At 58.5% G+C, this 57,671-nt stretch carries 45 protein-coding genes, 1 other RNA gene and 3 pseudogenes (1 of these 49 running past the window's edge); 22 read left to right on the top strand and 27 right to left on the bottom strand.

Translation table 11 applies throughout. The annotated features are described in order from the left end of the window. Nucleotides 1-279 carry the 3' end of a sulfite exporter TauE/SafE family protein gene (locus AC1Q8Q_RS02930; protein ID WP_033045483.1) on the top strand. The gene continues 486 nt to the left of window position 1, outside the view, so only the last 279 of its 765 coding nucleotides appear in the window; its start codon lies off the left edge, out of view; its stop codon occupies nt 277-279. Here the strand turns inward: AC1Q8Q_RS02930 and AC1Q8Q_RS02925 are convergent. Next, complete coding sequence (locus AC1Q8Q_RS02925; RefSeq protein ID WP_083350105.1) at nt 269-583, bottom strand: putative quinol monooxygenase; 315 nt, start codon at nt 581-583, stop codon at nt 269-271. The genes AC1Q8Q_RS02930 and AC1Q8Q_RS02925 overlap by 11 nt on opposite strands. Before the next feature lie 163 nt (nt 584-746). Between AC1Q8Q_RS02925 and mdaB the strand changes: the two genes are divergently transcribed. The 7 genes and pseudogenes from mdaB to AC1Q8Q_RS02890 all read left to right on the top strand — a co-directional run bounded on the left by mdaB (nt 747) and on the right by AC1Q8Q_RS02890 (nt 8,935). Further along, on the top strand, nt 747-1,337 hold the full coding sequence (gene mdaB / locus AC1Q8Q_RS02920; RefSeq protein ID WP_083350106.1) for an NADPH:quinone oxidoreductase MdaB: 591 nt from the start codon (nt 747-749) through the stop codon (nt 1,335-1,337). 142 nt (nt 1,338-1,479) lie between these two features. Next, nucleotides 1,480-2,391, top strand: a complete 912-nt coding sequence (locus AC1Q8Q_RS02915; RefSeq protein WP_020796478.1) for a LysR family transcriptional regulator — start codon at nt 1,480-1,482, stop codon at nt 2,389-2,391. Between the two features lie 103 nt (nt 2,392-2,494). Next, entirely contained in the window at nt 2,495-3,388 is an 894-nt protein-coding gene (locus AC1Q8Q_RS02910) for an NAD-dependent epimerase/dehydratase family protein (protein ID WP_083350107.1), read from the top strand. Between the two features lie 198 nt (nt 3,389-3,586). Continuing rightward, nucleotides 3,587-5,032, top strand: coding sequence for a SulP family inorganic anion transporter (locus AC1Q8Q_RS02905; RefSeq protein ID WP_492614802.1), 1,446 nt, complete (start codon nt 3,587-3,589; stop codon nt 5,030-5,032). A gap of 219 nt (nt 5,033-5,251) precedes the next feature. Beyond that, nucleotides 5,252-6,600 (top strand): annotated as a pseudogene (locus tag AC1Q8Q_RS02900) (GntT/GntP/DsdX family permease). A gap of 15 nt (nt 6,601-6,615) precedes the next feature. Then, on the top strand, nt 6,616-7,476 hold the full coding sequence (locus AC1Q8Q_RS02895) for a MurR/RpiR family transcriptional regulator (RefSeq protein WP_020796482.1): 861 nt from the start codon (nt 6,616-6,618) through the stop codon (nt 7,474-7,476). Nucleotide 7,477: 1 nt separating this feature from the next. Further along, a complete protein-coding gene (locus AC1Q8Q_RS02890) occupies nt 7,478-8,935 on the top strand; it encodes an N-acyl-D-amino-acid deacylase family protein (RefSeq protein ID WP_492614801.1) in 1,458 nt (485 codons plus the stop codon). 190 nt (nt 8,936-9,125) lie between these two features. Here AC1Q8Q_RS02890 and AC1Q8Q_RS02885 read toward each other — a convergent pair whose 3' ends face one another. Together AC1Q8Q_RS02885 and AC1Q8Q_RS02880 are read right to left on the bottom strand one after the other, a co-directional pair. Continuing rightward, entirely contained in the window at nt 9,126-9,989 is an 864-nt protein-coding gene (locus AC1Q8Q_RS02885) for a methyl-accepting chemotaxis protein (RefSeq protein WP_411157092.1), read from the bottom strand. Then, nucleotides 9,984-10,910 (bottom strand): annotated as a pseudogene (locus tag AC1Q8Q_RS02880) (methyl-accepting chemotaxis protein); the annotation flags it as partial. The gene AC1Q8Q_RS02885 and the pseudogene AC1Q8Q_RS02880, both read right to left, overlap by 6 nt. Nucleotides 10,911-11,298: 388 nt before the next feature. Here AC1Q8Q_RS02880 and pmrG point away from each other — a divergent pair. Then, entirely contained in the window at nt 11,299-11,970 is a 672-nt protein-coding gene (gene pmrG, locus AC1Q8Q_RS02875) for a lipopolysaccharide core heptose(II)-phosphate phosphatase PmrG (RefSeq protein ID WP_020796485.1), read from the top strand. A gap of 26 nt (nt 11,971-11,996) precedes the next feature. Then, the gene (locus AC1Q8Q_RS02870; RefSeq protein WP_151140453.1) at nt 11,997-12,842 is read left to right on the top strand and encodes a phosphatase PAP2 family protein; all 846 of its coding nucleotides are present in this window, start codon (nt 11,997-11,999) and stop codon (nt 12,840-12,842) included. Here AC1Q8Q_RS02870 and AC1Q8Q_RS02865 read toward each other — a convergent pair. Both AC1Q8Q_RS02865 and AC1Q8Q_RS02860 read right to left on the bottom strand, forming a co-directional pair. Next, nucleotides 12,823-13,089, bottom strand: a complete 267-nt coding sequence (locus AC1Q8Q_RS02865; protein ID WP_083350110.1) for a DUF6124 family protein — start codon at nt 13,087-13,089, stop codon at nt 12,823-12,825. The genes AC1Q8Q_RS02870 and AC1Q8Q_RS02865 overlap by 20 nt on opposite strands. Nucleotides 13,090-13,554: 465 nt before the next feature. Next, on the bottom strand, nt 13,555-14,151 hold the full coding sequence (locus tag AC1Q8Q_RS02860) for a hypothetical protein (RefSeq protein ID WP_168757213.1): 597 nt from the start codon (nt 14,149-14,151) through the stop codon (nt 13,555-13,557). Between the two features lie 131 nt (nt 14,152-14,282). Between AC1Q8Q_RS02860 and AC1Q8Q_RS02855 the strand changes: the two genes are divergently transcribed. Next, nucleotides 14,283-15,002 carry a hypothetical protein gene (locus AC1Q8Q_RS02855; protein ID WP_020796489.1) on the top strand — a complete coding sequence of 240 codons (720 nt, stop codon included), beginning with the start codon at nt 14,283-14,285 and terminating at the stop codon, nt 15,000-15,002. 79 nt (nt 15,003-15,081) lie between these two features. Continuing rightward, nucleotides 15,082-15,612 (top strand): annotated as a pseudogene (locus AC1Q8Q_RS02850) (APH(3') family aminoglycoside O-phosphotransferase); the annotation flags it as partial. A gap of 369 nt (nt 15,613-15,981) precedes the next feature. Here the strand turns inward: AC1Q8Q_RS02850 and AC1Q8Q_RS02845 are convergent. The 11 genes from AC1Q8Q_RS02845 to AC1Q8Q_RS02795 all read right to left on the bottom strand — a co-directional run bounded on the left by AC1Q8Q_RS02845 (nt 15,982) and on the right by AC1Q8Q_RS02795 (nt 32,466). Further along, entirely contained in the window at nt 15,982-17,313 is a 1,332-nt protein-coding gene (locus AC1Q8Q_RS02845; protein WP_492614800.1) for an McrC family protein, read from the bottom strand. A gap of 13 nt (nt 17,314-17,326) precedes the next feature. Then, nucleotides 17,327-19,705, bottom strand: coding sequence for an McrB family protein (locus AC1Q8Q_RS02840; protein WP_492614799.1), 2,379 nt, complete (start codon nt 19,703-19,705; stop codon nt 17,327-17,329). Nucleotides 19,706-19,710: 5 nt separating this feature from the next. After that, complete coding sequence (locus AC1Q8Q_RS02835) at nt 19,711-20,412, bottom strand: M48 family metallopeptidase (RefSeq protein ID WP_492614798.1); 702 nt, start codon at nt 20,410-20,412, stop codon at nt 19,711-19,713. After that, nucleotides 20,409-23,735 (bottom strand): type I restriction endonuclease subunit R, encoded by a 3,327-nt coding sequence (locus tag AC1Q8Q_RS02830; protein WP_492614797.1) that lies wholly within the window; start codon nt 23,733-23,735, stop codon nt 20,409-20,411. The genes AC1Q8Q_RS02835 and AC1Q8Q_RS02830 overlap by 4 nt, the downstream gene beginning before the upstream one ends. Nucleotides 23,736-23,822: 87 nt before the next feature. Then, on the bottom strand, nt 23,823-25,484 hold the full coding sequence (locus AC1Q8Q_RS02825; RefSeq protein ID WP_492614796.1) for an ATP-binding protein: 1,662 nt from the start codon (nt 25,482-25,484) through the stop codon (nt 23,823-23,825). A gap of 1 nt (nt 25,485) precedes the next feature. Next, entirely contained in the window at nt 25,486-26,826 is a 1,341-nt protein-coding gene (locus AC1Q8Q_RS02820) for a restriction endonuclease subunit S (RefSeq protein WP_492614795.1), read from the bottom strand. Beyond that, nucleotides 26,819-29,314 (bottom strand): type I restriction-modification system subunit M, encoded by a 2,496-nt coding sequence (locus AC1Q8Q_RS02815; protein ID WP_492614794.1) that lies wholly within the window; start codon nt 29,312-29,314, stop codon nt 26,819-26,821. The genes AC1Q8Q_RS02820 and AC1Q8Q_RS02815 overlap by 8 nt, the downstream gene beginning before the upstream one ends. Nucleotides 29,315-29,462: 148 nt before the next feature. Beyond that, nucleotides 29,463-29,768 (bottom strand): hypothetical protein, encoded by a 306-nt coding sequence (locus tag AC1Q8Q_RS02810; RefSeq protein WP_492614793.1) that lies wholly within the window; start codon nt 29,766-29,768, stop codon nt 29,463-29,465. Beyond that, nucleotides 29,765-30,745: an integrase domain-containing protein gene (locus AC1Q8Q_RS02805; RefSeq protein ID WP_492614810.1), complete on the bottom strand. Its 981-nt coding sequence runs from the start codon at nt 30,743-30,745 to the stop codon at nt 29,765-29,767. Before AC1Q8Q_RS02805 ends, AC1Q8Q_RS02810 begins: the two co-directional genes overlap by 4 nt. Further along, nucleotides 30,723-31,082, bottom strand: coding sequence for a hypothetical protein (locus AC1Q8Q_RS02800; RefSeq protein WP_492614792.1), 360 nt, complete (start codon nt 31,080-31,082; stop codon nt 30,723-30,725). Before AC1Q8Q_RS02800 ends, AC1Q8Q_RS02805 begins: the two co-directional genes overlap by 23 nt. Continuing rightward, nucleotides 31,066-32,466: a YfjI family protein gene (locus AC1Q8Q_RS02795; RefSeq protein WP_492614791.1), complete on the bottom strand. Its 1,401-nt coding sequence runs from the start codon at nt 32,464-32,466 to the stop codon at nt 31,066-31,068. Before AC1Q8Q_RS02795 ends, AC1Q8Q_RS02800 begins: the two co-directional genes overlap by 17 nt. Before the next feature lie 1,268 nt (nt 32,467-33,734). On the opposite strand from AC1Q8Q_RS02795, the gene AC1Q8Q_RS02790 reads away from it, so the two are divergent. The 5 genes from AC1Q8Q_RS02790 (at nt 33,735) to AC1Q8Q_RS02770 (ending at nt 42,379) form a co-directional block, all read left to right on the top strand. Beyond that, complete coding sequence (locus AC1Q8Q_RS02790) at nt 33,735-33,968, top strand: hypothetical protein (protein ID WP_492614790.1); 234 nt, start codon at nt 33,735-33,737, stop codon at nt 33,966-33,968. A gap of 123 nt (nt 33,969-34,091) precedes the next feature. Next, nucleotides 34,092-36,440 (top strand): anti-phage ZorAB system protein ZorA, encoded by a 2,349-nt coding sequence (zorA, locus tag AC1Q8Q_RS02785; RefSeq protein WP_492614809.1) that lies wholly within the window; start codon nt 34,092-34,094, stop codon nt 36,438-36,440. Further along, complete coding sequence (locus tag AC1Q8Q_RS02780; RefSeq protein WP_120125144.1) at nt 36,440-37,183, top strand: OmpA/MotB family protein; 744 nt, start codon at nt 36,440-36,442, stop codon at nt 37,181-37,183. Before zorA ends, AC1Q8Q_RS02780 begins: the two co-directional genes overlap by 1 nt. Before the next feature lie 68 nt (nt 37,184-37,251). Beyond that, complete coding sequence (locus AC1Q8Q_RS02775; RefSeq protein WP_492614789.1) at nt 37,252-39,342, top strand: EH signature domain-containing protein; 2,091 nt, start codon at nt 37,252-37,254, stop codon at nt 39,340-39,342. Nucleotides 39,343-39,349: 7 nt separating this feature from the next. Further along, nucleotides 39,350-42,379 carry a DEAD/DEAH box helicase gene (locus AC1Q8Q_RS02770; protein ID WP_492614788.1) on the top strand — a complete coding sequence of 1,010 codons (3,030 nt, stop codon included), beginning with the start codon at nt 39,350-39,352 and terminating at the stop codon, nt 42,377-42,379. 101 nt (nt 42,380-42,480) lie between these two features. Here the strand turns inward: AC1Q8Q_RS02770 and AC1Q8Q_RS02765 are convergent, their stop codons facing one another. The 9 genes from AC1Q8Q_RS02765 to AC1Q8Q_RS02725 all read right to left on the bottom strand — a co-directional run bounded on the left by AC1Q8Q_RS02765 (nt 42,481) and on the right by AC1Q8Q_RS02725 (nt 52,536). After that, nucleotides 42,481-43,737, bottom strand: a complete 1,257-nt coding sequence (locus tag AC1Q8Q_RS02765; RefSeq protein WP_492614787.1) for an integrase domain-containing protein — start codon at nt 43,735-43,737, stop codon at nt 42,481-42,483. Between the two features lie 186 nt (nt 43,738-43,923). Further along, nucleotides 43,924-44,320: a transfer-messenger RNA gene (gene ssrA / locus AC1Q8Q_RS02760) on the bottom strand. Between the two features lie 96 nt (nt 44,321-44,416). Then, nucleotides 44,417-44,692, bottom strand: a complete 276-nt coding sequence (locus AC1Q8Q_RS02755) for a PA2433 domain-containing protein (protein ID WP_020796510.1) — start codon at nt 44,690-44,692, stop codon at nt 44,417-44,419. A gap of 87 nt (nt 44,693-44,779) precedes the next feature. Beyond that, complete coding sequence (locus AC1Q8Q_RS02750) at nt 44,780-44,932, bottom strand: hypothetical protein (RefSeq protein WP_177326135.1); 153 nt, start codon at nt 44,930-44,932, stop codon at nt 44,780-44,782. Between the two features lie 8 nt (nt 44,933-44,940). Beyond that, the gene (locus AC1Q8Q_RS02745; RefSeq protein WP_492614786.1) at nt 44,941-47,754 is read right to left on the bottom strand and encodes an FAD-binding and (Fe-S)-binding domain-containing protein; all 2,814 of its coding nucleotides are present in this window, start codon (nt 47,752-47,754) and stop codon (nt 44,941-44,943) included. Beyond that, complete coding sequence (locus AC1Q8Q_RS02740; RefSeq protein ID WP_033044655.1) at nt 47,751-48,422, bottom strand: LutC/YkgG family protein; 672 nt, start codon at nt 48,420-48,422, stop codon at nt 47,751-47,753. The genes AC1Q8Q_RS02745 and AC1Q8Q_RS02740 overlap by 4 nt, the downstream gene beginning before the upstream one ends. Then, the gene (locus AC1Q8Q_RS02735) at nt 48,422-49,876 is read right to left on the bottom strand and encodes a LutB/LldF family L-lactate oxidation iron-sulfur protein (protein WP_033044654.1); all 1,455 of its coding nucleotides are present in this window, start codon (nt 49,874-49,876) and stop codon (nt 48,422-48,424) included. The genes AC1Q8Q_RS02740 and AC1Q8Q_RS02735 overlap by 1 nt, the downstream gene beginning before the upstream one ends. Next, nucleotides 49,873-50,697 carry a (Fe-S)-binding protein gene (locus AC1Q8Q_RS02730; protein WP_020796514.1) on the bottom strand — a complete coding sequence of 275 codons (825 nt, stop codon included), beginning with the start codon at nt 50,695-50,697 and terminating at the stop codon, nt 49,873-49,875. Before AC1Q8Q_RS02730 ends, AC1Q8Q_RS02735 begins: the two co-directional genes overlap by 4 nt. A 144-nt stretch (nt 50,698-50,841) precedes the next feature. Further along, a complete protein-coding gene (locus AC1Q8Q_RS02725) occupies nt 50,842-52,536 on the bottom strand; it encodes a lactate permease LctP family transporter (RefSeq protein ID WP_020796515.1) in 1,695 nt (564 codons plus the stop codon). A 263-nt stretch (nt 52,537-52,799) separates the two neighbouring features. On the opposite strand from AC1Q8Q_RS02725, the gene AC1Q8Q_RS02720 reads away from it, so the two are divergent. Continuing rightward, the gene (locus AC1Q8Q_RS02720) at nt 52,800-53,567 is read left to right on the top strand and encodes a GntR family transcriptional regulator (protein ID WP_492614785.1); all 768 of its coding nucleotides are present in this window, start codon (nt 52,800-52,802) and stop codon (nt 53,565-53,567) included. A 126-nt stretch (nt 53,568-53,693) separates the two neighbouring features. Here the strand turns inward: AC1Q8Q_RS02720 and smpB are convergent, their stop codons facing one another. Continuing rightward, nucleotides 53,694-54,176: an SsrA-binding protein SmpB gene (gene smpB / locus AC1Q8Q_RS02715; protein ID WP_008057382.1), complete on the bottom strand. Its 483-nt coding sequence runs from the start codon at nt 54,174-54,176 to the stop codon at nt 53,694-53,696. Between the two features lie 118 nt (nt 54,177-54,294). Here smpB and AC1Q8Q_RS02710 point away from each other — a divergent pair, with 118 nt between their 5' ends. From AC1Q8Q_RS02710 to AC1Q8Q_RS02700, 3 genes are read left to right on the top strand one after another with little or no spacing between them, the layout of a single operon-like run. Then, nucleotides 54,295-55,698 (top strand): sodium-dependent transporter, encoded by a 1,404-nt coding sequence (locus tag AC1Q8Q_RS02710; RefSeq protein ID WP_492614784.1) that lies wholly within the window; start codon nt 54,295-54,297, stop codon nt 55,696-55,698. Nucleotides 55,699-55,705: 7 nt separating this feature from the next. Further along, the gene (locus tag AC1Q8Q_RS02705) at nt 55,706-56,140 is read left to right on the top strand and encodes a type II toxin-antitoxin system RatA family toxin (protein WP_020796518.1); all 435 of its coding nucleotides are present in this window, start codon (nt 55,706-55,708) and stop codon (nt 56,138-56,140) included. Continuing rightward, the gene (locus AC1Q8Q_RS02700) at nt 56,133-56,447 is read left to right on the top strand and encodes an RnfH family protein (RefSeq protein WP_042955274.1); all 315 of its coding nucleotides are present in this window, start codon (nt 56,133-56,135) and stop codon (nt 56,445-56,447) included. Before AC1Q8Q_RS02705 ends, AC1Q8Q_RS02700 begins: the two co-directional genes overlap by 8 nt. Before the next feature lie 59 nt (nt 56,448-56,506). Here AC1Q8Q_RS02700 and AC1Q8Q_RS02695 read toward each other — a convergent pair whose 3' ends face one another. After that, complete coding sequence (locus AC1Q8Q_RS02695; RefSeq protein WP_492614783.1) at nt 56,507-57,034, bottom strand: outer membrane protein assembly factor BamE; 528 nt, start codon at nt 57,032-57,034, stop codon at nt 56,507-56,509. Nucleotides 57,035-57,131: 97 nt separating this feature from the next. Between AC1Q8Q_RS02695 and fur the strand changes: the two genes are divergently transcribed. After that, a complete protein-coding gene (gene fur, locus AC1Q8Q_RS02690; protein ID WP_003197684.1) occupies nt 57,132-57,536 on the top strand; it encodes a ferric iron uptake transcriptional regulator in 405 nt (134 codons plus the stop codon). The last annotated feature ends 135 nt before the right edge of the window (nt 57,537-57,671 follow it).

The raw sequence follows: 57,671 nt of genomic DNA, 5'->3' as shown, positions 1-57,671 counted from the left end.
GTGCCTTACCTGCAGGCGCTGGGCTTGAGCAAGGACGAACTGGTGCAGGCGTTGGGCCTGTCATTCACCGTCTCGACCCTTGCCCTCGCGGGCGGCCTGCTATGGCTCGGTGCCCTGGGTGGTGGCGAGTTGAGTGCGTCGCTGTTGGCGCTGATCCCGGCGGTGCTCGGCATGTGGCTGGGGCAGTGGCTGCGCCAGCGGATCAGCGCCCTGTTGTTCAAGCGCGTATTCTTCATTGGCCTCGGGTTGCTCGGCGGCCATTTGTTGATCAGCGGCTAGCGGACGACGGGCTGAGCATCTCGATGGCGCGGATTACGAAATCCCGTTCCAGGTACTCATCGCGTTGATCGAGGAACTGCTTCATGTGCGGCAGGTTCGAGTGCACGTCGAGATGTGCCTGGGACTGCCAGATCTCGAAGAAGATAAACAGGGTAGGGTCCTGCTTGTCGCGCAGCATGTGGTACTCGATGCAGCCGGGTTCGGCGCGACTTGCTTCTACGTAGCCGCTGAAAAACGCTTCGAAGGCGTCGGATTTTTCCGGGCGGGTCTTGGCGTGCAGGATGAAACCTTGCATTTCACTCATTGGAAAACACTCCTCAAGTCAGAATTGGCGCCAGTCTAAGGCAACAATCTGCTGGTGATTCGTGCGTGTGGGTCAAATGTATTTTGCGACAGCGGCGCTTACTCCGCGCGAGGCGGATCGTTACGCTGCCGCCATCCAGTTTCTGACCCTTGCGAGACCTCTCATGAAAAAAGTCCTGTTACTCAATGGCGGCAAACAATTCGCCCACTCCGATGGCCGCTACAACACCACCTTGCATGAAGCCGCGCTGAGCGTGCTGGATCGCGGCGGTGTGGATGTCAAGGCCACCTTCATCGACGAGGGTTACGACGTCGCCGAAGAAGTCGCCAAATTCCTCTGGGCCGACGTGATCATCTATCAGATGCCGGGCTGGTGGATGGGCGCGCCATGGACCGTGAAGAAGTACATCGACGAGGTCTTCACCGAAGGTCACGGCAGCCTCTATGCCAGCGACGGCCGCACCCGTTCCGACGCCTCGCAGAAGTACGGCAGCGGCGGCCTGATCCAGGGCAAGCAATACATGCTGTCGCTGACCTGGAACGCGCCGCAGCAAGCCTTCGACGACCCGACCGACTTCTTCGAGGCCAAAGGCGTGGACGCGGTGTACTTCCCGTTCCACAAGGCCAACCAATTCCTCGGCATGACCGCTTTGCCGACCTTCCTCTGCGTGGACGTGATGAAACGCCCGAACATCGAGGCCGATGTGGCGCGTTATGAGCAGCACTTGGCCGAGGTGTTTGGCCTGAAGGTGTAACGCTCAGCTAATATCGGTCGCAATGGCTTAAAAGATCGCAGCCTTCGGCAGCTCCTACAGGTATACGCAATACCCTGTAGGAGCTGCCAAAGGCTGCGATCCTGGCGATTCATGCCATGCCGATTCGTGAAAGAGGACACACGTGAAAGCCAGATCCGATGAATTGCAGATCTTCGTCTGCGTGATCGAGTGCGGGTCGATTTCCGCGGCCGCCGAGCAGGTCGGGCAAACGCCGTCGGCGGTCAGTCGCACGCTGTCGCGGCTGGAGGCCAAGCTCGATACCACGTTGATCAACCGCACCACGAGGCGCATGGACCTGACCGAGGAGGGCAAATATTTCTTCGAGCACGCCAAGCTGATTCTCGATCAGATGGACCAACTCGAAGAACGCTTGTCTTCGCGCCAGCAAACGCCGTCCGGGCGTTTGCGCATCAACGCCGCGTCGCCGTTCATGCTGCATGCCATCGTGCCGTACATCGATGAGTTCCGCCGGCTCTATCCAGATATCCAGCTCGAACTAAACAGCAACGACCTGATCATCGACCTGCTAGAGCAAAGCACCGACATCGCCATCCGCATCGGTACACTGGCCGACTCGACCCTGCACGCCCGTTCCCTGGGATGCAGTCCGCTGCACATCGTCGCCAGCCCCGCCTACCTGGAAAAACATGGCACACCGACAGCCGTGGCGGACCTGGCCGAACACACCCTGCTGGGGTTCACCCAGAACGAAGGCCTCAACCAATGGCCGTTGCGCTACGTGCATGGCGATCGCTGGCCGATCCAGGCGTCACTCAGCGCATCCAGCGGTGAAACCATCCGCCATCTGGCGCTGGAAGGCCAAGGCATCGCCAGCCTGTCGCATTACATGACCATCGAGGACATTCGTGCCGGACGGTTGAAGGTCGTGCTGGCCGAGTTCAACAGCGGTTATCGCCAGCCGATCAACGCGGTGTACTACCGTAACTCGCAGCTGGCCTTGCGCATCCAGTGTTTCCTTGACTTCATCCAGGGCAAATTGGCGCTTTACGCTTCCACGGATTTCAGCGACTGATTCGTGATTCCTGCGCAAGAGTGAATTGGGTCAGCAGGGATTTTTCGTCTGGGATCACTGCTTGATACTCGTTGCATCACTTATCAACGCAGGGAGTTTCTCCATGAACGTATTCGTTACTGGTGCGGCCGGTTTCATCGGCGGCTCCATCGCCACCGGCCTGGTCAAGGCCGGCCACAAGGTTACCGGCCTGGTGCGCAACGCCGAGCAAGCGGACGAGCTCAAGGCACTGGGCATCACGCCCGTGACCGGCACGCTGGACGACAGCGCACTATTGGCCGAACAGGCCCGCGCAGCCGACGCCGTGATCAACGCCGCCAGCAGCGACCATCGCGGCGCTGTCGAAGCCTTGCTCGATGCCTTGCGCGGCTCCAACAAGGTATTGCTGCATACCAGCGGTTCGAGCATCGTGGGCGATGCCTCGGGCGGTCAGTCCAGCGACGTTATCTATTACGAAGACAACTTGCCGGAACCCACCGTGGACAAGGCTGCACGCGTGGCCATCGACAACCTGATCCTCGCCGCGGCCAAGGACGGCGTGAACTCGGCCGTCATCTGCAACACGCTGATCTACGGCCACAGCCTGGGCGTCAAGCGCGACAGCGTGCAGCTGCCGCGCTTGCTCAAGCAGGCGCGTAAAAGCGGCGTGGTCCGCCATGTCGGGACCGGGCAGAACATCTGGTCCAACGTGCACATCGAAGACGTGGTATCGCTGTACCTGCTGGCGCTGAACAAAAACGTCCCAGGCACGTTCTACTTCGTCGAAAGCGGTGAAGCGTCATTCATCGACATGACCACGGCGATCGCCGAGGCGCTGAACCTGGGCAAGCCGCAAGACTGGCCGTTGAAGGACGCCGAAGCCGAGTGGGGTTATGAAATGGCCAACTATGGCCTGGGCTCCAACAGCCGTGTTCGCGGCAAGCATGCGCGGGAATTGCTGGGCTGGGTGCCGAAGCGCACGTCGGTGCTGGAGTGGATTCGTCACGAGATGGTGTGAGTTCGCTTAACACCGCGTTGCTGCCTTCGCGAGCAAGCCCGCTCCCACATTCGACCGCATTGTCCAGATGGACGCGGTCAACTGTGGGAGCGAGCCTGCTCGCGAAGGCGTTTCTGAAGTTGCATAAACTGGCCGGGCCGCCCTTGATTCCGTAACATCCCCACACTCTTTCTTGCTTCTCCCTGCACGCGGTCCTCCATGAAACCAAAACATCTACGCGCCGATGCCCTAGCCGGCCTCACGACGTCTTTCGCCCTGTTACCCGAATGCATTGCCTTCGCGCTGGTGGCTCATCTCAATCCGCTGATGGGGCTGTATGGTGCGTTCATCATTTGCACCCTGACCGCGCTATTCGGTGGCCGGCCTGGCATGGTGTCCGGTGCTGCCGGGTCGATGGCGGTGGTGATCGTCGCGCTGGTGGTGCAGCACGGCGTGCAGTACTTGCTGGCGACGGTGCTGCTGGGCGGGTTGATCATGTCGACGTTCGGGCTGCTGCGACTGGGCAAGCTGGTGCGAATGGTGCCGCACCCGGTGATGCTGGGGTTCGTCAACGGCCTGGCAATCGTCATTGCCCTGGCGCAGCTTGAGCACTTCAAGAGTGGTGAGACCTGGCTGAGCGGCACGCCGTTGTACTACATGATCGGGTTGGTGGCGGTGACGATGGCGGTTGTCTATGTGCTGCCGCGTCTGACCCGCGCGATACCGCCGGCGTTGGTGGCGATCCTGGGAGTGGGGTTGGCTGTGCACTTCCTCGGCCTGCCAACCCGCACCCTGGGCGACATGGCGCATATCGCCGGCGGCTTGCCGACACTTGCCTTGCCGGACATTCCCTGGAACCTGGAAACCCTAAGCATCATTGCGCCCTACGCGTTCTTGATGGCGATGGTCGGCCTGCTGGAAACCCTGTTGACCCTCAACCTCACCGACGAATTCACCGAGAGCCGCGGTTACCCCGATCGCGAGTGCGTGGCGCTGGGCGCGGCCAATGTGGTGTCCGGTCTGTTTGGGGGAATGGGCGGTTGCGCGATGATCGGCCAGACCGTCATCAACTTGAGCTCCGGGGGGCGCGGGCGGCTGTCCGGTGTGGTGGCCGGGGTGTCGATCCTGCTGTTCATCCTGTTCCTGTCGCCGTTGATCGAACGTATTCCTCTGGCGGCGTTGGTGGGGGTGATGTTCGTGGTCTCGCAGCAGACCTTCGCCTGGGCTTCGCTGCGGGTGCTGAACAAGGTGCCATTGAACGATGTGCTGGTGATTATCGCGGTGACGGTGATCACGGTATTCACCGACCTGGCCATGGCGGTGTTGTGCGGGATCATCATTGCGGCGCTCAATTTCGCCTGGCAGCAAGCCCGGCAGCTGTACGCCGACAGTCACCTGGAAAGCGACGGCAGCAAGCTGTACCGCGTGCACGGCACCTTGTTTTTTGCCTCGACCACGCCGTTTCTCAACCAGTTCGACGCGGCCAACGACCCCGTGCAAGTGACCCTCGATTGTCGCCACCTGAGCTTCGTCGATTACTCCGCCATCGCTGCATTGGAGACCTTGCGCGAGCGCTACAGCAAGGCTGGCAAGCACCTACGGGTGCTGGGCCTGTCCGAGCGCTGCAAGAAACTGCTCAAGCGCGCCCGGGTACAACACGACTGAGATCCGCCTGCCTGATCGTTCCCACGCAGAGCATGGGAACGATCAGTGTCGTGATGAAAATCTACCTGCCTGATTTTCATTAATCGCGACACGACATATCTCTGAGCGACATCCCTTACCTCTAAACGAAAATTACTTTCACCTCGTTTGAAAATCGCGCCTCGAAATGTTTTAAGAGTTTCACAAAATTTTCGACGTGACCCTCTCGAGGAGTACCGCATGACCCCGTCCTTCGGCTATTGGCTGTTGGTGTATGCCGCTGTCGCCATCATCGCGCTGATCGTGCTGATCGCCCGTTACCGGCTTAATCCGTTCATTGTCATCACCCTGATCTCCATCGGCCTGGCGCTGGTGGCGGGCATGCCGCCGTCCGGCGTGGTCGGGGCGTATGAGGCGGGCGTCGGCAAGACCCTGGGACATATCGCCCTGGTGGTGGCGCTGGGTACCATGCTCGGCAAGATGATGGCCGAGTCCGGCGGCGCCGAGCAGGTGGCGCGCACCTTGATCGACCGTTTCGGCGAAAAAACGCGCATTGGGCGATGGTGTGTATCGCTTTCCTGGTCGGGCTGCCGTTGTTCTTCGAAGTCGGTTTCGTATTGCTGGTGCCAATCGCGTTCACCGTGGCGCGGCGGGTCGGCGTATCGATCCTGATGGTCGGCTTGCCGATGGTCGCCGGCCTGTCGGTGGTGCATGCGCTGGTACCACCGCACCCGGCGGCGATGCTGGCGGTGCAGGTGTACCAGGCGTCGGTGGGGCAGACCTTGCTCTATGCGATTGCGATCGGTATTCCCACGGCGATCATCGCCGGGCCCTTGTACGCCAAGTTCATCGTGCCGCGTATCCAGTTGCCGGCGGAAAACCCACTGGAGCGGCAGTTCCTCGAACGCGAACCGCGCGACAGCCTGCCAAGCTTCGGCCTCACCATGGCGACCATCCTGTTGCCGGTGGTGCTGATGTTGATCGGCGGCTGGGCCAACCTGATTTCCACCCCTGGCACGGGTTTTAACCAGTTCCTGTTGTTCATCGGCAACTCGGTCATCGCATTGCTGCTGGCGACTTTGCTGAGCTTCTGGACCCTTGGCCTGGCCCAGGGCTTCAATCGCGAGTCGATCCTCAAGTTCACCAACGAATGCCTGGCGCCGACCGCCAGCATCACCTTGCTGGTGGGCGCTGGCGGCGGCCTGAACCGGATCCTGGTGGACGCCGGTGTCACCGACCAGATCGTCGGCCTGGCCAACGAATTTCACTTGTCGCCGTTGCTGATGGGCTGGCTGTTCGCCGCGTTGATGCGCATCGCCACCGGCTCCGCTACCGTGGCCATGACCACCGCCTCGGGCGTGGTCGCGCCCGTGGCCATCGCGATGGGTTATCCACACCCGGAGCTGCTGGTGCTGGCAACAGGAGCGGGCTCGGTGATCTTTTCCCACGTCAACGACGGCGGCTTCTGGCTGATCAAGGAATACTTCAATATGACGGTGACCCAGACCTTCAAGACCTGGACGGTGCTGGAGACCCTGATCTCGCTCGTCGCCTTCGGCCTGACCGTGGGCCTTTCCTACCTGATTTAACCGGAGCCGCCCGCCATGGACATCCTCTACCAGATCCGCGCCCGCCAGGATTCCTTCAGCGCCGGGGAAGGACGCATCGCGCGCCTGATGCTCGACGATGTGGGGTTTGCCGCCTCCGCAAGCCTGGATGAGCTGGCGCTGCGCGCAGAGGTCAGCACTGCCACGCTGTCGCGCTTTGCCCGTACGGTCGGCTGCAAGGATCTGCGCGACCTGCGGTTGCAACTGGCCCAGGCCAGCGGCGTCGGCAGCCGTTTTCTCGATCCGGCGGGCACACCGGAGCAGTCAGCGTTTTATGGGCAAATAGTCGGCGACATCGAATCGACCCTGCGCCAGCACCTGTCGGCCTTCGACGAGTCGCGGTTCGCCGATGCCGTGAAACTGCTGGGCAAGGCGCGGATGATTCATGCCTTCGGAATGGGCGGCTGCTCGACCTTGTGCAGCGATGAGTTGCAGGTGCGCCTCGTGCGCCTTGGCTACCCGATCGCGGTCTGCCACGACGCGGTAATGATGCGGATCACGGCGGCCAGTCTCAGTGCCGATCAGGTAGTCATCGTCTGTTCACTGACCGGGATCACACCCGAACTGCTGGAAACTGTGGAGCTGGCCCGCAGCTATGGCGCGCCCATTCTGGCCATTACCCGAGGCGATTCGCCGCTGGCGCAACTGGCCGACATCGTATTGCCGCTGCAAAGCGCCGAGACCTCCTTCATCTATAAACCGACAGCAGCACGCTACGGCATGTTGCTCGCCATCGATGTGCTTGCCACCGAGCTGGCACTGGCCAATCCTCAAGACAATCAAGAGCGCCTGCGGCGGATCAAGCTCGCCCTGGACGATTACCGCGGCGGCGACGATCACTTGCCGCTGGGAGACTGACATGATGTACGACACGCTGATTCGCAATGCCCTGGTCATCGACGGTAGCAACAGCCCTGGCTACCCGGCCGACGTGGCGATCCGCAATGGCCGCATCGAGCGCATCGGTGACTTGCAGGATGCCCGTGCCACCGAAGAAATCGACGCTGCTGGCCGCGTGTTGGCGCCCGGCTTCATTGATGTGCACACCCACGACGACACGGTGGTGATCCGTCAGCCGCAGATGCTGCCCAAGCTCAGCCAGGGCGTGACCACGGTGATCGTCGGCAATTGCGGGATCAGCGCCTCGCCGGTGAGCCTGCGCGGCGATCCACCGGACCCGATGAACCTGCTCGGCAGCGCTGCGGCGTTCGTTTATCCAACATTCAGCGATTACCGTGCGGCGGTGGAGGCGGCAAACACCACGCTGAACGTCGCCGCGCTGGTGGGCCACACCGCGCTGCGCAGCAACCACCTCGACGACCTGTTTCGCACCGCTACGCCTGATGAAATTGCCGCCATGCGCGAGCAACTGCGCGAAAGTCTCGAGGCTGGTGCCCTGGGCTTGTCCACCGGTCTTGCCTACGCCAGTGCGTTCTCGGCATCGACCGATGAAGTGATGCAACTGACCGAAGAGCTGACAGCGTTTGGTGCGGTCTATACCACCCATTTGCGCAGCGAGTTCGAGCCGGTGCTGGACGCCATGGACGAGGCATTCCAGATCGGCCGGCATGCGCAATCCCCGGTGATCATTTCCCACCTCAAATGTGCCGGTGCCGGTAACTGGGGGCGCAGCCCGCAACTGTTGGCGTCCCTTGAGCAGGCGGCGAAAACCCACCCGGTGGGCTGCGATTGCTATCCGTACGCTGCCAGTTCCTCGACCCTGGACCTCAAGCAAGTCACCGATGCACATCGCATTACCATCACCTGGTCAACGCCGCACCCGCAGATGGGCGGGCGCGACCTGATGGATATCGCCGCCGAGTGGAACCTGTCCCTGCTCGATGCCGCCCGCCAGTTGCAACCGGCCGGCGCTGTGTACTACGGGATGGACGAAGCCGATGTGCGACGGATTCTGGCGCACCCTTTGTCGATGGTCGGCTCCGACGGCCTGCCGGAAGATCCGTTTCCTCATCCACGGTTGTGGGGCGCCTTCCCGCGGGTGCTCGGGCATTTCAGCCGTGACGTAGGACTGTTTCCCCTGCACACCGCCGTGCACAAGATGACCGGCTTGTCGGCGGCGCGATTTGGCCTCAAGCAAAGGGGCGAGATCCGCGAAGGCCATTGGGCCGACCTGGTGCTGTTCGACCCGGCGACCATTCGCGATGTCGCGGACTTCAACGATCCGCAACGGGCGGCCGAAGGCATCGATGGCGTGTGGGTCAACGGGGTATTGAGTTACCAGGACGGTCAGGCGAACGGGCGCAGGGAAGGGCGGTTCCTGGCGCGGGAAGGGGATTTGAGCGCAGGATTTGCGTGACGCTAAAAGATCGCAGCCTGCGGCAGCTCCAGAGCAAGCGTCAAATCCGTATGGCCTGCTCGCTAGTGCGGGCAGGCAGGTTGTTTGTCATATCGCCTTCGCGAGCAGGCTCGCTCCCACAGGATGCTCATTGAACCTGTGGGAGCGAGCCTGCTCGCGAATGGATCTTTCATTCACCGCGCAGTGAATCTCAGACGCGGAAGTGGCTGACCATCATCTGCAACTGATTCCCCAGTCGCGCCAGTTCCACGCTGGATTTGGCCGTCTCATCGCTGGCCGCAGCGGTCTGTTCCGACACGTCGCGCACGTTGATGATGCTGCGGCTGATCTCTTCGGCCACCGCGCTTTGCTGCTCGGCCGCGGCCGCGATCTGCTGGTTCATCGACTGGATGTTGGACACCGTGCGGGTGATGTTTTCCAGTGAGGTGCCGGCCTTGCGGGTCAGGGCCACGCTGCTGTCGGTCAGGGTGCGGCTGTTGTTCATCACGGTCGCCACTTGCTGGGTGCCGTTCTGCAGGGCCGCCACCAGGCCTTCGATTTCCTCGGTGGATTTCTGCGTGCGTTGGGCCAGGCCGCGCACTTCGTCGGCCACCACGGCAAAACCGCGTCCGGCTTCACCGGCGCGTGCCGCTTCAATGGCGGCGTTGAGGGCCAGCAGGTTGGTCTGTTCGGCCACGGCCTTGATCACATCCATGACGCTGCCGATCTTGTCGCTTTCCTGTTGCAGCAGGCCCATGGCCTCAGTGGAGCGCGCCACTTCACTGGCCAGGCGTTCGATCTGGGTGATCGCCTCGCCGACCACCTTGTCCCCTTCGCGGGCTTCGCCATCCGCCGCGGCGGCGGCCTGGGAGGCTTGTTCGGCATTGCGCGCGACTTCCTGCACAGTGGCGGTCATCTCGTGCATGGCGGTGGCGACCTGGTCGGTCTCGACTTTCTGGCTGTTGACCCCGGCGCTGGTCTGCTCGGTCACCGCCGACAGTTCTTCGGCCGCGCTGGCGATCTGGGTGACGCCGTCGCGGATACCGCTGATCAGGTCGCGCAGGGTCACGCCCATGCGCGCGATGCCTTGTTGCAAGACACCCAGCTCATCGCGGCGGGTCACCCTCACGTCCTGGGACAGGTCGCCGCTGGCGATGCGATCGACCACGGCCAGGGTTTCGCGCAGCGGGCGGGTGATCTGCCGGGTAATGAGAACGGCGGCAATAATGCCGACCAACAGAGCCAGCAGCGTGCTGATCAATTGCAGGGTACGCGCCTGGGCGCTTTCTGCATCGCGACGGTCGAGCTGGATCTGATACAGCTGTTCGCTCAGGCTCACGATGGCCGCGCCCTGGTCGGTCATTTCCTTGCGCGCCTGCACGGCATCGCTGTTCGCGGCTTTGTAAGCCTGCAAGGCGCTGCGGTAGTTGCCCAGTGCGGTCTCCAGTTGACGCAGGGTTTCGGGCTGGACGTCGGTGAAATGCACGTTGAGCTGTTTCAGGCTGGCAATGGCGACGTCCAGTTGAGCGACGGCTTTTTGCTCGGTTTCGGCATTGGTAGTCGCGGTGTAGCCACGCACTTCATAGCGGGCCAGCAAGAACGCTTGCCTGGCGGCGGTGATGGCCTGGAACTGCTCGAAGCGCTGATCACTCGGTGGCAGTTGTTGCACGCGACTGTTCAAATCGTCGATTAGCGTGCTGGCCGTTTCGGCGTTGGCGCCCATGACCTCGCGTGCGCTGTTGCCGGTGCGATAGGCGCCACGCATCTTGGCCAGGGACGTCTTGTAGGCGTCGATGACAGCGCCTTGCTCTTTGAGCAATTTGATGTTTTCCGGGCTCTTGAACTTCGCCAGCAAGGCTTGTTGCTGATCGGAAAAGTCTTGCAGCGTGGCCTGTACATTTTGCGCAGTGACTTCGTCGCCGTTGGTCAGCATGTACTGCAGGCGCACCACGCGCAGCTTGGTCAGGCCCGCGTTGAGCTGGGTGATGTCGCTCATCCAGTTGCTGCGGTCGATCAAACTGCCCAGGCTGGTCCAGCCGGTCAGGGCGAGGACGCAGGTCAGGGCCAGGACCAGGCCGAAGCCCAGGCCCAGTTTGAGGTTCACGCTGATGTTGCCGAACCAGCTATTCATCGAAATTCCTCCAGGAACGTGGTGTTTCTTGATCGTCGGTTGGCTGGAAGATTGTTGTTCTTAGGCGCCAGCAAGGTGGGTTGCAGGTCTGTATCGGCAGCAATCGTGAGAGCTGAAAGGATTTTGTCGGGCGGATTCTGTAACAAGCTTTTTGCCGCAGGCTTAAGCTTTTTTTCACATTGGTTTCACTGGTAGCCGACGCCCGCCTCCTTACCCTCACGGCACCTGATGAAGGGCTGCGAGGCGGCTTGATGTGGAACTGAGACTGAGTCTGTTCGGAATAACCCGCTCGATCGACCTGAGGCCTTTTGCCCGGTATCGCAATGCGCTTGTGGTGCTGGCCTCGGCGCTGCTGGCGATCATCTTGACAGTATTGCTGTTACGGCCCGCCGCCGTGCCGGACCTGGCCCATGGCAATGTGCAGGGCGCGCGGGCGCTGTTGGCGGGTTGGGCCAAGGGCGACATGATCGTGCTGGTTCGCCATGTCGAGCGTTGCGATCACTCCAGCGCCCCCTGCCTGAGTGGCGACGATGGCATCACCGATCGCTCGCGCAGCGTTGCGGTGGCCGTCGGTGCGCGATTCGAGCGACTGGGTCTGGCGCGGGCCGACATCTACAACAGCCCGATGGTGCGTACCGCGCAGACCAGCGGGTACATGTTCAACAAGGTCGACGCTGGCGACGACTGGTTGATCAACTGCAAAGGCACGATGTTGCGCGACGCCCTGGCGCACAAGGTCGCCGGGCGCAACCTTATCCTGGTGACCCACAGCGAATGCATGGCGCAACTGCAAAAGGATCTCGAGGTGCCCACCTCAACCTTCGGCTACGGCGCCGCGCTTTTCGTCACTGCCCAAGCGCTGCAAGCACCACACGTACTTGGATTCATCGAGGCCTCGGACTGGCACTCGGTGACCACCGAATGAATTCACACTCTGAACCAGGACACACGATGCAGACGGCTTCCCGCTCCCGTTTTTACTGGCTGAACTTTGGTATCCCACTGGCCTGCGCGGTGGTGGTGTTCCTGATGTTCGACCTGACCCGGATCGACATCGCCTTCAACAATCTTTTTTATGATCCGGTGACGCAGACGTTCCCGCTGGACCATGTGCACCTGTTCGAAAAAATCACCCATAAATGGGCGCGGATCATTCCGAACTGGACCGGCGAAATCGCCATCATCGGTGCCTTGCTGTCGTTTCTCTGGCCGCGTTTGAAGGCTGAAAAACACGCGAAAATCATCGCTTTTCTGGAAAAGATCAGAGTTGCGCCGGTACTGCGTTTCGCCACCCGGCATCGTCGGGATTTCCTCTACGTGGTGCTTGCGTTCTCCATCAGCACCGGTGTGATTCACTACCTCAAGGGCCACACCAGTGTGTATTGCCCGATCGAGACGACCCAGTACGGCGGGAAGATCGAGCATAAGGAGTGGTACGAGAATTTCGATCTACTCAAGGTCGCGGGTGACGGTCGTTGCTGGCCGGGCGGGCATGCCTCCGGTGGCTTCACCATGCTCGCCTTGTACTTTGTTGCACGCCGTTACCGCTGGCGCTATTCCAAGGCAATCATGTACGGCTCGTTGGCCCTCGGGTTCGTGTATGGCACGACGCGGGTGGTGCAGGGGTGGCACTACATGTCCCACACCTTCTGGGCCGGGATCTTCGTTTGGCTGGCATGTTTGCTGACGGCGCTGGCGTTTTATGGGCGGGCGCGGTTGGAGATGCCGGTTCTGGGCAAGGCTGAAGAACCGGCGTTGGTGGCTCAACCTGTCGGACTTATGCCTGCGGATCAATAGTATCCAGTGCCCGGTTCACTGCCAGCTCCGCCAGCATGACGATCTGCGCAATCCCCAGTGCGGTGTTGCGCTGGGGGCCGCTGAGGTAAGTGGCGAAATCATTGAGCATGACGCTGGCTGAAGCCAATGATTCGCACGCGTGGGCGAGCAGGCTTTCGGATTTTATGTCGGGGTGGAGCGTGAAGAAGGGGCTGGGGCGGTAGGGTTTTTCAGTTGTGAAAGGCGGATCCGGGATAAGTTTATCCATCTGAGTTCTCCACTCGATTTGAGAACCACCACAATCACCGATCTCACGCGGAGAAATGGGTGGCAGCTATGTGCGGAGTGAGATTACCGGGAGTAGGAAACCGGCCAGACCAAAGCCTGCCCGCACACAGCCGCCATAAAACATTGCTGACAGCGCATAGCTGGCGGCAATTATGGTGGTACTGGCACTGGATTCATACTCCCGGGATCTCACACCCGATCACTGAGTCGTCAGTGACCAACAAAGGCTAAACAGCCCCCTTCCGACCGACAACCTGAAAGACCTGTGGGATTTTTCCCCGCGATTTGCTCTGGGGTAGGACTTTTCGCAAGACAAAAAAAAGCCCGCGGGAGGGCGGGCAAACCGTAGTTTCTTGAATGAGCGAGGGCAAATTTACAGGGAGTTGCCTGAACGCGGGGTGAAGAAAAGTTCATGTGTTGCCCGGGGGCGAAAGCGGAAAGTGGCTCAATACTCCGTCACCTTCTGCCTGCGTAAAATCCACCCAGCTTCGCCCGGCATCAACCGGTACTGAATCTTGCGCATCTTCCCGGTTCTACCCGCCGAGGCGTCCGCACTGTCATACAGCGCAAATCGCTGCACCAATGTGTTTTCCACCACGGCAAACTCATCCTCGCCCCGATACCCCTTGGCAATCGTCGGGTCTTCGCTGACCGGTGGCAGATAGATCGCACTCAGCGACTTTTTACGGTTGGCGGCGTAGGCCACGAGTTCGCCGGGTAGTCCGCGCCCTGGTGACCTGACGAAGACGTAGATTTCCGGTGAGCCATCTCGATCAAGGTCCGCGACCTCCGCCCGGGCAATGTCGCCATTCAGGGGGTGAGTCATGACCGAATTATCGATTTCCAGCCCTTGGGGAGCGATGCGTACTGCACGGCTACCGTCGATCGACTCATCCGTCACATGAAAGACAATGCCCTGCAGTTCCAGCGTCTGGTCGAAAGGCCGGCCGCCATTGCCGGCATCGAAGGCACCGACTTTGCTGGCGGCATGTGCCGGCAGGCAAACCATCGCTGCCAGGAGGGCCAGAATCCGCTTATTCATGTTTTGCATGCCTCAATGCTTCTGTTCAGTGGAGGATCGAGTCTGTAGGGACGTCATCAGCATAGAGCCGCCCACGACCCGCCGGTGATCTATTCTTTTGATTCCGGCCAGCATCGAAAGGGGCAAGACCCATGAACGATTTGCTGAAAAAAGTACTCGACGCCCATGGCCAGCTGGAGCGCTGGAACACGTTCACCACGCTCAACGCCACCATCGTCACCGGCGGGGAATTATGGGCAATGAAAAGCGTGGTGCAAGACACCATGCCCCGCGAGATGACCGTCAGCCTGCACAAGCAAAACGCCAGCGTGACACCCTTCGGCAACCCGCACTGGCGCACGGCATTCCGGGCCGACTACATCGCCATCGAAACCACCGATGGCGAAATCGTGCGCGAGCGATCGAACCCGCGAGAATCATTCGCCGGCCACGCCATGGACACCCCCTGGGACCCGCTGCACCGCGCGTACTTCAGCGGCTACGCCATGTGGACCTACCTGACGACACCATTTTTCATGGCGATGCCGGGTTTCAACGTCACGCAAATCGCACCCTGGCAGGAAGGCCCCGAGACATGGCGCGGCCTGCGGGTCGAGTTTCCAGCACACATCGCCAGCCATAGCCGTTTCCAGGATTTTTACTTCGGGGACGATGGCCTGTTGCGTCGGCATGATTACCACGTCGATGTGGCGGGCGGGTTTGCAGCCGCCCAGTACGTGAGCGAGTACGTTGAGGCCCAAGGCTTTCGTTTTCCCACTCGGCGCAGAGCCTATTTGCGGGGTGAGGATCGGCAGCCATTGCGGGAGAGGGTGATGGTGTCGATTGACTTGAGCGATTTTCGATTGAGCTGAGTGGCAAGGTGGGTCTCTAATCCTGAAATAGATTTAAACCTGATTCACCCCGACGCATCTCGCGACGCCAGAGGACAATCGCCATTGGTTACTCATGAGTGCCGTCCCCGGACAAGATATGGCCAGTGCCAACGACTTGTCTGCGCCCCAAGTCATCAGCGCCCTGGCGATGGCGCTACGTAGACTGCACCAGGTGCCAATTGAGAAATGTCCCTTTGACCACCCGTTGCAGCAGCGCATGGCAGCCGCCAGGAGTCGAGTGAGTGCCGGGCTGGTCGACGAATCAGACTTTGACGATGAGCGGCTGGGTCGGACCGCTGAGGAAGTCTTCGCAGAGCTGCTGTCTACGCTTCCAGAAACCTATGATCTTGCCGTCACCCACGGCGATGCCTGCCTGCCGAATTTCATGGTCGAAGCGAGCCGTTTTACCGGCTACATCGACTGCGGCCGGCTAGGCATCAGTGACATCTATCAAGACCTTGCCCTGGCTGCCCGAAGCATTGAACGCAATTTGGGACCGGCATGGGTGGCCCCATTTTTTCGTGAGTACGGTGTGGAGCCAGATCAGCAACGTATAGCGTTTTACTGTTTGCTGGACGAGTTCTATTGAGTCTGGCTGGCCTCTTCGCAGGCAAGCCCGCTCCCACAGGGGCGTGTGTTGCAGGGATTACCGAACCCCAGATGCAACAAAACCCGCACTGGGCGGGTTTTGTCTTGCTTCGTATTTGGTGGGCCGGGGGAAGTTGCATTAGTTACTTAGGTATTTGATCTAACTGACTAATGTGATTCTGTAAAATTCTTTGGAATACCTGCTGGAATACCAAGAGAGCTGAATCGAGCGACATGACTCATTACCGGCCTGCAGGCATGGCCGAAAGAGAGTGTCAGATTTTCCGGCCGAAAAGATCATCTGTTTATCCGAAAGCGGCCAAGCTAACTAGGCCATCTGTCGCGGGTTTGCCAAACCCAGCTCAGCCCGCTACTCAAGTAGCCCGCCACACGAGTCTTTGAACACCGTTTTGAACGGCGCATCGCCAGGGACCATCAGCTGGCGTGACTTCAAGCAAAAAGGCAGTACCCATAGCCGCAGCCCGCCTGACTTGGGGAACTCGAATACTGGCAGCGGTCGATCAAATGCCCCTGTCCTGGGGTAAATCAGCACCACATCTCCCGACCCATTCAGATAGCTTTGCCCATAGGCCTGCAACTGATAGAAGTCACCTTGTGCGAGGCCGTATTTATTCGTCCCATTTGCCTTGAGACCATCCAGCAGTTTCCACTTTGTATCGAGAACCAGCAGATCTTTCTTGGCATCCTTGATCAACAGGTCTGGCTTTAGACAAAACCAATTCTGTTCTTGATGGCGAACCAAGTGATGGCTGCGTGCTTGGGTTTTCAGGTGAAGCGGCCTCGCCAGTTGCTTCGCGAGATGCTTGGAGACGAACGCTTCGAATACTGCCTCCATTGGGAACAGCAGCGACGGAGCATGATTGCCTCCGCGGCCTGTCATGGGTGATTGCTGTTCTAGAATCAACTTTGACCAAGCGAGTGCTTCTTCGTAGTAACCCATGCCCCGCTCAAGGCGTACCCGCTGGAAATCCATATGGGGTTGCGCTGAGATCGGGACCTCTGCGAAGACAAATTCAAGTTCTCGGGCCAGTTGCTGATGGGCCTGAGATGCCGTCAGTTGCAGGATTCGTTGCAATGCGGTGTGTAGTAAACGGTTTTCCGGACGATTAATCGAGAACTCGTCGTGCTCTGTAAAGAATCGGTCCGCCCTATAAAGGTTTTGCCGCAGATGGGATGCCATCATCAGTTTGCCGCGAAGGGCAAACAGGTTGCCTTGCTGAGTGGTATAGGTGCTGCGCAGTCCTTGTTTGATGATATGCCCGACGGTGCGTAGGAACTCGGCAATAAAAACTTCCAGCAAGGGCATTCGTGCCGCCGCGAGCTTGGCGGTGTCAGTTTGAAGGTGGCGGAACTCTTGAAGGCAGCAGAGCATTTCGATCAACAGCTGACGAGCCTTCAACGCGCCTGCACCTATTACTTTTCCGACTTTCGGCAGTACCTCGATTTGGTAACCGTCTGGTGCACGTATCACTCCAACAAAACTAGTGACCTGAACGGCGCGATGCCCGCGCCGTTGAATCAGGCGCAGCCACGCTGGCCTACTGTCGTTGGAGGCCCGCAGGCACTGGCGCTCAAGCCATTCGTAGACCGTGTCCGGGATAATGTGCAAACCCTCGGACAACGAGCCAGTCGAAGTCGCAGCCATCAACACGTCAAATTCGTAAATCGATATTCCGCTCACGTGCCTCCGCCTTTCAGGTCGACAGCGTCTTGTATATGCCAATGTAGGCATCCGGATTAGAGAGCGCAGCCTTCTGCAGAGCGTAGTGGCGCTTAGTGGAATAGCTGTCCATGCCATGATCGCTGCCGAACAGGCGAGCCAGATCGTCCTCTTGATCTTCACCCTCAACGATAAAGCGTGCGGCTTGGGATTTCTGATTGTCTGCTAAGACAAGGCGGATCTTTTGCCAGTCTTCGAAAAAGTACTCTTCGAGCAGGGGCAGAATACGTGTGCTGAACACCTGCTGCAGGGCCACAAATCGTTCGTCCCCATCAGGCACCTGCGCTAATGCTGTGAAGTACGCATGGCCGATGCAATGGTCGCGGTCGTAGAGCACCTCGATGCGCTGGTTTATTGCATCAAGCATACGTGGCACATCCACCACTTGCTCCCCCAGACTGACCCGAAGGTTTGCAAGCGGCGCGCCTGGCTCGTCGCGAGCGTCCGGCATTAGCGGCACAAACTCGAATCGGCGACGCAAGGCGGTGTCCAGCAACGCAAGGGATCGGTCTGCCGTGTTCATGGTGCCGACAATGTCGACATTGGCTGGTACCGAAAAACTCTCTCCGGAATATGGCAAAGTCACCGAGATGGCGTTTTTAGCGCCTTCGCGTTTATCAGGTTCGATCAAGGTGATCAGCTCGCCAAAGATCTTGCTGATGTTTCCCCGGTTGATCTCGTCAATCACCATCGCAAACTGCTGATCTGGCGCCATACGTGCTTTGCGGCACAAGTCCTTGAAGACACCTGCGCGGATCTCGTATTGGACTTCACCGGACTCCGCATCGCCTTCGAGAACCGGACGCAGACCCTCCACGAACTCCTCGTACCCGTACGATTGATGGAAGGTGACAAAACTGTAGCGTTTGATGTATTCGGCTGAGGGAGGGCCGGCATTGTACTCGTCTACCAGCCGCTTCAGATCGGCAGCTGCGTCCGCCCAGTCTCCAGTTAGTATCCATGATGAGTCCGATAGCTTGTCGAAGACAGCCGGTGCCATTCGCTTGCTCATCTTGATGGTTTCGGAGGACTCGATTGCATGGTACTGGAGAGCGCCCCAAACGGTGTTTCGCACACTCTTGTTCGCGCTTTTGGCGGCGGCAATCGATTTCATGAATGGGTGATCAAGTAATACATCGACACTTGCTTTCCCACCCAGGTGGTACAGAGTTGCTGCGGTCGCCTCCCACCAGGTAAGGCTCGCAATCCTTTCGCTCACAAACTGATTTTGCCATTCTTCCTTGGATACCGAGGTCGTGACTTGCTCATACTCTCGCTTCATTAGCTTCGACAATTCGTAGGTCTTGCCCGTGCCCGGTGGGCCGTAGTAGATACGATTGAGGGGAAGCCTCATTGCATCAGAATCAGCAGCGTCATCTTCGTCAGGCTCATCGCTGTCTTCCACTGGATCGTCCCGCAATTGATCTGGCCACAGTCCCGGTCGTTCGGCTTCAAGCAATATCCAGTCGTTCGGTAAATCATGCTTGTCAGAAAGGGACGCTTCAATCTTCGCGAGCAGTTCGTCAGTTAGCGGTTCACGGTGGAGTCTGGAGAGCGCGCCCACCTCACGTGTCCACGAGAGTTTCCGCACTCGCATTCCACGCACTATGCCAAGTACGCCGATCGCGCGCTCGCTTCCGGGATTCTTGCGGCCAAAGCGCACTTGGATACCTTTGCTCGTGTGCCACCAATCCAAGCCGGCCATATGAACAGCCCGTGCCAACCGACAGAACAGCGCTTTGTCCTCTTGCGACCATGAGGCGCGGAAAGTTTGGAATGCAGGCTTGCTGTCGAAGTGTTGGAGCAGGTCTTCGTCGCCCAGTGACTTACTCAGGTTCATTTTGGCTACTACCTCTTCGTAACGCAGCTCGAAGTTGCGGATGGCTTCAGCGCTCCATGCGGTGAGCTGGTCCAGCGACTTTTCCAAACCATCGCCTGTGGGCATTGTGGTTACAAAGGGGGCGTTGTAATAGTCGCCTCGCAGGGCCAAATAGGCTTTACGCGTTTTATTAGACTCACCCAGCCCAACGGTATCGATCTTGACCACAAAACCGTCGTCGGCATCGATACCTACGGTAAAGGCCAATTCTTTCGGCGCTTCTGGTGAGGGGTAGATTTTCGCCCAGTTGTAGCCAGAGAAGTGATTACCCTGGTTGGTGGGCCGTTTGCGAATTTCGACGCGCCCTACAGGAAACAGCTCAGCCTTGAGCTTGTTCGCCCATGCCTGTGTGACTGCATAGGCCTTTTTTAGATCATCGTAAGCTCGGTTTTGCTCGGGTTTGGACTCGTCACGCTTGTGTCCTGCCCACTTGCTCAATAGCTCGAAATGGTCACTGGTGAAATAGTCCGCCATGGTACTCAGATTCCTTCAACATCAATTCCGTGTTCTGCCAACCATGTCTTGCGCTGTGCATAGTCAGGCATGACGCGCTCCAGGCGGAGCCAAAATTCTGGGGTGTGATGTGGCTCTTGCAGGTGCACCATCTCATGCACCACCACATACTCCGCAATTGGCTTGGGCAGCAGGATTGTTTTCCAATGGAAATAGAGCTGAGCGCCCTTGCCACAGGAACCCCAGCGATAGCCCAAATCCTGCACACGCACACCGCTTGGGATAAGGTCCATGCGGGCTTGGTGGTTCTTAATGCGCAAGGCCAGCCAGCTGCGGGCATGTTCGCTGTACCAGCGGATAAAGTGTTCGCGGGCCCGTGGCAATTCGCTACGCAGCAGGCGGAAGCGACCGGCAGAGAGTTTAAGAGGCACATCCTGCTCATCAACCAGTTTGAGGCGATAACTTCGCCCCAAATACAGAAACCCCTCTCCGTCCACGTATTCCTTAGTTGGGATTGAGCGTTGCAGGCGTTCCTTTTCGGCAAGACGCGAGTAAATCCAGAAGCTTTTTTCCGCTACGAATTGCCGCAGCGCTTGCTCCTCAACCTCTGGCGGGGCAGACAGGATAAGTGCGCCGTCACGCTCGACAGTGATCTGTAGCGTCTTGCGCCGCGCGCTGCGGCGTAGCGTCAGTTGTAGGTCGTCTACAGTGAGGGTTTGATTGCTCACAACTGCATCAACCGTTCATGGCTGGCTCTGGCCTGATCCATCAAACGGTCAGACAGCACACCCGCCGTATCGCTATCCACCAAGGGCGGACGCAGTCTCATCAAGTGATCGAATAGCTGCCCGGCCAGCTCTTCCTGTGCCGCTCGCTTGCGCGGGCTCCAGATATCGCGGTGGCTTTGGAGTTCGCCCACCAACAGATCGACAAGTTCCACTGTCACATCCTTCAAACGCAGCAGCTCGGCGGGCTGCGTATTGGCGTCGGCACACACCACATCCAGCAGGGTGCGCAGGAAGGGTGCATAGTGCTCGGGCAAATCCAGGGGGCTGTAGTCATCGCTCATTTGACCGCTGCGCAGCTCGTTGATGATCTTCTGCATCTGTTCAACCAACTGATCCCACTGTTCGCCCAGCGACTTGAGCAGCTCATTCAGGCGTTCAGACAGCTTGCGATAAAGCACCGGATCTTCATCAGCATGCTTGCGCACATGCGAGCGAATGGCGTGCTCCATCTCTGAGGCCTTGGCGCGGTCGTTGACGCTACGCGACAACTGCTTCTCGAAGTCTGCATCGGTGAGCTGGATCGGCGGAATCTTCGGGTCGATGCCCAGCGAAATAACGTGATCGTCGATTAGCTTGCGTACTTTGGCGCCGACATCCTTGCCCAGTTGCGGCAGGTCCTTGTAACGCCCGCGTGCACGTGCATGGATATAGGCCAGGCGCTTGGCGTCCTTGACGAAGGGCAGGCCCTCAGGGCGTGGCAGTACGGTGTCCAAAGAGTCGAGGAACGCTTTGAGCTTTACCGCAAATTCGGCGCGCACCTTTTCCGACTCCAGTGCGGCAATGCAGGCTTCGGCATCTTCCAGCGACTCGATGCCCTGGCGACGCAGCACATCCACCACACGCAGATGACGATCTCGCAACACCGGCACCTCGTCCTTAATGCTACTCAGCGCACCCTCGATATCTTCGTCGGCATAGGCTGCCAGGGCTTCGCGCAGGTGGTTGGCGACCCCATAGTAGTCGACCACGATGCCGCAGCGTTTGCCGAAACCAGTACGGTTGACCCGCGCAATGGCTTGCAGCAGCTCGGCTTCCTTGATTGGCCGGTCAAGGTACATCACCCCTTCGATGGGGGCGTCAAAGCCGGTGAGCAACATAGACTTAACGATCAGGAAAGCCAACGGGTCGGTCTTGCCCGGCTGCTCATGATTCAGCGGCTTCTTGAAGCGCTGGATCAGCTGCTCGTGCTTGCTTCCATCCGTCCAGGTTTTCCACTCGGCCGGATCGTTATTTGAGCCGGAAATAATCGGTGCGAATTCCAGGCTGCGTAGCCTGTCGCGATAGCGCCACGCCTGCACGCGCGCCTTCAGCTTGGGTGGACGCTGGCACAGTGCTTCATCGTCAAGGTCCTTGTCGGCTGCTGGCAGCGCTTCAGCCTCGGCCAGCAACTCATCACGGGCGGCCTGCAGCGCATGGAAATAGCGGATTGCCGCAATCCGGCTATAGGCTACCACCTGCGCCTTGTAGCCATTTGGCAGGATGTTGGTGACGTAGTGTTTGAGGATATCGCGCGCCTTGTCGGCAATCAGCGCGGGGGCATCAAAGATATGGCCCTTGGTGGCGTACTTTTTCTTGATCAGCTCCAGCTCGTCCTGACTGTGCTCGCGGAACAAATCCTCAAACAGTTCATCCAGGCTCGCCCCGTCTTTCACTGCGCCCTGGGCAGTGCGTCCTTCGTAAAGCACCGGCACTGTTGCGCCATCTGCCTCAGCTTCTTTGATGGTGTATTTGTCGATGAACGCGCCGAAAATTTCGTGGGTGCGTTTCTTATCGCCCATGATGATCGGTGTACCAGTAAAGCCGATGCGCACGCAGTTGGGCAGGCCCGCCAGCAGGTTCGCGTGCAGATCGCCGGCCTGGGTGCGGTGCGCCTCATCGATCAATACTAGAATGCTCTCGTCGTGGTTGAGCACCTCGAATGGTTTACTTACCAGATAGGGCGCGCGCTTTTCTGCGGCTTTGAGGGATGCCGCAGCTTCCGCCGGGATCGGCGCCTCTCCATCGTTCTCCTGCTCAGGATTGCGATACTTCTGGATGGTGGCGAATATCAGGCCTGGGCCATGGCGGCGCGCCAAGGCTTTAACACCCTCGATATTGGAGGCCACCTCCGGCAGTTCACCGCTCAGAGTGGCGGTGGCGGCGAGCTGGTTTTGCAGGTCTTTACGGTCAGTGACCACGATGATCTTGAAGCGGCGCAGCTGTGTATCCGTGCGCATCTTGCGCACCAGAAATACCATGGTCAGGCTTTTGCCCGAGCCTTGAGTGTGCCAAACGATGCCGCCGCGTTGGTCACTCTCGCCATGCTCAAGACGTGTCTGCCCGCGTTTCATGCGGATCACTGTGCGGTTCACCGCGCGGTATTGCTGGTAGCGGCAGACCGTCTTGATGGTCTGCCCGCCAACCTGCATAAAGAGCATGAAATGTCGGATCAGATCGAGCAGGTGGGCAGGCGTGAGCATGCCTGCCACCAGGCGTTCCTGTTCGGACAGTTTGGCTTTGCCCAACTGCTCGGCTACTGACTGCTCGCTGCCGTTGCCATCCGGACCAACCACGGTCTTCCATTGGGAGAAATGCCCGAAGCCAGCACCAATGCAGCCCACCCGTGCTTCGTCGTAGCTACTGGCGACCAATAGCTGCACACTGGCGAACAGAGTCTCGTTGCCCTCGTTCTCCTCGACCTCGAAGGCCGCCTTGCGCTGGTTGCTGTAACGACGTAATTGATCGACAGCCTCGGCAAGCGGTTCTGGAATGGAGGGGCTCTTGCACTCCACCAGCACCAGCGGGATGCCGTTCACCAGCAACACCAGATCCGGGACAATAAATTTCTTGCCGCTGTTATACCCTGGCGGGCAATCCACTCGGAACTGGTTGATCACACTGAAGTGGTTATTGGCCGGGGTGGCCCAGTCGATGTACTGGATGGTCTGGCCACGCCCGCCTTCCCAGCCCGGGAGGCCGTCGACAGTGATGCCTTTGAGCAGCAGCTCAGTGACTGCTTGGTTGGCTTCCATCAACTTGCCGGCGCCTACGCGGGTAATGGCCGTCAGTGCTTCGGCAATGCGCTGCTCATCCAGCCAGGACTGACCGTCGCGCAGGTTGATGGCGCGCAAGCGCTCGGCCAGTGCAGCCCGCTGAATCACTTCACTGAAACTGCTGCGGCCAGTGATGGCCGGGTCGTCGAGGCTGCCCTCGATATGCTTCCAGTTCAGCCCCTGTAACTGAGCCACAAAGGGTTTTTCGACGTCTTCCAATTCCCAGCCCACGGGTTACTCCTTTAATCCAGTTCAGGCGTGTATGGACTCATACAGGCTCATTCCGGCTCATTCCGGCTCATTTCCGCACATTCCGGCTCACTCCAAGGTGCCAAGGGTGTAGGTTGCCCCACGATTCTTGCCGCTCTGCACAATGGCGCCTTTATCTTTCAGCTTTTTCAGCAGCTTGGCCGCTTGGTCAGTTGATATGCGACATAGCCCCATGACCTCGGCACGTTTGATTTGCCCATGTTGCTGTACATAGTTCAACACCATCTGCTCATGCTGAATCGGAGCGAAGCCTGCCTGGCGGGTATAGCCGGCCTTGTCGCCCACGGCCTGGTAAAGGCTGGCTGACAAGGTGTAGCTGCGCCCTCGGGTAGAACCGTGAGCCTCCACCAAGCCGGCTTCGGTCAGGGCTTCCAGGGTGCGTTTGGCACTGGCGGTGTCGCGCTGGATCTGTAAGGCCAGTTCGTCGGCCGTGACGCGCTTGGTCTCACGCAGGGCGGCCAGGGCGATCAAACTGTCGATGGGCAGCTCGGCGTTGGTGGCGCGCTCGTGCTCGACTACCAGGCGGCGGAAGTCAAGGTCGGCCTCTGCGGTGGGTAGGCGCAGCACCACGCTCTGGGCGGTTGTGTAACTGTAGTCCGGGGCCGGTCGGCCGAACTTGAGCATGCCGCGGAAAATCTTGTCCACACCTCGGCCGGATCGTTCGACCACGCCGACGCGCTTCATGGCGTCGGCCAGGGCTGGGTTGCGCGGGCGCGGTTCGGTCACCAGCAGGTTGGCCAGGGTCACGCCATCGACCAGGCCACCGGGGTTGCTGACCACCAGGGCATCGTCCTCCAGGCGCACATGCACCGCGCCTCTGCCGTGGTAATCGCGATGCACCAAGGCATTGGCTACGGCTTCACGGAAGGCACCGAGGTCGACCTTGGGCACTGGCACGCGGAACAGGCCGACCTGTAGTTCTTCCTCTGGGTTGTAGGGGCGGAAGTTGGTTTCCAGCCAGTCCAGTGCCTTGAGCAATGGGAAGCGGCGAAACTCGTTGAAGCGCACTGCCTGCTGGGCCAGCACCTGGAAAGCGAACTCATGGGTGGGCACCAGTTGGCGCAGGGAGGTTTCCCGGCCGATCAGTAGCAGGCCGGTAAGGGTCGGCACGCGCGTACCGTCCGGCTGGCGCGAAGTGAGCAGCAGTGCGCCGTCCAGGGCTTCGTCGTCCAATTCCAGCAGCACTCGGTCGCCGCCGTATTGCTGCACCGCCTGGCGCAGGCGTTCTCGCTCCAGCGGGTCGAGGTCCGCCAGGGTGGCGTCTGCCACCGGCTGGGCGGAGACATCGAGCAGGCCGAAGCTGCTTGCGCGGCTGCTGCGCTCATGGGGCAGCATGGCTACGCATTCGGGGGTGCCATCGTGCTTCAAGCGGCGACGCAGGTAGACGCCGCTGGTGGTGGCCACCTCGCCTTGGGCCTTGGGTACATGGATGCACGCCACAGTCAGGCCGTCCAGCTCGACCGCCTCGGCCCGTACGCTCAGTGGCGGTGAGGTGCGCGCCGCTACCATACCGGCCAGGCCTTCCAGCAGGCGATGCTCGGCGTGCAGGCCGGTGGGCGTGCCGTCGTCCTCGACGCCCAGCCATAGCTCGCCGCCTACTGCATTGGCTAGGCAAACCAGCGACTCGATCAGCTCGCGGTCGGGGAGCTTCTTCAGGTCGCTCTTGAACTCGACGGTGAGGGATTCGCGGGGTGGCAGGCGCTGTGGCATATCAGACTTCCGTATGTGCAGCAGCTTGTTGCATAGATTCCAGTAGCGGGGTGACGCGGACGCGGCCGGTAAGTAAGTCGCCCATCAGGCCGATCTTCTGCTGGCGCAACTTTTCCAGTGCCTCCTGCTCGACTGCTATTTTCTTATCGAATGTCGACAGGCGTTGGGTAATAAACAGCTGTTCAGCGACTGATGGGCAAGAAATCCCAAATGCTTTCAGCTGCGTCGAATTGATTGAGGCTAGATTTGTTGTCTGTTTCGATGCTTGGACAAAGTAAGTCTTTCCACGCACAGAGCTGGAGTAGGCTGCCAAGAATGCTGGCAACAGCTTTGAGTCATCACAGCGCACGCGGAAAACATGATTCTGGTGTAGGCAGGGGTCTATCTGACCCTCCCAGACGGCCCCACGACCAAGCTTGTCGAAGTCTCCACCCTCGTTCATCAGTACATCCCCTACTTTCAGTGCAAAGCGGTTCAGCTCTGAGGGCAGTATCGGAACAGTCTTGATTTCTCCCAGATCAAGGTAGCCATCTTGAACATTAGCCACTCGCAGGTACGGCAGCTCAATCGCGACAGGGTTGTTTAAAGTGCGACCAAGGGTTACACCGCTTGCGATATCTGCACAACGGCCCAGCGGGACCACCTCCCACTCCCGCGAAATCCAACCCAACGACGACTCCTTGTAGAGCTGGGGCGCTTCGCTCTGTGGTGGGCGCAGTTGGCCATTGGAGTCGATGCCTCGGGTCAGCAGGTCGTGCAGCAGGCCCTGCTTGACCGCCTTGAGCTTGTCGATCAACGCCTCGGTTTCGCGGATGGCAGTGTCGATAGTGTCGAGAACATCTGCAACCAGCACCTGCTCCTTAATTGTCGGCAGCGGAAATTGAAATTGCACAAACTTCGCTTCGCCTAGACCGGCTAAGGTGCTTCCGCTTTTCTGGTTTTCAATAAAATCGCGGAACGCTGCAGAGGTAAATATGTGGAATGCAAATCGCGCAGAGCAAATTTCAGGTTGAATTGGTCGCACAAGAAACAAATGCGAATTTAGTGACGTATCCCCTGGAAGCCAGTCGATTCGTGCAACCTTACCGATTGTCCCGTCCTTCGTGATAACCAAATCACCGACTTTGACCTGAATCTCCGGAGACTCATCGAACTTTCGTCTAGGGATGCGAAAGCAAGAGTTCCAGTCAACTCGTCCAGTGCCGTCAATATGCATCCCGGTAATGAGGTGGGGCCCATCCTCGCAGAAGTCCGAGCGCCGAAGATTTCGCCATCCGATACGGCCCTTCACGAAAAATACATCCCCCGTCCGACGTACGGGCCAATGGGGGAAGTTAGACATATCCCAACCCCTTTAAGAAGCCCTGCAACGCCACCGCTGCCGCATCGCGCCTCTGTTCGATCTCGTTTAGCGTTACCCGGTACTTGTCCCACCAGTTTTCGAAGGCGGTGACTATTTGTTTGCGCTGGGCGGCGATATAGCGCTCGACGATGGCCTGCATGTCGTTATGCAGAATTGTCAGCAGTAGCTCGGCGGCTTGTGACTCATCCAGCCCGTCGACGGCCTGATTCAGGTGGCTGGCGAAGTTTTCCTGCTGGGTTTTGAGCTGCTTCTTTACCTTGGTTAGCTCGGCCTTCCAGCTTTTGAGCTGTGCTTCATCGATGGGATTTTCCTCATCATCGGCATCAGCTGCATTGTCGGCCTCGTCAGCTTCGTCCCCCTTGGTTGGGATGGTAGCTTTGAGCTGGCTGTCCAGTTCGGTCTTTTTGGCTTCCAGCTCGGCCAGCCCGGCTACGAAATCGCCGAGTAGAAATTTCACCAGTTTGTGCTCCAACGGGCTTTGCTTGCTGGCCTTATCATCCAGGGCGGTGATGATGCTAGTGCGCCAGGCATCGATCACGCCTCGGTTACCGCGCGCCATCAAACCGAGAAAGTCATATTTGGTCTGGTACCAGAAGCCGGCGACGATGCCCCTTACCTGGAAGGGGTCGAGCAGTCCGATACGTTCCAGCGTCTGGCTAAAGCTGGCCAGCAGTTCTCCGCGCAGATGGACCAGCGCGAGGCTGTTATCGAGCTTCCCGGCCAGGGCGGTGATACGCGGGCTGTGTTCGTGCCACCAGCTCTCGAAAGCCTTACGCAGGGCGGCTTCCTTGGCTTGCAGGCCGGCATTGCCTTCGATGGCCGACTTGAGATCGGCACGGTGGGTTAGCTCGCCGCGAAAGTCGAAATATTGCGCATCGCGCGCCACGAACAGGTCGTGGGGGACGAGGCCGTGCGCGGCGAACATCGGCACTTTCGCCTCGATTTCGGCCTCGGGTACACCGCCAAACAGGTGCGCACGCACATCATGCGGCTCGGGAGGCGGCGCGTTATCCACGTAGCGGCGGATATTCAGGTTGTAACCGTTGTCGCGCAGGGTGGCGATATCCACTACATCGCTGAGGCGATCAATCCGGCGGAATTCGTCGAAGGCGGTGGTGATCTTCTCGATGTGCTCGGGCAGCAGGTAGTTCTGCGCACGGTCCTCGAAGTATTCGCGGTCGGCGTTAATGAACAGCACCTTGCCCTGGCGCTCGGCAGGCTTGGCACTGACACGGTTAGCGCCTTCCTGCTTTTGTTGGCGCAGGATGAGGATGCAGGCGGGAATGCCGGTGCCATAGAACAGGTTGGCCGGCAGGCCGATCACGGCTTCGAGTAGGTCGTTCTCGATAATGCCGGCGCGGATGCTGCGCTCCTCACCGCCCCGGAATAGCACGCCATGGGGGAGTACGGTAGCGATCATGCCCTCGTCGCGGGTCACCGCGAGCATGTGCTGGAGGAACATCAGGTCGGCCTTTTTCGAGCCCAGCGGCACCTCGCCGAAGCAGAAGCGCTGCTCGCGGAATGTTGGGTTCCAGGCCAGACTGCCATCCGGACTTTTCTCGGTGTGGCCCCAGTTGATGGAGAACGGCGGGTTGGTGAGGATACGGTCGAAGCGGCGCAGTTCGCCGCCCTCGATATGCCGGGGGTCGGCCAGGGTATCTTCGTTCTCCAGCCAGGCGCTGCTGATGCCGTGCAGCAGCATGTTCATCTGCGCGATGGACCAGACGGTACCGTTGAACTCCTGGCCGAACAGGTTGGCCTTGCGGCCATCCTCGCCGTGCTCGTCGATATATTCCTTGGCCGCAATCAACATGCCGCCCGAGCCGCAGCAGGGGTCGTAGACGTCGTGTGCAAGAGTCGGCTTGAGCAGGTGAACCATCAGCCGTACAACCGAGCGCGGCGTATAGAACTCGCCGCCTTTCTTGCCGGCGGAGTCAGCGAATTCGGCGATCAGGTACTCGTAGGCGGCACCCAGCAGGTCGGGGAATTCGAAATCGCTGTTACGCAGGCGCACTTCACCGAAGTGGGTGATGAGTTGGCGCAGCTTCTGATCGGGAATCTTGCTCTGGCCGACCTTGCGGGTGAAGTCGATGTGCTCCAGCACCCCTTCCAAGGAGACGTTATCTTCCTCGATGCCGCCTAGCGCCTTGTTAAGTAGATTGCCGACGTTGATGTGCGCTTCGTTGAGCAAATACCTGAAGCGCGAATGGCTGGGCACCCAGAAATTGCCATCGCGCTTGTACCAGCGCGGATTCTCCGCCGTGACAAAGGCCTCGGCTTTGCTCTTTCCGGCCTTTATTTCATTGGCAACGACCTGCTCATAGCGCTCTTCGAAAACGTCGGAGCAGCGCTTGAGGAACAGCATGCCAAAAATGTATTCCTTGAACTCCGAGGCATCCATCTTGCCGCGCAGAATATCGGCAGCCTTGAACAGATGGCGTTCCAGTTGTTGCAGCGTGAGGGGCATTGCGGAATCTCTTGTGGGCACTCAGGGAGCGGATGCCGATCCTGATTGTATTAAATGCCGGGGATTGTATCTCAATCCAAGCTCGGCACTGAGCAGTCTCGGTTGCATGGGGGCAGGGAAATACCAATCTCTCTCTAACGTCATCCCGCTAATGAGCGGTGTTGCGACACACGGCAGGGGCGATCACCAAGTCTCGGTCCTTCCCTAATCGCTTCCAGACCAATGAAGCCGTGAGTAGGTAGTAATACCGGGTGGCGTCGGAATGGTCTTTCAGATACTGGATGAGAAACCAGCGCACATGCTTGAGTTGCCAAGTCCAAGGATTATCACGTTGCCAGCGCTCTTGAATGGCCGCGTGCATGACTCGAGCTTGCCGTAGGTGACGAAGCTGCGTGACCTTCGAGCCAGTAAGTACGCCGCTCAGGAACAGCGCCATATCGAAGGGTTTGGTCACGCTCGACCTCCAATGTAGGTCGAAACGACATCGATCCGGTTATGCCCGAGCTCAAGGCTGATTTGTAGGCGCGCCTGTCGATCCAGGTCGGGGTGAATGCGATAGCAGTGGCCACCATGGACCGGTGCAGCGTGGCTGGTGAGTTGTTCGTAACGCTCGCAGGCGTAAGCTGCTCGCAGTTCATGAAAACCCTTCAGCTCCTGTTTATGCAGCGTTACGCGGGAGGGGAGTACGGTATGTTGCAGGAACACGGCGTAGCTTTCGTTTCGGGCCAGCAAGTTGCGGCTGCCGGTCGGTGCCGCATGACGAGCAAACTGCAGCGCCGCCTTCACCGCTTCATTGGCTATGACCCATCGCGGTGCTGATGCCCCCGAGCGGCCCCCTTTGGTACCGTCCTGGATGTTGATACGGCCCAAATGTTCGGCTTCGCGTTGCAGTCGCGGCAGGTTAGCCAGGATCGCTTCGCGCAGGCGCATACCGGTTGTTCGGGCCAACAGAACAATAGCGGCTACCCGCTCGTATTGCTGTTCGCCGAGCGCCTCGAGTACTCGCTGCACCTGTTGGTGGTCTTGGCCATCCGGCGCACGGGTGCGTACGTTCGAGCGCTGTTGTCCCAACGCCTGGCTCGGGCTGGCGATCCCTACGTCCAGATCACCGCGCAGCGCCGCGAGTGTACGGTTGACGCTGCTCAGACGGTTCTGTGCGGTGGCGATGCAGAGTTCACCTTGCTGGATCTGCTGGCGCAGGTAAGCGGCGTAGTCTTCCAGCGTCTGCCTATCAATCTGGCGCGCATCGTTGAAACCGGGGCCGTCCTCTGACCGACACCAACGCACAAACGCTTGCCAGCGATCGCTATGCGCTCTGACCGTGGCGAAGTGGCCACCGGCAAACAGATCCTTGAGCGCTTGTGGGCCGGCGTAGCTCAGCTGGCGGCCATAGCCAAAGTTGCGACCATCACGCCGACCGACCAGTGCCATCGTCATCACCGTTTTCGTATGTTTGCAGAAAGAGCAGCAGGGCTTTCCAGTGGGGGCTGAGCCTGTCCACCTGCTGCCAGTGTGTCGGGCGGATCAGGAGGGCGTTCTCCTGGTGTTGCAGCAGTGCCCCTTCCTCACGCAGTTGCTCGATCAGCAGTGCGATGTCGGCGGGGGCAAGAGCTGGTGTGGCGACTGTGGCGACGCCGGCGACAACCTGCGTCATTCCTGGGCTAGCGCGTGGCGACAAGCTGGTGACAGAAGCTGCGACACGCCGTGTTTCTGATTGCGATTGATTTTGCGCCTGGTAGCAGCGCACCGCGTCATTGAGGCGAAACATGGCGGACCTCGAAAGTTTTGGCATCGCGACTGTTCAGCCAGTTATGCGTGATCAGCTCGACGAGCAGTGTGGCGGTGTGATGGCTACTCTTGCGGGCAAAGCGAGGGCCATTGCGATTGAGATCGCGGATGGTGAATTGGGTCCAGCCTTTTTGCGTCAGCCAGCGCAGCAGTCGATCCGCTTCCTCACGTAAAGTGTTGATTGGCTCTTGTTCGGTCAGGCGTTGGATCTCCGCCAGGTAGTAATCCATCAGTGTTGAGGCGCGTTGAATATGAGCCTCACTCACTACATTCGCATCTTCAATTACCGCGAGCACACCGGCGATGCGCAGCACATTCGCCGCCGCTTTTCCTGCGACGGATTGGACGCCCGCCAGCTCACCGAACTCGCCAGACTGGCATTCGATGGTGTCATGAATATCAATCCAGGCAGTGCGAGCGCTGGGCGTCAGTTCCAGCCTGGCGGGGTTAAGTGAACCGTCTTTGTGCAGCGACAATGGCTTGTCCAGCAGGGCGATGATGCGCGTTTGGTAGCGCTGGACCTTGGTATCTCGCGTCAGGTCGACTGCCTTGTACAAGCGCCGGCCGACCAGACGTTCGGGCCAACTGATCAGGCAGCGGCCCAAGATGCCTTGACCATTGATCACCGGGTCTTTGAGTAGCTGGTTGGCCAAGTAAGGCTGTAGCATCAAATGCAGGCTGAGACGGCGATCATAGGCACGCAGGCTTTCTCCGGCCATGGAGCGCGCCCTGTCGATGGGGCTGCCATCCCACAGTGTCGACAAGGTGGTGATCGCCTTGAGCAAGTTCTCTTTGCTCATGGTGCTGCTGCCCAAGAATTGGCCACCTTCATCATTGAACAAGCCCATGCTGGGCAAGCCATGGCATAAGCTTTTGATCAGGGCCTCAATGGTGGGTTCGCCGATGATCAGCCTCGGCGGGACTGGCTCAGATAGTTCGCTGCCTTCCGCCTCCGCTTGTTTCTTTGAGGTTTTGGGTTTGGCCATGATGCTGGTAGCGGCGCGATAAGCTTTGAGCTTTTCCGCATACAGGGCCCACTGCTGTCGTTCCCAGTCGCGCGCCGTCTTTAGTGCCAGATGATCCACCGCGCTTTTGCGATCACCCGAGGACGCCACTGTCAGCAGGTAAAGGGACAGCGGATAGGTTCGGCCGTCGAGTTGGACATTGGCATGACCCTGGCTCACCAGAGCAGCGCTGGCCAGCACCGATTGTGCAGCCATGGCGCGGGGCACGCCGATCACCTCGGCCAGTCGTTCGACCGCAGGGGCCAACAGTTTCCCGAGTGCTTCAACCGGGTAGGGCAGTGGTGCCTGCTGGTATTCCAGCAAGGGTTGTGGCGGCTCGAACGCTTCGCGCAGTTGCATCGCTATTCTCCTGAGATGATCAACTTTGTCCTCACTCATCCCGCCACGGTTGTTGAGTGTTATCAGGGATCAAGGCCCCTGCGACCTGTGAGGTTTGTCCACTAGCGCGGGACTGACGGCTCCTTACGGCCGGGAGCTTGGGCATCTCATGATCTGGCCTCCTGAACACCGATACCGGTGGGCGGGTGGAGGCTGCACTGGCTGACGAGACCAGTGCCGCGAGATCCTGAGTCGGGTAAAAGCAGCGATGTGATGACCGGGGCATGCCTGACTGTCAGTCAGGTGCAGTCCATTCCTTGGTCTGCAGCACCATCATCTGCAGCGCTGTTGCTGGTGACAGCGGCGTTTGTCACGCCGATTGTCACGAGGGGGAGAGCTGCAAAGGCCCGTGCGAGCAGAGCTGCAGCAGTGTGAGATGCGCCCGTCTCTTTTCTGGAGAAAGAGACGGGCGAAGGGTTGGCGCAAAAAGTTGGCCGGGCAGGCTCGTTGCTGCGGGGCTTGAGGGTTAGCGGGTTGCCGCACTAGGCGGATCGTTAAGTAGGCGTCCATCACTCTGGCGAATGACTGTGCGAGCCTCCGGGCGCGAATCGCACTTAGGGATGAACCACCGTGATAGCGGCATGACCTTGAAGGTTCTGGCCATCTTAGGTGCTGCCGATGGCAGCGCTTTGAAGCTTTGTTTTATCGGTCGCAGGGGTATGGGTCAATCGGGGGAGAGCGTCTGGAAATTTGCCAGGCACATGGTCTGGCCTGCTTTGGAGATCGGTGGCAGTCATTAGCAAAGTGGCCGTTTGTCGCTTTTATAGTGTTAGCCCCTGAGCATGGGGATGCGAAGCCTCCCCATGCTCAGGGACTTAGCCGGAGAGGCTAAGAGCAGGGAGGCGTTGGCGACTGTCGCCATCTGCTCCGACGGCAATGATGTAGACGCCACGCGGTCTGTCGCCCGTGTCGCCGTTGTCGCCACCCTAACGGATCGGCATGCATTGGGTTGTGACGCTCGGGAGTCGTCATCAAGGGCGAGATGGCTGGGAAATGGCAATTCACGATTGGGTTCAATATTCGTCGGGACAGTCTTCTGCTCAAATAGTTCCATTTCAACGGTCGTCGACCTTTACGCACGAAAATCTGGTGGTTATTGTGATCGCAGTCACACACTAGCGGCCTGTATGAACTCGTGACCGAATGCGCGTTCCCAGCCGTTTTTCAGCTTCTCGCTGCCCCTGAACGCTCGTATGGGCTGGCTCGGCCGCGTCCCCTAGGAATTCAGCATGGACAAGAAGTCGCTCTCGGTACGAGACATCTTCAGCAAATTTACCTCACCGGCTATCGCCAATAGGAGATGGGGCCTGCGCAAGCCGGTGCGAGAGAAAAACGGCTTGATCAAGGGCGCTATCGTCGTGCGCGGTAAGTCGCATCTGAATTTTTTGTGGGAGGCGACGTTGAGCAATTCAACATCTCCCTTGCTAAATAACACCTTGTTGTCGCCAAGGTTGATCAACTAACGCCACTCTGCAACTAACCCTGCGCCCGCCTCAACCAAACATCGTCAGAAGTGTGAGCCTCTGACCAATGTGTTGGTGGAAAAGGCTGCTTACTTACTGCTTACGCTGATCCTCTGGACCGATATCATGGAATTCTTGAATCACCTGTTGCCCAACTTTTCCTTGCTGAAGAGCGGTAGTACCGAGGCCCTAGGTGTCGTGTTCTGGTTGATCATGGCGGCACTTTTCACCTATTCGGTCATCTCTTTGATTCGCAGCGGGCTGAGCTTTAGGGCGCGCATGCGTGCGCTGAACACCCTTGTCGCTGGACAGAGTCGTGAAAACCTGGCCCTGAATCGTCGAGAGACCTTGCAGAAAGCGCTTGGGCTCAAGGTCAAGCGAGTCGGTGTACTGTGGCACGAGTTTGACGACAGCCTGGTTAGCTCTAGTGATCACAAACAGTTGTTCAACACTCTCGATGCTGAGCATTTCTTCAATGCGCGCACTCTGGCTCCGGGCCTGAGCGGAAGTCGGTTTTTCGGTTCGCTGCCTGGTTTATTGGTCGGTTTGGGCGTGCTGGCCACGTTTGTGGGCCTGACCATCGGCCTGTCTAAGCTGAAGTTAGACAGCAGCGGAGGAGTAGATCAGTTACGGGCAGGAATCTCCGTGATGATCCAGGGCGCAGCTGTTGCTTTCATGGCATCGGTATGGGGCGTTGGGTTTAGCCTAGTGCTGAACTTGATCGAGAAGATTACCGAGCGCTGGGCGTTAGGTCGGATACATGATCTTCAGCACCAGATCGACGCGCTGTATCCACTGATTCCTGCCGAGCAGTCGCTGGTACATATCGCGGATTACAGTCGCGAAAGCAAGGAAGCCCTTCAGGAATTGCACGAACGTATCGGTGATCGCCTGCAGGAAAGCCTTGTAGGTATGAGTGAGGCGATGCAGACGGCACTCACCGATGCGTTGAACAACATAATGGCACCTGCCATTCAGACGCTCGTCAGCACTACCAGTCAGCAATCCACCCAAGTGCTTGAACAGTTGGTAAGCAACTTCACACAAGGACTGACCTCGGCTGGGCGTGAGCAGGGCAATCTGATGCAGCAGGCTGCTGCGGATGTGAACACCGCCGTGGGTAGCATGACGCAGCAACTCAACCAGCTGTTCCAGAGTTTGAGCGACCAGCAGGGACGCCAACAAGAAGTTGTCCGTCAGCAAAACGGAGAGTTTCAGGACCAGCTGAAGCAACTATCCAATTCAGCTGATCAGCGCCAGCAGCAATTGGAGACGCGTTTCAATGAGCTGATGAGCGGGTTGACGGGGCAACTGGACATACAACTCAGCTCCGTCGAAAGACGGGATGAGGAGCGCCAATTGTTGTTCGAACGCACTCTGGCCGAGGCCAGTGCGAGCCAGTCCGCGTTGCTTGAGAAGTCCGCCAGCGCCAGCCGTGAGCAGCTGAAGGCCATGACCGAGGCCGGCAATGAGCAACACAGGAGCCTGGAGACAGTTTTCTCGCGATTGATGATGACGATGAACTCCCAGCTGGATTCGCAGATGGGCGCTGCAGAAACACGTGAGCAAGAGCGTGCCCAGCGTCACGAGCATCAACAGGCCGCTTCACTGGCCCAACAGCAGCAATTGATTGGTAGCCTAGGGCAAACCAGCCAGCAGCAAATCAACGCTATAGCTGAGACCGCTTCTGCTCAGCAGCAGGCATTGGAAGTCACAGTCGGTAAGTTGCTGGGCAACTTCAGTGAGCAGATGGCAGGCCATGGGCAGCAAGCGGAACATCGCGAACAATCGCGTCAGCAGCGTTTTACCGAGCAGTTGGAAAACATGGCGCTGCAACAACAGGCGCTTCTTGAGGGTATAGCCACGGCCGTTCAGGCGACGCAGCAGCAGAGCAGGCAGATGACTGAACAACATCTGCAACTGATGGGCCGCCTACAGCAAGCCAGTGAAGCTGCCGCTACCAGCAGTCGGCATATGGATAGTAGTGCCAACCAGCTCGGCCTGCTTTCGACCAATGTTCGCCAAGCGGCTGAATTGCTCGGCCAGCGCTTGGAGAGCGTGACGCATCGTATCGAGTCTGCGGGTGAGCAGAACGCTCAGCTGGCTGGCCACTTACAGAGCCAGGCCGCTGCGTTGGCACAACTTCAAGGCGCCCTGCTGGAAAGTGCACAGCGCTTCGAACAGGCCGCCACCGAGGCGCGAAACGGATTTGGTGAGATGGGGAGCCATCAGCAGGAATTCCTCGCGGGTGTGCGTGGCGAGTTCACGGCCCTAGGGGAGGTGCTGCGTAGCCAGGTACAAGGCATAGAGCAGCAAGCAGAACAATGGTTGCGCAATTATTCCAGCGAGGTGCGTGATCAGGTGCATGAGCGCATGGACCAGTGGAACAAAGAGACTATGAGCTTTGCCAACCAGATGCATGCCGTAGTGAAGGTGATTAACGACGTGGTCGATGAGCTGGAGGCCCGCTGATGCGCTGGCGTAAATCTAATGACGTTCCAATGGAGGATGAAGATCCGTACTGGAAGTCCTTCGTAGATATCATGTCGGCCCTTCTAGTGCTATTTATCCTCGCTTCGGTTGTTCTGATTCTTCAGTTGATGGAGAAAAGCGCGGACTTCGATCAGCAGGTCGAGCAACTGAAAAAGGCAGAAACGGTTCGGCAACAGATTCTCGATGAAGCAGTCGAAAAGCTGCGACAGCGGGGCATCAAGGTAGAGGTTAGTGAAAACCATACGGTGTTGCGTATTCCCAACGAATTACTTGGTTTCGATACTGGCGCTTACGAGATCCAGCCGCGTTATCAACAAACGGCACTGGAGATTGGTGAGGTCATCAATCAGGTGGTTAGCCAGGATGACCGCATCAACTATCTCGACACCATTTTTATCGAAGGCCATACGGACAACCGTCCGTTTCCTGGCTTCATGGGGAAAGGTAACTGGGGGCTTTCGACGTTTCGCGCAATCTCGCTTTGGCAATTCTGGAGCACTGAGATACCTGAGGCTGAGCGCCTGAACCGGCTGAGTAACCAGGATGGCGAACCACTGTTTTCAGTTAGCGGTTATGCAGAGACTCGACCCGTGAGCAAGCAGCAACGAGGTGAAGAGGATTATCGGCTTAACCGCCGCATTGACATCCGCTTCACTATCCGTCGGCCGCAGAGTGCTGATTATGAGGCAGTCAAGACCTTGCTTGGGAATTCCGGCCAGTGAAGCTGCCGCCGATAGACAACCGCCCCGGTGAATGGCCGCCTACAGTCATTGAGGGTTGGGTACGGCTAGTGGAAAAGGCCAATCGGATGAAGGCCAAGGTGGGGGGGAGTAGTGCGTTCGAACGAATGCTCGCTCGATTTCGCGACATGGCTGGCAGCGGGCGTTTCGACGGACTTAAAGAGTTGCTGACGCGTCGACTTGGCGCGAGGGCGCTGACTTGGCTCTGGTTGCATGACGAAGTTGTAGGTTTCCGACTGTTCAATGCGCGAATGCTCGATGTGCTGATTGAGCACCAGAAGCCTCGACTTAGCCGACTGACGTTAATCCAGCTGATCCAGCTGTACTTCCGCCATTTCGATCATTTGGACGAGCGCGAAAAACAGGCAGAAAGCAGCTTACGTGGTCGATTGGAACTTCATTTGTTGGACCAGCTAAAGCGAATGCCTGCGCCACGCCAGGCATTCGGTAGTGATTCACTCGTAACCCTTAGACGGGAAGGTGAGTGGCTACTGACGCTTGATGGCCCACTGATTTTGGTGAAGTCAGTCCGCAGTAAGGGGGAGGAGCTGGGCCAGACCTTTGAAACCCTTGGTCTAAGTGGCTTCGATGTCGGGCGTTATGGCGATATTTGTCGCGCGCACTACTATCTCGAAGTACTACGCCAGCTGCACCCTGGAGAATGGGATGACGTGCTTGATGAGTTGCTCAAACCTTCGGTGAGCAAGGCTCCTTATGAGGGCGACAAACGAATAGGTCATGCCGCCCTGGAGATAATGATCGACCGAGCGGGGGACGATCCCGGTGACGCTTGGCAGAACTTCTTCCTCACTCTCGCCGGCGACCCGCGAATTGCCAGTTCAGCGCAGAACTTCCGTGAATGGTGGAAGCCATTAGGCGAGGAGCGCATTGCCAAGGTCTGTGGCTGGCTCTCCAAAGAGGACTTGCGGCTGTTCCTGCAGGCAGTCGAACAGTATGGCTTGGAATCGGGAAAGGAAGATCTCAAGCGAATGTTCCCGGCGCGCAAATTGTTTTTGGAGGGTTTGTTCAGGCTCGGATTGATCCGGCACACGAGGCTGATGCTCGGTCGCAGTGCCAAGCATTCCGTAAAGCGTATTCTCGGGGGCGAGGTAAAAACCAGCTTCGCGAGCATGGACTCAATCATGAACGACAAGGCTGTGATCTATCTGGACTGCGGCGATTTCCATCTGGTCGAGGGGTCACACAGCTTCAAGATCTGGGTGTATCTCGGCCAGCCTGGGCACTGGATCAAGTCTTACGAACGCAATCAGTTTTCGCATTACGATTTGACCACGTCGTTGCCGGGGCAGTACAAGGCGGCCTACCCGACTCTTCCCTACGAGGCGGTAACCCACAATGGCTCCTGGCAACGCAAGGTATTCGACTTCCTGGCGGAAAACGGTATTTCAGTGGATATCGAGAAACTGCTGAGCCGATCTGAGTACAAGGCATATCTGAGCAAGTACGGCATGCCGGTTGTGGGTTGGAAGAAAGCGCGAGTTGAGCCCCTGGCGCAACAAGGCACAACGCCTGATTTAGCCCTAGCCACCAAGCCATCAACGATTGCGTCTGTGGTGGAGCAGCGTGTGGTTATGCCACGTGTAATGACGGAAGACGCTCACGCTTCGGGGGTGCCTGGTACCGTCGACAAGGAGCTGACCGATAATCAGCTGTCCATTTTGACTTATCTGGCCGATCATCCAGGAAGTTTGATGGGAGATATCCGCCGGGCTTTAAAGGGAGATGAGGCGCTCTTTTATGAGATTCAGGACAGCCTCCGCGGAAGCCTTTCAACGTACGTACAGCAAAATGGTGCCTTCCAATGGTCATTGTCCGACAAGGGCAATGCATTGCTGCGTAAAACCGCTTTAGCATCGGTAGCGGCGAAAGTAGTTCGGTCACCTGTAGCCATTGACTTAGGGCGACTTGGAGTATTTGAGTTACAGGTGCTCTGGTATTTCAAAGAGAACCCGGGGGACAAGGTTCGACACGCGGCAAATGTGCTGGGGGTCGATGCACGTGAAATTAATCGGGTGCTCAATGGGCCCTTAAAGAGTGCGTGCGAGCAAGGCAGCGGCTTCTGCTGGTCGGTAAAAAAAGAAGTTTCTTTGGCATTGGATCGCCAGCCGGCGGGGAAGTGAGATGATCATGGGACTAGCTGACATCTTCAAAAGCTTGCTGGGGGAAGGGGGGGTAACGCTAAGTAACCAGCAGGGCTTCTCCCACGCGGCGGACTCGGATGGTGTGAATTTCTATCTGGACAAGACAGCGTATACAGCGTTGTTGGAGGGAAAGGGTAATTCCTTGCAGAAGGTCCAGATGGTCGTTCTGCGCATGATGCAGGAGCAGGGCATAGCTGAGCCCCTGGCCAATGGATTCCATCTTGCTGCCGAGGACGTTGCAGGCACGGATGAAGAGCAGGCGGAAATTCTTCGGCTGCCGCGACGCTTCAACATGACCTTCGCCAGTAAGATCGGTGGTAGAACGGGGAATAGCGGTTTCCGCATTGATCTGGCGGTTCTATCCGAGTCCGTTGAAGTACCTTTCACTCGCAAGGGGCCACTGCTTTTTCTCACTTCAACAGAGTCCTATCGACTGACCCCGGCCGAGTTGATGGGTTTGATGGCTTGGGAACGCCACCAGAATTTGCTACCCGAGCAACGAGGGGAGGCAGCCAATCTGCGTATGATGGCCGAGCTGCAGACTGCGGCTCGTAGTGGTATGCGTATCGACCTCAGCCATTTCGACAGGCTGGATGTGGTGGTGCCTGAAAATATCGGTGTCATTGCAACTCGATTGCCCGATGGCAGCCTAATGCTCAGCCCCAGCTTGGGAGATGGCTCTACGCCGGACCAATTAGAGAAACGCTGGTCGCAATTGGATATAGGGGCCGATGGCGGCGTTTTGCGAATCGACAATCGCGTGGTGCTTCTCGAGCCGCAGAAAATGGCGGCGATCAAGGAGGTGCTGAGTAACAAGCGTATTCCTGCTGACAAAGTGGCCGAGTTCATCGCTACTCCCAGTGCTTTCCTGGATGCGGCCCTGGTCAATCTCGATCTTGGTTTCTCAATTCGTGTCACCGGAATCGGCAAGCTCCAGCACATGGAGTTTGGTGACCTGGACAATCGGAAGAATGACTGGTTCGCGCTTGACTCACGGCCGGCGCCCGCAGAGATCATTCCGACCCTGGTGCAATCCGAAGAGGACTTGGTACGCTTCACCGAAGTCTACAAGGCTGCCAAGGAGCAGGGCGCAGACAGCATGATTTTCGCCGGAGAAGTCATTGATATCTCCGACCATGTTCGAATCGATGAGCAGCTGAAGAAAGTCGAGAGGTCCTTGGTAGACCCGGAAACCGACTTGCCTTCTGATGAGGAGCCATCGGTGGGTCCGAAGGAGCGAGTCAGCGTACTGCTGCACGATGCCGACGAGATCAACAGTGCTTTGCTGTGTAAGGCAAGTGAGGCCAAACCAGCGCATGAGCCTAATTGGGGAGCCTATGCTCGCCAGCCGTTCCCGCACCAGCGGGAGGGTGTCGAATGGATGCTTGGGCTGCTGGAGTCGGCAGTTCAGGATGATCATGGTGATCTATACCGGCTTCAGGGTGGACTGCTGGCCGACGACATGGGCCTTGGCAAAACTTACATGTCATTGGTGACGGTGGGTGAATACCTTGCCCGTCAGAAAGTTACGGAACGTGCGCAGAAGCCAGTTCTGGTCGTGGCACCCTTAAGCCTCCTGGAGAATTGGGAGGATGAGGTCAATCAGACTTTCAAGGGCATCCCTTTCCGGGACATCGTGGTACTACAGTCGGGAAGGGATCTGAGTCGCTTCAAGGTCAAGGGGGCTGAGCGGGAGTCGGCACAGCTGGCTTCTCTGATTGATGAGGATGGAGTGATGGCTGACGATGCCATTCGTTACGCTCTTTCCATCGGCCCGGAGGCTGGGGTACATCGCCTGGACATGGATCGCCGCCTTGTACTGACCACTTATCAGACACTCAGGGATTACCAGTTTTCACTGTGCAGGATTGACTGGGGCTTGGTGATCTTCGACGAAGCGCAGAACATCAAGAATCCCAATGCTGCGCAGACGCGAGCGGCAAAAGGACTGAAGGCGGATTTCAAGCTGCTGGCAACTGGCACACCGGTCGAGAACAGCCTGGGGGATTTCTGGTGCCTGATGGACACCGCGCAGCCAGGCATTCTCGGAGGATGGGGCCAGTTCCGCGATAGCTGGATCAAACCAATCCTGTCCGCAGCAGAGGATGAAAAGGATGAGATAAGGCGGAAGTTCGGCGCGGGGCTACGCGAGGCCGTCGGCAGGTTTATGCTCCGTCGCATCAAGGAAGATCAACTGAAGGGGCTTCCCAGCAAGACCATCCATAGCGGTGTGGAGCAGCCGAAGGGCGGCCAGCAGCTACATGCGGCACATCTTTCCGTTTGTATGAAGGGTGCCCAGCTACAGGCGTACGATGCAGTACTAAATGATTTTCGTGCTCGACGTGCGACCGAGGACATGCGAGGTACTGCACTGGCGGCATTGGCCCAGTTGCGTGAGATCTCGCTCCATCCGTGTCTTCGCGAAGAAACAAAACTGATGGCCAGCAATGCCAGCGAGGCGCGCGCAAACATGGCGCAGTCGGGGAAGTTGGCAGTGCTGCTGGAGTTACTTGATCGTATCCGGCAGAACGAAGAGAAGGTCATTTTGTTCATGGTCACCAAGCGGCTTCAGAGAATCCTGAAGCTTTGGTTGGACCAGATCTATGGACTGGATGTGGCTGTTATCAATGGTGACACGGCAGCAGTTGCAAAGAAATCTGACGAGTTGACTCGCAAGAAACTGATCACTGTTTTCGAATCGAAGCCTGGTTTCAACGTGATGATCATGTCACCAGTAGCTGCAGGGGTTGGATTGACAGTGGTTGGTGCCAACCACGTTGTGCACTTGGAGCGCCACTGGAACCCTGCAAAGGAAGCGCAGGCATCTGACCGAGTCTATCGAATTGGTCAGAAGAAAGACGTGCACATTCATCTTCCTGCTGTACTACACCCGCAATTTGATTCGTTCGATGTTCATTTGGATCGCCTACTTCGAGGCAAGCTGATGCTAAAGGATGCGGTCGTGACGCCTGAAGCGGTTAGCGAGAGTGAGATGATTCAATCCATGGGGCTCTAGCTGACTCTACACAAAGGTAATCAGGAACTGCTGTTAACCAATCTCGCCGAGTAGCGACGCAGTCCAAGTCAGCGCCGTTGTCACTGCTCTTGTAGCGGCAATCAGCGGATTGGTACCACATTCCTGTCTCTGGCTTGACCGTATGCCGAAGCGAGCAGGCTACCGGTGGCCGCTTTTTGGATGTATTCACTCCACCAGGCCATCATCGGACGCCGGCGCTCGATGTAGTCGGCTCGGTTGTAGGCGCTACGCACCTCATCCTTGTCGACGTGCGCCAGTGCGACCTCAATGAGCTCCGGGTCCCACCCATGTTCATTCAAGATGGTGCTGGCCATCGAGCGCATGCCGTGGCTGACCAGCCGATCCTGGAAGCCCATGCGTTTCAACGCCATGTTGGCGGTCTGGCTATTGGCGTGGGTGCGCGGATTTCTGTCTGCCGGGAAGACGTATTCGCGATGGCCGCTGTGAGTCTTCAGTGACTCCAACAGTGCAACAGCGTGATCACTCAACGGGATGCTGTGTGGGCGGCGCTTCTTCATCCGCTCCGGAGGGATGGTCCACACACGCCTCTCAAAGTCGATGTCTGTCCAACGAGTGGTCGCCGCCTCGGCAGGGCGAGTCATGGTGTGCAACTGCCATTCGATCAGGCAGCGGGTCGTGCGTTTGATGCTGGCGTTAGCGATCTCCAGCATAAGTTCGGGGAGCTCCTCGGGTGGAAGCGCGGCCATGTTCTCTTTCTTGGGCTTCTTGAATACTGCCCTGATACCGCTGAGAGGGTTGGCGAAGATCAGGCCGGAGTTCACACCGTAGGTCATGATCTCGTTTAGCCGCTGGCTAAGACGCTTGACTGTCTCCAGGCTGCCTTTCGCTTCGATTGGACGAAGCAGCTCGATCACCATCGGCGCGGTAATTTTCGCGAGTGGTGTCGTCTTCAAATCGGGGAGCACGTGCAGCGTGAGCGATCGCCAAATGTCCTCGGCGTAGGCCGGGGTGACCGAGTCTTTTTTGAGCTCGAACCAGGCGGTGGCTACGTTCTCGAAGGTGTGTTCCGTTTCTGCGCGCTTGGCTTCATTCAGCGTATTGCGCTGCACCTTCGGATCGATGCCCTGGGCGAGCAGCTCGCGCGCCTCGACTGCCTTCTTTCGTGCGTTCGCCAGTGACAGTTCGGGGTAGGTCCCGAAGCCGATGTTGATGCGCTTTTTGGTGAGCGGTTCGCGGTAGTTGAAATTCCACAGCAACGAGCCGTTGCTGCGTACGCGGAGCTGCAAACCGTCACCGTCAGTGAGGACGTAATCCTTGGACGCGGGTTTGACTCCCTTGAGTTGTCGATCGGAGAGGCGGAGGTTTTGGGCAGGCATGAGATTGTCCTCAGGCACTGATTCGGTATTCCAAAGATTAGCACCGGATGAGCTGGAATACCGTTTGGAATACCCGAATGGCTGGAACTCAAAAAATCTTAGAGGACCGCAAAAGCGCTGGAGGCCGCGTATTTACTGGATCGCAGGCACAAAAAAGACGTCCGTGGACGTCTTTTTTTGATCATTTGGTGGAGCCGGGGGGATTTGAACCCCCGTCCGCCAGTACTCCGCTGTCGGTACTACATGCGTAGCCGTGTCTATTAAGTTAACCCTCAGCGACCCGACGGGCAGGGTGCTTTGGGCGAGTTGTGTAAGTTTTAGCCGCTTCGTCCACAACGTACTGCACGGCGATTCTGTTCTATATGACAATCACTTTGGGTTTACAGACATCCCCTGGTGATTGCTGGACCCGAAGGTACCAGAAGCTCAGGGCTAAGGCTGCTTACGCAGCGAGAGCGAATTCCTGGCCGTAGTTTTCGTCATTGGCAACTATAAGTAGTTGCAACAGTGGATTTACGAGTTCTGTTACCAACTCGGCATGCACCTAAAGTTTCGCAACCGGCGTCGAATCCTAAACGGCCCCGAACTCATTGCCCGAAAATCTCGTTGAGCAACAAGCCAGTACAGTGTACGCCAATGAGGCGCGGAAGGCCAACCCGAAGGTTGGCCTTACCTGTGTTCACTTTTTGGTAGGGCTGCGCTGCTGAATTTTCTCCAGCATCTGACCGGAGATTTCGATGCAGTCCTTGTCGTTACCGGCTGCCTGGGCCTTTTTCGCATCAGCCAGCGCGGTTTTCGCGTTATCCATGGAGTTCTCGGATACGGCGGGTGCGGTGGTGATTGCGTCGTCCAGCTTTTGAACCTGCGCGTCACAAAGATCTTTATCCGCCGCAAACACCGGCGAGGCCAACAGTGCAGCAGAAATGAACAATCCAGCTATTGCAGAGTGCTTCATGGGAATCTCCTTGCGCATGAGGGCTCGGTGCTGCCGGTAGATCGGGCTGCCGTCCGAGGTGGTTATAAGCTCGTTTACAGGGCCTAGCTAAATGACTATAGCCGGGCGCAGGAATTCGGTTTTTTTTTGCGTTTTGTGTGGGGAAAGAATTTGCAGGAGCGCGAACTCGCTCGAGATGGACTCGAAGGCGCCGCGTTTATCCAGGCAGCACGCGTTATCGTTGACGTCCATCGCGAGCATGCTCGCTCCTACAGGGCCGGGCGGGCTTGGGTTACGCGGTCCACCAGGTAGACCAGCCCGTGATAATCGATCCCGCCGTGCTGGCTAAGGCCGATTTCACAGGTGCGGCTGGTAGAAATGCCTTCGCTGCAATACTGCACCGCATCCTTCAAGGTACGCAGCGAATGTGCGTTCAGCTCCGGGGTGGTGAAGCCTTTGTCGCCGGCAAACCCGCAGCAGTGAATACCCTCGGGGATGACCACGTTATTGCTGCACTTGCGCGCCAGATCGATCAGCGCCTGGCTTTCGCCCAGATGCTGGGTGCTGCAGGTGACATGCACGGCAATGGGGGCTTCCTGCGGTGTGAATTGCAGTCGATCCATCAAGTGTGTGCGAATGAAACGTACCGGATCGTATAGGTCCAGGCGCACATCGCCGAGGTCCTGGGTCAGGCGCAAGGTGCAGGGGCTGGTGTCGCAGTAAATCGGATCGAGCCCGCCACGACTGGCGTGGAGCAGGGCGCCGATCAGTTCCTGGCGTTTGTGTTCGGCCTGTTCGGCATAACCCTTGGAGGCGAAGGGCTGGCCGCAGCAGAGGTTATCCAGATTGTCGGGAAAAACCACCTGATAACCGGCTTTTTCCAGCAGGCCACGGGTCTTGTCGTACAGCGACATTTGCTCCTTGTCGCCTGCAGCCGGGCCCATGGCTCGTGAAACGCAGGCTGCCAGATACACCACGCGCGGGCGTTCGTCGGTCACCGCCGGACTGAAGCGAATAGCTTTTTCCGGCTGCGGCATGGCGTTGGTCCATTGCGGGACCTGGCCTTTGGACAAGCGGGTCAGCGTTGCCGACAGTTTTGCCAGGCGTGGTGCGCCCAGCAACATCCGTGCACCGTTGGCCACGTGGAGGGTGAAGCGCGCCCCTTGCAGCGCCGTGGCGAAATTGCCTTCAAGCCAGGTGGCAGTTTTCCTATGGGTAGCGTGCTGCCCACGAAGCTTTTTCACCAGCTCGCCGGTGTTGATGCCTACAGGGCAACGTTGGGCACAAAGACCGGTGGCGGCGCAGGTATCGATGCCCTGGTATTCAAAGGCAGCTTCGAGTTCGCGGGTATCGACCCCGGCGCGTTTCTTCGCCTGGATGTCACGCCAGATCACGATACGCTGGCGCGGGCTCAAGGTCAGGCCTTTGGAGGGGCAAACCGGTTCGCAGAAGCCGCATTCGATGCACTTATCCACAATCTCGTCGGCGGCTGGCAGCGGCTTCAGGTGCTTGAGGTGGATTTGTGGGTCTTCGCTGAGCACCACGTCCGGATTGAGAATGCCGTTGGGATCGAGCAGGCGCTTGAGCTGCCACATCAACTGGTAGGCGTCGCTGCCCCATTCCAGTTCGACGAAGGGTGCCATGTTGCGCCCGGTACCGTGCTCGGCCTTGAGCGAACCACCGAACTCGACCGCCACCAGTTGCGCCACGTCGTCCATGAACGCCTGGTAGCGTGCGACTTCCTGCGGATTGTTGAAGCCTTGGGTGAAGACGAAGTGCAGATTACCTTCCAGGGCGTGTCCGAAAAGGATCGCTTCGTCGTAGTGATGTTTGTCGAACAGCTCGATCAGGCGGTTCACGCCGGTCGCCAGTTGTTCCACCGGGAAGGTCACGTCCTCGATGATTACTGTGGTCCCGGTTTTGCGCACCGCGCCGACGGCGGGAAAGGTGTCCTTGCGGATTGCCCAGAGTCGGGCGTTTTCCAGTGGGTCTTCGGTGAAATCGACTTGTTTCTCTACCGGGAACGAGGACAGTGACGCCATGATTTGCGCCAGTTGCTCGTGCAACAAAGAGGTCGATGCCGCGCGGGACTCGATCAGCAGGGCGCAGGCATTATTCGACAGCTGTTGTACGAAAGCGGGCATGCCGGGTTTGTCCTGCACCGAGCGCAGGCTGCGGCGGTCCAGCAGTTCTACCGCTGAGACCGGTTGGCTTTTCAGTACGGTGACAGCGTTGCAGCAGGTTTCCACGTCCGGGAATACGATCAGCGCCGAGGCCTTGTTCGGGTGATCGATCACCGTGTCGTAGGTCACCGCGCTGATGAAGCCCAGAGTGCCTTCGGAACCCACCAGCAAGTGGCTCAAGATATCCACAGGCTCGTCGTAGTCCACCAGGGCGTTGAGTGACAGGCCCGTGGTGTTTTTCAGACGATATTTGTGGCGAATTTTTGCAGCCAGTTCGGCATTGGCGCGGGTCTCGCGGCCCAAGGTCGCAAGACGCTCCAGCAGGTCGCCGTGACTGGCGCGAAACGCCGCGACACTGGCGGCATCTTCGGTATCGACACGGCTGCCGTCGGCCAGCACCAGACGGATGCCCGCCAGGGTGTGATAAGTGTTTTGCGCCGTGCCGCAGCACATGCCGCTGGCATTGTTGGCAACGATTCCGCCGATTTTGCAGGCGTTGATCGACGCAGGGTCCGGGCCGATCTTGCGCCCGAATGGTGCCAGCCAGGCGTTGGCCTGCGCGCCGATCACCCCCGGTTGCAGGCGGATTTGTGTGCCCTGGCCACGGATCTCGCGACCGTTCCAGTTATCCCCAAGCACGATCAACACCGAATCGCTGATGGCTTGTCCGGACAGGCTGGTGCCAGCAGCGCGGAAGGTCACGGGAACCCGGTCGCGCTGCGCCAGTTGCAGCAGTGCCACCACTTCGTCTTCGGACTCGACGCGAATTATCAGTTGCGGAATCAGTCGATAGAAGCTGGCATCGGTGCCGAAGGCCAGCGTCGACAGTGGATCGTCGAAACGCCGTTCCCGGGGAATCAGTTGCTGCGCATCGCGCAGGAAAGCGGCCGGTAGACTCATTGGTCCTCCAGGATCAACACCACGAGGTCTTTCGGACCGTGGGCGCCGTAAGCCAAGACTTGCTCGATATCAGCGGTTTTCGACGGGCCGGAAACCAGCAAGGCGTTGGTCGGCATGCCCTGGGCCCATTCGAATTCCTGTTGTACCTGATAGAAGTTATCGCGGATTTCACTGGCCTTGAGCAAGGCGAAATGCACCGGCGGCGCCAGGCTCATGAGGCGCGGTTCTTCTCGCGTCGGCCAGAGAATCAGGCTGCCCGTGGCGGCGATTGCGCCAAGGGTGGTGGTCAGGCTCGCCGGGGTGTCGTTGAACAGTTCTGCTTTCCATTCCTCAACCGGGCGGTCGTAGGCCTTGAGCGTCGGCAGGCCGGGATTTTTCGCCCAGTGCTGCGAGACGCGTTGCCCGTGCGGCGTAGTCGGGGCGATCAACAGGCTGGGCAACTGGCGGTCTTGCAGCAGTGTTGCCAACAGGGTCGGCCAGTGCTCGCCCGAAGTCAGGTGGATTTCCGTGTGCACTGCTTCCATCAATTTGCGCAGTTGCGGGATGCGTTGATCTGGCGTGTAGGTATAGGGCTTTGTCACCAGTTCGACGTCGAAGTTGTCAGGCACCGGCGTGGTGCCTGTCAGGCTTTTGCGCAACTTGGTTAGGATATTTTGCTTGGCGCTCATCAACGATCTCCCTGTTTGGCCAGATGCTCGCGAGCCATGTCATGCAGTGAGCGGGCGGCGGGTTTCGGGGCACTGTGGTTCTGCGTCCATGGTCCGACATTGCTCGGCGTAAGGGCACGCAGGCGAGTTGCGGCCAAAGCGAACAGGCGATAAAGCGTCGGTGAACTGTTGAGCCTGGCCCAGGCGTTCCAGATGAATCGTTCCTTGCGCGAGTACTTGCTGCCCTGGCCACGCATCACTTGATCCGGGCTGTCCGGCGCTTTCACGTTCTCTTCGCGCAAACGGCGCAGCAAAGAAGGGATCGGGATTTTTACCGGGCACACTTCGCCGCAGGCACCGCACAGCGAAGAGGCGCTCGGATGATCCGGGACTTTCGCCAGGCCGACCATGTGCGGGGTGATGATTTTGCCGATAGGGCCGGGGTAGACCTCGCCGTAGGCATGGCCGCCGATTCGAGTGTAGACCGGGCAATGATTCATGCAGGCGCCGCAGCGGATGCAGTTCAAGGTCTGGCGCAGTTCGCTGTCGGCAAATGCCTGGCTGCGACCGTTGTCGAGCAGGACCAGGTGCACTTCCTGCGGGCCGTCGAGCTCATGTTCCTTGCGCGGACCGGAGATCATGTTGACGTAGGTGGTGATTGGGATGCCCAGGGCCGAGCGGGTCAGCAACGACAGCAGCGGCACTACGTCGCGCAGGTTTTCTACGACTTTCTCGATGCCGGTGACGGCGATGTGCACCGGTGGCACGGTGGTGGTCATGCGGCCGTTGCCTTCGTTTTCCACGAGCAACAGCGTGCCGGTTTCGGCCACGGCGAAGTTGACGCCGGAGACGCCGATGTCCGCTTCGAAGAACTTCTGCCGCAGGACCCTGCGACCGATCTGAATGAGTTGGTCAACGTCCTTGGTGTATTCCACGCCAAGTTTGTCGTGGAACAAGGACGCGACCTGACCGGCGTTCTTGTGGATCGCCGGCATGATTATGTGTGAAGGCTTCTCGTGGTCGAGCTGGACGATGTACTCGCCCATGTCCGATTCCAGGCATTCAATGCCCTGTTCAGCGAGGACGTGGTTCATCTCCATTTCTTCGCTGACCATCGATTTACCCTTGATCACTTGCCGCCCCTCGTGAGCGCGGATGATCGACAGGACGATGCCATTGGCTTCGTCCACCGTTTCCGCCCAGTGCACTGTCACACCGTTGCGGGTCAGGTTCTGTTCAAGTTGCTCGAGCAAATCGGGCAACTTCGATAACGCACGGGCGCGGACAGCATTGCCCAGCGCTCGCAGATGTTCTCTTTCGTGAGCATCGCTGAAAGCCGCTGCCCGTTTGGTCATCAGTGAATCCATCGCCTTGCGGAAGTTGCCCCGCAATTGCGCGTCACCCAGCGCCTCGTGCGCCCGGGTGCGAAAGTCTTCTTCTACGGCGACCGTAGGAATAATCTCGGCGGCACTCATTGGGCACCTCCGGTACGCTGCCAGAGGAAGCTGGCCAGGTGTTGACCGCGCAGCGCTTCCTTCTGTTTCTCCAGCGAGCCGTTGATGTTCATCAGGCAACCGCAGTCGGCACTGAGTACCTGGTGCGCGCCGGATTCTTTCAACGAGCGGGTCTTGTCAGCCACCATCGCCCCGGAAATATCTGGCATACGGACGCTGAAAGTCCCACCGAAGCCACAGCATTCGCTTTCGTGGCTGTGTTCGACCCGCTCCACGTTGCCCAGTTGCGACAACAGCTCGCGGCCGTGCAGGTGGGTGTTCATCTCACGGCGTGCCGAACACGACGTGTGCAACGCTACCTTCACCGGCATACCGCTGTCCTTGAACTGCACCTTGCAGACAAACAACAGAAACTCGGCCAGTTCATAGGTCCTGGCAGCCAGTGCCTGAACCTGTTGCAAGGTGTCCGGCTCATCCTTGAACAAGTCGGCATAGTGTTCACGCAACATGCCCGCGCAGGAACCCGAAGGTACCACCACCGGATAATCCCCGGCGAACAGCGCCAGTTGCGAGCGCGCGACGGTCCTGGCCTGCTCGGTGTAGCCCGAGGTGTAGGCCGGTTGACCGCAGCAGCTTTGCCCTTGCGGGTACTCGACACGAATGCCCTCGCGTTCCAGCAGGTGGATCGCGTCCATTCCGGCTTGCGGGTAGAACAGATCCACTACGCAGGTCCCGAACAGGTACACCCGTTGAGGTTTCTCGCTGGGGTATTGCCGAGGCTCGGGCAGTGGCGGGGCGACACGGGTCGCATTCGGCACAGCGTTGTAAAAAAGCTCGCTCATCAGGCGTGTCTCTCGGCCGGTTATCCGTCCGTCGAGGCCACTGAATATAGAGAGAAAATCTTTCAGCAGCCTTGCAGACCGGGTAGTGAATAGCTGACGCCGGGGTCGTGGCCCGGCGTCGTTTTTCCATGTCGCTTATAGCGCTTAGTGCACCAGCATGCCGGTGAACCAGTAGGCCTGGGCCAGGGTGATCAGGCCGACAATCGTTGCAAAGAACAGGCTGTGCTTGAGGGTGAAGCGGAACAGGTCCGATTCCTTGCCCACCAGGCCAGTTGCCGCACAGGCCACGGCGATCGATTGTGGCGAGATCATCTTGCCGGTCACGCCACCGCTGGTGTTCGCTGCCACCAGCAAGGTGTCGTTGACGCCGATCTGGTGGGCGGTGGTCGCCTGCAACGAACTGAACAGCGCGTTGGACGAGGTATCGGAGCCGGTCAGGAACACGCCCAGCCAGCCGAGGAACGGCGAGAAGAATGGGAAGGCTGCGCCTGTACCGGCCAGGACCAGGGCCATGGTCGACGACATGCCCGAGTAGTTGGTGACAAACGCGAAGGCCAACACCATGCCGATGGACAGGATCGGCCAGCGCAGTTCGTAGAAGGTCTCTTTCAAAGTGGTCAGACCAGTTTTGAGGTTGATCTTCAGGACCAGCATCGAGATCAGCGCCGAGAAGAAAATCGCGGTGCCGGTGGCGGAGATCGGGTCAAGCTTGAACACCGCCGGAAGGGCAGTCGGCGCGGCCACGATCGGTGCCACCTTGATTACCAACTGGTCCAGGTGCGGGATGGCGAAATTGAACACGAAGCTGTACATCGAGCCGCCCGCGGCAAACATCGCCTTGAATGGCTTGAGCGTCCAGATGGTCACCAGCACGGTCAGGATCAGGAACGGCGACCAGGCCTTGAAAATCTCCCCGAGGCTGTAAGGCGAAGCCACGGTGGTGCGCTTCTGGCCGAAACCACCGACGCTGGCGCTGACCACGGAAGCCGAGACGGCGCCGACGATGTGTTGGCCGGCGGCGCGTTTTGGCTGCCAGACCTTCAGGAACAGAGTCAGGGAAACCAGGCTGGCCAGGGCTGACGTGATGTCCGGCAGTTCCGGGCCGATGAAGTTGGAGGTGAAGTATTGGGTCACGGCAAAGCTCAAACCCGCGACCAGCGCTGCCGGCCAGGTTTCACGCACGCCGCGCAGGCCATCCATCATGAAAACCAGCCAGAATGGCACGAACAACGACAGCAGCGGCAACTGGCGACCGGTCATGGCGCCAATCTTGAAGGCGTCGATGCCGGTCACTTGCCCGGCCACGATGATCGGAATACCCAGGGCGCCGAAGGCGACCGGCGCGGTGTTCGCGATCAGGCAAAGGCCCGCGGCGTACAGCGGGTTGAAGCCCAGCCCTACGAGCAGTGCGGCGGTAATCGCCACCGGTGCGCCGAAACCGGCCGCACCTTCGAGGAAGGCGCCGAAGCAGAAGCCGATCAACAGGACTTGCAGGCGCTGGTCGTCGGTAATCGACAGCACCGAGCTGCGGATCACTTCGAACTGGCCACTCTTGACCGTCAGTTTGTAGAGGAACACGGCCGCCACGATGATCCAGGCGATTGGCCACAGGCCGTAGGCGAAACCATACCCGGCGGCGGCGAACGCCATGTCGACTGGCATCTTGAAGGCAATGATTGCCACCAGGATCGACAAGGCCAGGGTGATACTGCCAGCCACGTGTCCTTTGAGGCGGAACACGGCCAGGGCCAGGAAGAAAAACACGATGGGAATAACGGCTGCGAGTGCGGACAGGCCGAGGCTGCCGAGTGGGCTGTAGAGCTGTTGCCAGGTTTGCATATGGGGTGGCCCCTAATTGTTGTTGGTCAGGCACTGATCAGCGTTCTTGGTTAATTGGTAATACCAATTTACAATCGCTGTTGGCTAGGGTAAAAGCGTTGTAGGCGGTGTGTCAATTTGCCGCCCTAAAACTTTTGTCGTAGGCAGGGATTTGCAGAAGGTCTGGCCCGTTTGGGTAATGGTCGCTTGGCAGGTGCCTGCGTAGCCTGGATAGGCCAGAATAGAGCCCCGGCGCGCCGTCGGGATGGTGGAGAAATCGAGTTATGGGGTTTGATCAGGTTCGGCAGCGCCGTTTGTCTGACGATATTGTCGAGCAGCTCGAGGGCATGATCCTTGAGGGCACGCTGAAAGCCGGTGAACGCCTGCCGGCGGAACGCGCGCTGGCCGAGCAATTTGGTGTCTCTCGACCTTCGTTGCGCGAAGCTATTCAGAAATTGACCGCCAAGGGGCTGCTGATCAGCCGTCAAGGTGGCGGCAATTATGTGGTGGAATCCCTGGGCACGACGTTCAGTGATCCGCTGTTGCATCTGCTGGAAAGCAACCCCGAAGCGCAGCGCGATCTGCTGGAGTTTCGCCACACGCTGGAAGCGTCCTGCGCCTATTACGCAGCGCTACGTGCCACCGACGTTGACCGCGAGCGACTGGCTGCCGCGTTCAATCAATTGCAGGACTGCTATTCGCGTCACGATGAAGTCAGTCGGGCGGAGGAGGGCGCGGCGGATGCAAATTTTCATCTGGCGATTGCCGAAGCCAGTCATAACGCGGTGCTTCTGCACACCATTCGCGGGTTGTTCGACCTGCTCAAGCGCAACGTGGTCACGAACATTGGCGGCATGTACAAGCAGCGTACAGAGACCCGCGACATGCTGATTACGCAGCACCGGGAGCTGTATCAGGCAATTATCGAAGGCAGGGCGGAACAGGCCCGGGAAGTCTCCAGTCGACACATTCTGTATGTGCAGGAGGTGCTGGAGGAGGTGCGTCAGGAAGTGCAGCGCGTGGCTCGGGCGGAGCGGCGCAAGGGGATGTAGTCAGCTGGTGATCGTTCCCACGCTCTGCGTGGGAATGCGGCAATGGACGCTCTGCATTCGCTTTGTGACGCGGAGCGTCACGGGATGCATTCCCACGCAGAGCGTGGGAACGATCAGTGCAAGGAATTAATCTTCCTTGCCCTTGTTGCGCACCGCGCGCTGCAATTCGCGCCCGGCGTCGCGTTCGCGCTCGGTGTCGCGCTTGTCGTATTCCTTCTTGCCCTTGCCCAGAGCAATTTCGCACTTGACCATGTGCTTGCTCCAGTACCAGGACAGGCACACGCAGGCGTAGCCTTTTTGCTGCACGGCAGCGGCGAGCTTTTCCAGCTCCCGCCGGTTGAGCAGCAATTTTCGCGTGCGCACCGGATCGGCGATGACGTGGGTGCTGGCGGTCGTCAGGGGCGTGATATGACTGCCGAGCAGCCAGGCTTCGCCATCCTTGAGCAGTACGTAACTGTCAACCAGTTGCAACTTGCTTGCCCGCAGACTTTTTACTTCCCAGCCGGCCAGGACCAGACCAGCCTCGAACCGATGTTCGATGAAGTAATCGTGTCGCGCCTTTTTATTTTGCGCGATGGTCCCTGTTGGGTGTTTCTTCTGTTTAGCCATAGGGGCGGCATTATAGGGAGTTGCACGCGAGTCGGCTACGGGATTGCTACATGCTTGAGCAGGTTGATTGAATCCCGGACAATGCGGCCTCTTTTTTGAACGCTTGGTCGTAATATAGATGTCGACAGACAAGGTTTCTGTCCACGGCAGTTGGGCTAGCCGTTGGGTTTTCATACTCGCCGCGACCGGTTCGGCCGTGGGCCTGGGTAGTATCTGGAAATTCCCCTACATGGTTGGCGTCTACGGCGGCGGCGCTTTCGTGCTGATGTTCCTGGCCTGTATCGCCTTGATCGGCGTGCCGGTCATGCTCGCCGAAACCCTGATTGGCCGGCGTGCCCGGCAGAGCCCGGCCAATGCCTTGAAGGTGCTGGCGCTGGAAGCGGGCCATTCGACAAAATGGTCCTGGGGTGCTTTTGCCGGAATGATCACGGCATTGTTGATCCTGTCTTTCTATAGTGTCGTCGGCGGCTGGTCGCTGGACTACATCATCGATATGGGTCGTGGCGACTTCCAGGGAGCGACTCCCGATCAGGTGGGGGCGTACTTTGGCAATGTGATTGCCGATCCCTGGCGCCTGACACTTTGGCACACGATTTTTATGCTGCTGTCTGCGGTGGTGATCGCAAAAGGCGTGGTCGCGGGGCTTGAACGCAGTCTGCGGATCATGATGCCGTTGCTGTTCGTGATGATCCTTGTGTTGCTGGGCTACAGCATGACCACCGGGCATTTCATGGAAGGCGTGCATTTCATGTTCGACTTCCACCCGGAAAAAGTCCTCGACGGCTTGCTGCCGGCCATGGGGCACGCCTTCTTTTCCCTGAGCGTCGGTGTCGGTTCGATCATGATCTACGGCGCCTACATGCCCAAGCATTCGTCGATCTCCGGGACCATCGTTGGCGTGGCGCTGCTGGATACCTTTGTGTCCCTGGTGGCTGGCCTGGCGCTGTTTCCGATTGTATTTGCCGGAGGGTTGAACCCAAGCGAAGGCCCTGGCCTGATGTTTGTCAGCCTGCCATATGCCTTTGGCAACGTAGCGTTTGGCCAGTTGATGGGCGTAGTGTTCTTCGTGCTGGTCGCGATTGCAGCCTGGAGTTCGGCCATATCCTTGCTCGAACCCATGGTGGCTTACCTGGTGGAGCGCTTGAAAATCAGTCGAACCTGGGTCACCTTCTGGTTGGCCTTCAGTTGCTGGTTTGTCGGTCTGGGTACCGTGTTTTCCTTCAATGTCTGGAAACAAGCCAAGTTTTTCGTGAGCGAAGACGGGCTGTTTCACCTCTATCAATGGGGTGCGGCGGGTGGTCTGGACTTCTTTGGCGTGATCGATTTCTTCACCTCACGGATCATGCTGCCGCTCGGTGGATTGTGTTTCGTGGTATTTGCAGGCTGGGTAATGGGGCGTGAAGCAGTGCGTGATGAGCTGTCGATGCGAAGCCCGATGTTGTTTGCCTTGTCCTTGTTCTTGATGCGCTATGTGGCGCCAATCGGCATTCTCATAGTGTTTGCCGCCCAGCTCTGGAAGTGACGCTGACATGACGACACACATTTCACGTTCGGCGTTGCTGCCGTACCCCGCGCAAGCGCTGTATGACCTGGTCAACGACGTGGCGCGTTATCCGGAATTTTTGCCCTGGTGCTCTTCAGCTGAAGTGCTGGAAAGCTCTGCCGATCATATGCGCGCGAGCGTTGGCGTGGCCAAGGGCGGGCTCAGCCAGCATTTCGTGACGCGCAACACCCTGGTGCCCGGCCAGTCGATCGAGATGAACCTCGAGGAGGGGCCGTTCACCCAGTTGCATGGCGTTTGGGTGTTCAAGCCGTTGGGTGAGAAGGCCTGCAAGATCAGCCTGGACCTGTCGTTCGATTATGCAGGGCCGATCATTCGCGCCACCCTGGGGCCGTTGTTCAATCAGGCAGCGAATACGCTGGTGGACGCGTTCTGCCAGCGCGCCAAGCAAATGCATGGTTGAGGCGATGATAGAAATCGAGGTGGTCTATGCCGCCGTTGATCGTCAGCTGCTCTTGTCGGTGAGCGTGCCGGCAGGAACCACCGTTCGCGCCGCGTTGTTGAAGTCCGGCATGCGTCAGGCTTTTCCTGAGCTGGACCTGTCGCAGTGTCCGGTGGGGATCTTCGGCAAGGTGATTGCCGATCCCGACAGTCGTCCGGTTCAATCAGGTGATCGCATCGAGATCTACCGGCCGTTGCTGGCGGACCCGAAGGAAGTGCGTCGCCTGCGTGCGGCGAAGGCTGCCGAGGCCAAGGCCCGGAATCAGTAAGTCGGGTAAATGCCAGGCGTAAAAAAACCCGGACATGCCGGGTTTTTTTATGTCGCAAATTATTGCGGCGAGGTTTCCAGAGGTTCTGGAGTCGGGACTGGCACGGTTTCGACACCGTCCACTTCCTTCTGGATCTGATCGAGCAACGAGCCAGGCTTGACCGGTTTTTCCGGTTTCGGCTGCTCGACCTGCTCTGCTGGCGCAGTCACGATGGTGCCAGTGTCCTTGCCCAGAATGGCTTCGTCGCGGCTCATGCCAGGCATGAAATCGCCAGAGAGACTGACAAGCTGGTCATTTGAGTTGAAGATAACGCTAATGCGTTCCTGTTGGCGTTCGCCGCCACCCGGTTGCAGGCTATACAGGTAATCCCAGCGATCGGCGTGGAACGTATCGGTCAGCAGGGGGTTGCCCATGATAAACCTTACTTGCTTACGGGTCATTCCCGGGCGTAACTGGTCTATCATGTCCTGCGTGACGACATTGCCCTGCTGGATGTCGATTTTGTAAACCCCGGGGAATGAACAACCGGCGAGTGCGAGCAGTCCCACAAAGGTGAAACTGGTTAGCAAGAGCTTGGTGTTTTGCATCGGTGGGCGACTTCCACTATCTTGGCTGGGACAACGTAAACGCCGATCATACCCGCATTAAGAGAAGCTGCGAAGCAGCATCGCGAGAAAGCTGACCATGGTTGAAAATAGCGAACTACGCAAAGCCGGCCTCAAAGTGACCCTGCCACGGGTCAAGATTCTGCAAATGCTCGACTCTGCCGAGCAGCGCCACATGAGTGCCGAGGATGTCTATAAGGCATTGATGGAGGCTGGCGAGGACGTCGGTCTGGCCACGGTTTACCGTGTACTGACCCAGTTCGAGGCGGCTGGACTTGTGGTGCGGCACAACTTCGACGGAGGCCATGCGGTCTTCGAACTGGACGACGGCAAGCATCACGATCATATGGTCAACGTCGAAACCAGCGAAGTGATCGAATTCTTCGACGAAGAAATCGAGCGCCTGCAGAAAGCCATCGTCGACAAGTACGGTTTCGAGATGGTTGATCACAATCTTGTGTTGTACGTGCGCAAGAAAAAGTAAGCATGTCGCGCGAGCCCAGGGTTCGCGAAACGAACGAAGGCGACCCCAGGGTCGCCTTCGTGCTTTCTGCCGCTTGTGCGGTTTGCAAACGGTTCTGTAGGAGCTGCCGAAGGCTGCGATCTTTTGATCTTTGCG

The sequence above is a fragment of the Pseudomonas sp. GW823-FHT06B06 genome (genome assembly GCF_058795195.1).
Note: the sequence above shows the minus strand (reverse complement) of the source record. Positions and strands in the feature narration are given on the sequence as shown.

Bases quoted from the DNA above. Each gene is read 5' to 3' on its own strand.
- AC1Q8Q_RS02925 (WP_083350105.1), bottom strand. From the start codon at position 583: ATGAGTGAAATGCAAGGTTTCATCCTGCACGCCAAGACCCGCCCGGAA.
- mdaB (WP_083350106.1), top strand. From the start codon at position 747: ATGAAAAAAGTCCTGTTACTCAATGGCGGCAAACAATTCGCCCACTCC.
- AC1Q8Q_RS02910 (WP_083350107.1), top strand. From the start codon at position 2,495: ATGAACGTATTCGTTACTGGTGCGGCCGGTTTCATCGGCGGCTCCATC.
- AC1Q8Q_RS02905 (WP_492614802.1), top strand. From the start codon at position 3,587: ATGAAACCAAAACATCTACGCGCCGATGCCCTAGCCGGCCTCACGACG.
- AC1Q8Q_RS02895 (WP_020796482.1), top strand. From the start codon at position 6,616: ATGGACATCCTCTACCAGATCCGCGCCCGCCAGGATTCCTTCAGCGCC.
- AC1Q8Q_RS02890 (WP_492614801.1), top strand. From the start codon at position 7,478: ATGATGTACGACACGCTGATTCGCAATGCCCTGGTCATCGACGGTAGC.
- AC1Q8Q_RS02885 (WP_411157092.1), bottom strand. From the start codon at position 9,989: ATGGGCGTGACCCTGCGCGACCTGATCAGCGGTATCCGCGACGGCGTC.
- AC1Q8Q_RS02870 (WP_151140453.1), top strand. From the start codon at position 11,997: ATGCAGACGGCTTCCCGCTCCCGTTTTTACTGGCTGAACTTTGGTATC.
- AC1Q8Q_RS02865 (WP_083350110.1), bottom strand. From the start codon at position 13,089: ATGGATAAACTTATCCCGGATCCGCCTTTCACAACTGAAAAACCCTAC.
- AC1Q8Q_RS02860 (WP_168757213.1), bottom strand. From the start codon at position 14,151: ATGAATAAGCGGATTCTGGCCCTCCTGGCAGCGATGGTTTGCCTGCCG.
- AC1Q8Q_RS02855 (WP_020796489.1), top strand. From the start codon at position 14,283: ATGAACGATTTGCTGAAAAAAGTACTCGACGCCCATGGCCAGCTGGAG.
- AC1Q8Q_RS02840 (WP_492614799.1), bottom strand. From the start codon at position 19,705: ATGGCGGACTATTTCACCAGTGACCATTTCGAGCTATTGAGCAAGTGG.
- AC1Q8Q_RS02825 (WP_492614796.1), bottom strand. From the start codon at position 25,484: ATGCCACAGCGCCTGCCACCCCGCGAATCCCTCACCGTCGAGTTCAAG.
- AC1Q8Q_RS02820 (WP_492614795.1), bottom strand. From the start codon at position 26,826: ATGTCTAACTTCCCCCATTGGCCCGTACGTCGGACGGGGGATGTATTT.
- AC1Q8Q_RS02815 (WP_492614794.1), bottom strand. From the start codon at position 29,314: ATGCCCCTCACGCTGCAACAACTGGAACGCCATCTGTTCAAGGCTGCC.
- AC1Q8Q_RS02805 (WP_492614810.1), bottom strand. From the start codon at position 30,745: ATGGCACTGGTCGGTCGGCGTGATGGTCGCAACTTTGGCTATGGCCGC.
- AC1Q8Q_RS02800 (WP_492614792.1), bottom strand. From the start codon at position 31,082: ATGTTTCGCCTCAATGACGCGGTGCGCTGCTACCAGGCGCAAAATCAA.
- AC1Q8Q_RS02795 (WP_492614791.1), bottom strand. From the start codon at position 32,466: ATGCAACTGCGCGAAGCGTTCGAGCCGCCACAACCCTTGCTGGAATAC.
- AC1Q8Q_RS02790 (WP_492614790.1), top strand. From the start codon at position 33,735: ATGGACAAGAAGTCGCTCTCGGTACGAGACATCTTCAGCAAATTTACC.
- AC1Q8Q_RS02780 (WP_120125144.1), top strand. From the start codon at position 36,440: ATGCGCTGGCGTAAATCTAATGACGTTCCAATGGAGGATGAAGATCCG.
- AC1Q8Q_RS02770 (WP_492614788.1), top strand. From the start codon at position 39,350: ATGGGACTAGCTGACATCTTCAAAAGCTTGCTGGGGGAAGGGGGGGTA.
- AC1Q8Q_RS02765 (WP_492614787.1), bottom strand. From the start codon at position 43,737: ATGCCTGCCCAAAACCTCCGCCTCTCCGATCGACAACTCAAGGGAGTC.
- AC1Q8Q_RS02755 (WP_020796510.1), bottom strand. From the start codon at position 44,692: ATGAAGCACTCTGCAATAGCTGGATTGTTCATTTCTGCTGCACTGTTG.
- AC1Q8Q_RS02750 (WP_177326135.1), bottom strand. From the start codon at position 44,932: ATGCTCGCGATGGACGTCAACGATAACGCGTGCTGCCTGGATAAACGC.
- AC1Q8Q_RS02745 (WP_492614786.1), bottom strand. From the start codon at position 47,754: ATGAGTCTACCGGCCGCTTTCCTGCGCGATGCGCAGCAACTGATTCCC.
- AC1Q8Q_RS02740 (WP_033044655.1), bottom strand. From the start codon at position 48,422: ATGAGCGCCAAGCAAAATATCCTAACCAAGTTGCGCAAAAGCCTGACA.
- AC1Q8Q_RS02735 (WP_033044654.1), bottom strand. From the start codon at position 49,876: ATGAGTGCCGCCGAGATTATTCCTACGGTCGCCGTAGAAGAAGACTTT.
- AC1Q8Q_RS02730 (WP_020796514.1), bottom strand. From the start codon at position 50,697: ATGAGCGAGCTTTTTTACAACGCTGTGCCGAATGCGACCCGTGTCGCC.
- AC1Q8Q_RS02725 (WP_020796515.1), bottom strand. From the start codon at position 52,536: ATGCAAACCTGGCAACAGCTCTACAGCCCACTCGGCAGCCTCGGCCTG.
- AC1Q8Q_RS02720 (WP_492614785.1), top strand. From the start codon at position 52,800: ATGGGGTTTGATCAGGTTCGGCAGCGCCGTTTGTCTGACGATATTGTC.
- smpB (WP_008057382.1), bottom strand. From the start codon at position 54,176: ATGGCTAAACAGAAGAAACACCCAACAGGGACCATCGCGCAAAATAAA.
- AC1Q8Q_RS02710 (WP_492614784.1), top strand. From the start codon at position 54,295: ATGTCGACAGACAAGGTTTCTGTCCACGGCAGTTGGGCTAGCCGTTGG.
- AC1Q8Q_RS02705 (WP_020796518.1), top strand. From the start codon at position 55,706: ATGACGACACACATTTCACGTTCGGCGTTGCTGCCGTACCCCGCGCAA.
- AC1Q8Q_RS02700 (WP_042955274.1), top strand. From the start codon at position 56,133: ATGGTTGAGGCGATGATAGAAATCGAGGTGGTCTATGCCGCCGTTGAT.
- AC1Q8Q_RS02695 (WP_492614783.1), bottom strand. From the start codon at position 57,034: ATGCAAAACACCAAGCTCTTGCTAACCAGTTTCACCTTTGTGGGACTG.
- fur (WP_003197684.1), top strand. From the start codon at position 57,132: ATGGTTGAAAATAGCGAACTACGCAAAGCCGGCCTCAAAGTGACCCTG.